This is a genomic window from Aeribacillus sp. FSL K6-3256 (genome assembly GCF_037965805.1).
Lineage (GTDB): Bacteria > Bacillota > Bacilli > Bacillales > Aeribacillaceae > Aeribacillus > Aeribacillus composti.
Window position 1 is genome coordinate 678,357 of record NZ_CP150188.1, and the last position, 57,671, is coordinate 736,027.

General features: G+C 39.4%; 47 protein-coding genes and 2 pseudogenes (2 of these 49 cut by a window edge). 39 read left to right on the forward strand and 10 right to left on the reverse strand.

Features of this window, described 5'->3' with window-relative positions; translation table 11 throughout:
• The 3 genes in view from NSQ84_RS03275 to NSQ84_RS03285 are tightly spaced (at most 17 nt apart) and all read right to left on the reverse strand, a layout consistent with a single transcriptional unit that may run on beyond the window.
• Positions 1-1,040: the 5' portion of an acetyl-CoA C-acetyltransferase gene (locus NSQ84_RS03275; protein ID WP_066246782.1), read on the reverse strand. The gene continues 142 nt to the left of window position 1, outside the view; only the first 1,040 of its 1,182 coding nucleotides appear in the window; its start codon is at positions 1,038-1,040; its stop codon lies beyond the left edge, outside the window.
• Positions 1,041-1,694, reverse strand: coding sequence for a CoA transferase subunit B (locus tag NSQ84_RS03280; RefSeq protein WP_063389241.1), 654 nt, complete (start codon positions 1,692-1,694; stop codon positions 1,041-1,043). It abuts the gene before it with no gap.
• 17 nt (positions 1,695-1,711) lie between these two features.
• A complete protein-coding gene (locus NSQ84_RS03285; RefSeq protein ID WP_063389240.1) occupies positions 1,712-2,413 on the reverse strand; it encodes a CoA transferase subunit A in 702 nt (233 codons plus the stop codon).
• Between the two features lie 110 nt (positions 2,414-2,523).
• Here NSQ84_RS03285 and NSQ84_RS03290 point away from each other — a divergent pair, with 110 nt between their 5' ends.
• The 11 genes from NSQ84_RS03290 (at position 2,524) to NSQ84_RS03340 (ending at position 17,866) form a co-directional block, all read left to right on the forward strand.
• The gene (locus NSQ84_RS03290) at positions 2,524-3,405 is read left to right on the forward strand and encodes a LysR family transcriptional regulator (RefSeq protein WP_063389239.1); all 882 of its coding nucleotides are present in this window, start codon (positions 2,524-2,526) and stop codon (positions 3,403-3,405) included.
• 552 nt (positions 3,406-3,957) lie between these two features.
• Positions 3,958-6,105, forward strand: coding sequence for a hydantoinase/oxoprolinase family protein (locus NSQ84_RS03295; protein ID WP_063389238.1), 2,148 nt, complete (start codon positions 3,958-3,960; stop codon positions 6,103-6,105).
• Between the two features lie 22 nt (positions 6,106-6,127).
• Positions 6,128-8,407 carry a hydantoinase B/oxoprolinase family protein gene (locus NSQ84_RS03300; RefSeq protein ID WP_066246781.1) on the forward strand — a complete coding sequence of 760 codons (2,280 nt, stop codon included), beginning with the start codon at positions 6,128-6,130 and terminating at the stop codon, positions 8,405-8,407.
• A gap of 4 nt (positions 8,408-8,411) precedes the next feature.
• Positions 8,412-8,912: an acetone carboxylase subunit gamma gene (locus tag NSQ84_RS03305; RefSeq protein ID WP_063389236.1), complete on the forward strand. Its 501-nt coding sequence runs from the start codon at positions 8,412-8,414 to the stop codon at positions 8,910-8,912.
• 518 nt (positions 8,913-9,430) lie between these two features.
• A complete protein-coding gene (locus tag NSQ84_RS03310; RefSeq protein ID WP_066246779.1) occupies positions 9,431-11,419 on the forward strand; it encodes a sigma-54-dependent Fis family transcriptional regulator in 1,989 nt (662 codons plus the stop codon).
• Between the two features lie 228 nt (positions 11,420-11,647).
• The gene (locus NSQ84_RS03315) at positions 11,648-12,076 is read left to right on the forward strand and encodes a DUF2935 domain-containing protein (protein ID WP_063389235.1); all 429 of its coding nucleotides are present in this window, start codon (positions 11,648-11,650) and stop codon (positions 12,074-12,076) included.
• Between the two features lie 459 nt (positions 12,077-12,535).
• Positions 12,536-13,636: a sensor histidine kinase gene (locus NSQ84_RS03320; RefSeq protein WP_339212211.1), complete on the forward strand. Its 1,101-nt coding sequence runs from the start codon at positions 12,536-12,538 to the stop codon at positions 13,634-13,636.
• Positions 13,636-14,271: a response regulator transcription factor gene (locus NSQ84_RS03325; protein WP_339212212.1), complete on the forward strand. Its 636-nt coding sequence runs from the start codon at positions 13,636-13,638 to the stop codon at positions 14,269-14,271. The genes NSQ84_RS03320 and NSQ84_RS03325 overlap by 1 nt, the downstream gene beginning before the upstream one ends.
• Before the next feature lie 271 nt (positions 14,272-14,542).
• Positions 14,543-15,475 (forward strand): ABC transporter ATP-binding protein, encoded by a 933-nt coding sequence (locus NSQ84_RS03330; protein WP_063389232.1) that lies wholly within the window; start codon positions 14,543-14,545, stop codon positions 15,473-15,475.
• 13 nt (positions 15,476-15,488) lie between these two features.
• Entirely contained in the window at positions 15,489-16,754 is a 1,266-nt protein-coding gene (locus NSQ84_RS03335) for an ABC transporter permease (protein WP_063389231.1), read from the forward strand.
• Positions 16,751-17,866, forward strand: a complete 1,116-nt coding sequence (locus NSQ84_RS03340) for an ABC transporter permease (RefSeq protein ID WP_066246774.1) — start codon at positions 16,751-16,753, stop codon at positions 17,864-17,866. Before NSQ84_RS03335 ends, NSQ84_RS03340 begins: the two co-directional genes overlap by 4 nt.
• 40 nt (positions 17,867-17,906) lie before the next feature.
• Here NSQ84_RS03340 and NSQ84_RS03345 read toward each other — a convergent pair whose 3' ends face one another.
• Positions 17,907-19,604 carry an ABC transporter ATP-binding protein gene (locus tag NSQ84_RS03345; RefSeq protein WP_066246993.1) on the reverse strand — a complete coding sequence of 566 codons (1,698 nt, stop codon included), beginning with the start codon at positions 19,602-19,604 and terminating at the stop codon, positions 17,907-17,909.
• A gap of 534 nt (positions 19,605-20,138) precedes the next feature.
• Between NSQ84_RS03345 and rraA the strand changes: the two genes are divergently transcribed.
• From rraA to NSQ84_RS03360, 3 genes and pseudogenes are all read left to right on the forward strand, one after another.
• Positions 20,139-20,627 (forward strand): ribonuclease E activity regulator RraA, encoded by a 489-nt coding sequence (gene rraA / locus NSQ84_RS03350; protein ID WP_339212213.1) that lies wholly within the window; start codon positions 20,139-20,141, stop codon positions 20,625-20,627.
• A 946-nt stretch (positions 20,628-21,573) separates the two neighbouring features.
• Positions 21,574-22,794 (forward strand): annotated as a pseudogene (locus NSQ84_RS03355) (transposase).
• Between the two features lie 76 nt (positions 22,795-22,870).
• Positions 22,871-24,475: an MFS transporter gene (locus NSQ84_RS03360; RefSeq protein WP_066248868.1), complete on the forward strand. Its 1,605-nt coding sequence runs from the start codon at positions 22,871-22,873 to the stop codon at positions 24,473-24,475.
• Between the two features lie 183 nt (positions 24,476-24,658).
• Here NSQ84_RS03360 and NSQ84_RS03365 read toward each other — a convergent pair.
• Both NSQ84_RS03365 and NSQ84_RS03370 read right to left on the reverse strand, forming a co-directional pair.
• Positions 24,659-25,537: pseudogene (locus NSQ84_RS03365) on the reverse strand (IS982 family transposase).
• 128 nt (positions 25,538-25,665) lie between these two features.
• On the reverse strand, positions 25,666-26,124 hold the full coding sequence (locus NSQ84_RS03370; protein WP_130158378.1) for a ferritin-like domain-containing protein: 459 nt from the start codon (positions 26,122-26,124) through the stop codon (positions 25,666-25,668).
• A 334-nt stretch (positions 26,125-26,458) separates the two neighbouring features.
• On the opposite strand from NSQ84_RS03370, the gene NSQ84_RS03375 reads away from it, so the two are divergent.
• The 5 genes from NSQ84_RS03375 to NSQ84_RS03395 all read left to right on the forward strand — a co-directional run bounded on the left by NSQ84_RS03375 (position 26,459) and on the right by NSQ84_RS03395 (position 30,792).
• Positions 26,459-26,998 (forward strand): O-acetyl-ADP-ribose deacetylase, encoded by a 540-nt coding sequence (locus NSQ84_RS03375; RefSeq protein WP_066248832.1) that lies wholly within the window; start codon positions 26,459-26,461, stop codon positions 26,996-26,998.
• Positions 26,999-27,351: 353 nt separating this feature from the next.
• Positions 27,352-28,062, forward strand: coding sequence for an AAA family ATPase (locus NSQ84_RS03380; RefSeq protein WP_063389224.1), 711 nt, complete (start codon positions 27,352-27,354; stop codon positions 28,060-28,062).
• Positions 28,063-28,154: 92 nt separating this feature from the next.
• Complete coding sequence (gene ybaK / locus NSQ84_RS03385) at positions 28,155-28,628, forward strand: Cys-tRNA(Pro) deacylase (RefSeq protein WP_066248834.1); 474 nt, start codon at positions 28,155-28,157, stop codon at positions 28,626-28,628.
• Between the two features lie 148 nt (positions 28,629-28,776).
• Entirely contained in the window at positions 28,777-29,067 is a 291-nt protein-coding gene (locus tag NSQ84_RS03390; RefSeq protein WP_063389222.1) for a hypothetical protein, read from the forward strand.
• Between the two features lie 45 nt (positions 29,068-29,112).
• Positions 29,113-30,792 carry an AarF/ABC1/UbiB kinase family protein gene (locus tag NSQ84_RS03395; RefSeq protein WP_339212214.1) on the forward strand — a complete coding sequence of 560 codons (1,680 nt, stop codon included), beginning with the start codon at positions 29,113-29,115 and terminating at the stop codon, positions 30,790-30,792.
• A 223-nt stretch (positions 30,793-31,015) separates the two neighbouring features.
• Here the strand turns inward: NSQ84_RS03395 and NSQ84_RS03400 are convergent, their stop codons facing one another.
• Positions 31,016-31,822 carry a glycosyltransferase family 8 protein gene (locus NSQ84_RS03400; protein WP_327863538.1) on the reverse strand — a complete coding sequence of 269 codons (807 nt, stop codon included), beginning with the start codon at positions 31,820-31,822 and terminating at the stop codon, positions 31,016-31,018.
• A 201-nt stretch (positions 31,823-32,023) separates the two neighbouring features.
• On the opposite strand from NSQ84_RS03400, the gene NSQ84_RS03405 reads away from it, so the two are divergent.
• From NSQ84_RS03405 to NSQ84_RS03440, 8 genes are all read left to right on the forward strand, one after another.
• Positions 32,024-34,243: a helix-turn-helix domain-containing protein gene (locus tag NSQ84_RS03405; protein ID WP_339212215.1), complete on the forward strand. Its 2,220-nt coding sequence runs from the start codon at positions 32,024-32,026 to the stop codon at positions 34,241-34,243.
• A 142-nt stretch (positions 34,244-34,385) separates the two neighbouring features.
• On the forward strand, positions 34,386-35,240 hold the full coding sequence (locus tag NSQ84_RS03410) for a 3-hydroxyacyl-CoA dehydrogenase family protein (RefSeq protein ID WP_063389218.1): 855 nt from the start codon (positions 34,386-34,388) through the stop codon (positions 35,238-35,240).
• Between the two features lie 22 nt (positions 35,241-35,262).
• Positions 35,263-36,042, forward strand: coding sequence for an enoyl-CoA hydratase-related protein (locus NSQ84_RS03415; protein ID WP_063389217.1), 780 nt, complete (start codon positions 35,263-35,265; stop codon positions 36,040-36,042).
• A 159-nt stretch (positions 36,043-36,201) separates the two neighbouring features.
• A complete protein-coding gene (locus NSQ84_RS03420; RefSeq protein WP_339212216.1) occupies positions 36,202-37,755 on the forward strand; it encodes a class I adenylate-forming enzyme family protein in 1,554 nt (517 codons plus the stop codon).
• 73 nt (positions 37,756-37,828) lie between these two features.
• Positions 37,829-38,011 (forward strand): hypothetical protein, encoded by a 183-nt coding sequence (locus NSQ84_RS03425; protein ID WP_339212217.1) that lies wholly within the window; start codon positions 37,829-37,831, stop codon positions 38,009-38,011.
• 534 nt (positions 38,012-38,545) lie between these two features.
• A complete protein-coding gene (locus NSQ84_RS03430; protein ID WP_339212218.1) occupies positions 38,546-40,291 on the forward strand; it encodes an acyl-CoA dehydrogenase family protein in 1,746 nt (581 codons plus the stop codon).
• A 758-nt stretch (positions 40,292-41,049) separates the two neighbouring features.
• Positions 41,050-42,273: an NAD(P)/FAD-dependent oxidoreductase gene (locus tag NSQ84_RS03435; RefSeq protein ID WP_311066885.1), complete on the forward strand. Its 1,224-nt coding sequence runs from the start codon at positions 41,050-41,052 to the stop codon at positions 42,271-42,273.
• A gap of 33 nt (positions 42,274-42,306) precedes the next feature.
• Positions 42,307-42,879, forward strand: coding sequence for a hypothetical protein (locus tag NSQ84_RS03440; protein ID WP_311066886.1), 573 nt, complete (start codon positions 42,307-42,309; stop codon positions 42,877-42,879).
• 283 nt (positions 42,880-43,162) lie between these two features.
• On the opposite strand, the gene NSQ84_RS03445 is transcribed toward NSQ84_RS03440, so the two are convergent.
• The 3 genes from NSQ84_RS03445 to NSQ84_RS03455 all read right to left on the reverse strand — a co-directional run bounded on the left by NSQ84_RS03445 (position 43,163) and on the right by NSQ84_RS03455 (position 46,135).
• Complete coding sequence (locus NSQ84_RS03445) at positions 43,163-44,431, reverse strand: AMP-binding protein (RefSeq protein ID WP_311066887.1); 1,269 nt, start codon at positions 44,429-44,431, stop codon at positions 43,163-43,165.
• A gap of 118 nt (positions 44,432-44,549) precedes the next feature.
• Entirely contained in the window at positions 44,550-45,320 is a 771-nt protein-coding gene (locus NSQ84_RS03450; RefSeq protein WP_063389210.1) for an IclR family transcriptional regulator, read from the reverse strand.
• Positions 45,321-45,334: 14 nt separating this feature from the next.
• Positions 45,335-46,135 carry an IclR family transcriptional regulator gene (locus NSQ84_RS03455; protein WP_066248859.1) on the reverse strand — a complete coding sequence of 267 codons (801 nt, stop codon included), beginning with the start codon at positions 46,133-46,135 and terminating at the stop codon, positions 45,335-45,337.
• A gap of 138 nt (positions 46,136-46,273) precedes the next feature.
• Here NSQ84_RS03455 and NSQ84_RS03460 point away from each other — a divergent pair, with 138 nt between their 5' ends.
• The 12 genes from NSQ84_RS03460 to cccB all read left to right on the forward strand — a co-directional run.
• Entirely contained in the window at positions 46,274-47,224 is a 951-nt protein-coding gene (locus NSQ84_RS03460) for a fumarylacetoacetate hydrolase family protein (protein ID WP_339212219.1), read from the forward strand.
• Positions 47,221-47,700, forward strand: a complete 480-nt coding sequence (locus tag NSQ84_RS03465; RefSeq protein ID WP_066248864.1) for a DinB family protein — start codon at positions 47,221-47,223, stop codon at positions 47,698-47,700. Before NSQ84_RS03460 ends, NSQ84_RS03465 begins: the two co-directional genes overlap by 4 nt.
• A gap of 24 nt (positions 47,701-47,724) precedes the next feature.
• Positions 47,725-48,837, forward strand: a complete 1,113-nt coding sequence (locus NSQ84_RS03470) for a cupin domain-containing protein (RefSeq protein WP_063389206.1) — start codon at positions 47,725-47,727, stop codon at positions 48,835-48,837.
• A 575-nt stretch (positions 48,838-49,412) separates the two neighbouring features.
• Positions 49,413-49,640, forward strand: coding sequence for a group II intron maturase-specific domain-containing protein (locus tag NSQ84_RS03475; protein WP_327856547.1), 228 nt, complete (start codon positions 49,413-49,415; stop codon positions 49,638-49,640).
• 366 nt (positions 49,641-50,006) lie between these two features.
• Complete coding sequence (gene flaG, locus NSQ84_RS03480; RefSeq protein WP_063389205.1) at positions 50,007-50,351, forward strand: flagellar protein FlaG; 345 nt, start codon at positions 50,007-50,009, stop codon at positions 50,349-50,351.
• Between the two features lie 15 nt (positions 50,352-50,366).
• Positions 50,367-51,845 (forward strand): flagellar hook-associated protein 2, encoded by a 1,479-nt coding sequence (locus tag NSQ84_RS03485; RefSeq protein ID WP_066249845.1) that lies wholly within the window; start codon positions 50,367-50,369, stop codon positions 51,843-51,845.
• A 56-nt stretch (positions 51,846-51,901) separates the two neighbouring features.
• Positions 51,902-52,303 (forward strand): flagellar export chaperone FliS, encoded by a 402-nt coding sequence (gene fliS, locus NSQ84_RS03490; protein ID WP_063389203.1) that lies wholly within the window; start codon positions 51,902-51,904, stop codon positions 52,301-52,303.
• Entirely contained in the window at positions 52,303-52,656 is a 354-nt protein-coding gene (locus tag NSQ84_RS03495) for a hypothetical protein (RefSeq protein WP_066249842.1), read from the forward strand. The genes fliS and NSQ84_RS03495 overlap by 1 nt, the downstream gene beginning before the upstream one ends.
• A 171-nt stretch (positions 52,657-52,827) precedes the next feature.
• Positions 52,828-53,379 (forward strand): ribosome-associated translation inhibitor RaiA, encoded by a 552-nt coding sequence (gene raiA, locus NSQ84_RS03500; protein ID WP_063389201.1) that lies wholly within the window; start codon positions 52,828-52,830, stop codon positions 53,377-53,379.
• Between the two features lie 188 nt (positions 53,380-53,567).
• A complete protein-coding gene (gene secA, locus NSQ84_RS03505) occupies positions 53,568-56,078 on the forward strand; it encodes a preprotein translocase subunit SecA (protein ID WP_063389200.1) in 2,511 nt (836 codons plus the stop codon).
• A 137-nt stretch (positions 56,079-56,215) separates the two neighbouring features.
• Positions 56,216-57,317, forward strand: a protein-coding gene (gene prfB, locus NSQ84_RS03510) for a peptide chain release factor 2 (RefSeq protein WP_130158800.1) whose coding sequence is annotated in 2 segments (ribosomal slippage) — positions 56,216-56,287 and positions 56,289-57,317 — 1,101 coding nt in all. Because the reading frame shifts where the segments join, the coding sequence is not laid out codon by codon here.
• Positions 57,318-57,582: 265 nt separating this feature from the next.
• A protein-coding gene (gene cccB / locus NSQ84_RS03515) for a cytochrome c551 (RefSeq protein WP_063389198.1) crosses the window boundary here: on the forward strand, positions 57,583-57,671 show its start. It continues 244 nt past the right edge of the window; only the first 89 of its 333 coding nucleotides appear in the window; it begins with the start codon at positions 57,583-57,585; the stop codon falls past the right edge of the window.

Genomic DNA, 57,671 nt, shown 5'->3' on the forward strand with positions numbered 1-57,671 from the left:
AGGGCAACAGCACCGCCATTTACATTCACTTTTTCCGGATCGATTCCCGCAATTTTTATACTAGCGAGTGCAACGACTGCGAATGCTTCATTAATTTCGAACAAGTCGATATCATCGACAGATTTCCCCGTCTTTTTCAATAGCTCAAGAATGACAAGGCCCGGTGTTATTGGAAAATTTTCTGCTTCAACCGCAACTTCTGCATGGCCAATGATGGTTGCAAGAACGTTTTTACCTTCTCTTTTTGCCCGTTCATCGCTCATCAGTACAAGCGCTGCAGCTCCATCATTAATTCCAGGTGCGTTGCCGGCTGTAATCGTTCCATCTTTGCCAAATACAGGAGGTAATGTTGCCAGAATCTCTTTCGTTGTGTCTTTTCGCGGTGATTCATCTTTATAAATGACAAGCGGGCTGCCTTTACGCTGTGGAATTTCAACCGCTGCAATCTCTTCTGCCATCTTGCCTTCTTCGATTGCTGCAATTGCTCTTTTATGGCTTCTCACAGCCCAATTGTCCTGTTCTTCACGCGATATTTCATACTCTTTCGCAATTTTGTTTCCGTACGTCCCCATATGAACACCAGTAAAACTGCATGACAGGCCATCATGAATCATTAAATCAACCATCTGTGCATTACCCATTCTTAACCCCCATCTTGCGTTCTTCAATGCATATGGAGCGTTTGACATTGACTCCATGCCGCCTGCCAAAATGATTTCTTCGTCGCCTGCCCGAATGATTTGATCAGCCATTGTTACACTGCGAAGACCGGATGCACAAACTTTATTCACTGTTTCTGTTTTAATGCTCCAAGGAATACCTGCTTCACGTGCTGCCTGGCGCGACGGGATCTGTCCCTGTCCAGCCTGAAGAACATTTCCGAAAATGACTTCATTCACATCTTCAGGCTTTACTTCTGCTCGCATTAAAGCCTCTTTCATCGAAATACCGCCAAGCTGTGATGCTGTTAATTGAGCAAGCGATCCGTTAAATTTTCCAATCGGGGTACGCGCTCCTTCTAAAATAACTGTCTTTACCATTTAATTCACCTCCGAAAGTTCAGGAGAAACTGTGAATTTTGCCTCTGTTTTTGCTATCACTTCATCAACTGAAACACCATCCATTGTTTCAATCAGCACCATCCCTTGATCTGTAAAGTCAAACACGGCTAAATCGGTAATCAATCGATGGACGACACCTTTTCCAGTAAGTGGAAGTGTACATTCTTTCTTCACTTTCGATTCCCCGCTCTTGTTCAAATGTTCCATAATGACGATGACGCGTTTCGCACCGTTTACAAGATCCATTGCTCCGCCCATACCTTTGACCATTTTTCCTGGAATCATCCAATTGGCTAAATCGCCGTTCTCTGAAACTTCCATACCTCCTAAAATAGCAAGATCAATATGTCCTCCACGAACCATTGCAAATGATTCGGCACTGTCAAAAAATGAAGCGCCGAGCACTGTAGTAATCGTTTCTTTACCAGCGTTAATCAAATCGGGATCTTCCTCCCCTTCAACCGGATAAGGTCCAATGCCAAGCAGCCCATTTTCTGAATGTAATAAGATGTTGAAATTGGACGGAATCTCATTGGCAATAAGTGTTGGCATTCCGATGCCAAGATTGACAATCATTCCGTTTTCAATTTCCTTTACCGCACGCTTAACAATCTTTAATCGATTGTTAGACATCCTGATCACTCCTTCTTTTATTTAGTAACCACTGTTCTCCGCTCAATGCGTTTTTCATAATTCGTTCCTACCAGTAAGCGTTGAACATAAATACATGGTGTGTGAATTTCGTCCGGATCAAGTTCACCAGGTTCAACAATTTGTTCCACTTCCGCTATGGTGATTTTACCTGCCATTGCGGCAAGCGGATTAAAATTTCGCGCTGTTTTCCGATACACAAGATTCCCATAAGTATCAGCCTTCCACGCTTTTACAAAAGCAAAATCTGCAACGATGGCTTCCTCTAGCAAATATGTTTTTCCGTTGAACTCTCTTTCTTCTTTTCCTTTTGCGATCGGCGTTCCGACACCTGTTGCGGTATAAAAAGCCGGAATTCCTGCTCCACCTGCTCTCATTCGTTCTGCAAGAGTACCTTGTGGTATAAGTTCTACTTCTAAATCGCCGCTTAAAAATTGCTGTTCAAAAATTTTATTTTCCCCGACGTAGGAAGCGACCATTTTTTTTATTTGTTTATTTTTGAGTAGAAGACCAAGTCCCCAATCATCGACACCACAATTGTTGCTGTAAATAGTCAAATTCTTTGTCCCCTTGTCACGTAAAGCTTGAATAGTCTTTTCTGGAATTCCGCACAACCCAAATCCGCCTACAACAATGGATGCACCGTCTTGAATGTCTGAAACCGCTTCCGAAAATGAATTCATGATTTTGTTCATGAACATCTCCTCCTTTCTTTGTCTTATGTAAGAGTTTACATTCCCATTATCTATAAGTAAAATAGATAAAAAGAATACAATTTATTCCAATAGTGAATAAATAAGGGGGGAGTATGGTGGAATTTCGTGATATTCAATCTTTCATTGATGTTGCCAATCATAACAGCTTTACAAAGGCTGCTGAATATTCCTACTTATCACAGCCTTCATTGAGCAAAGCCGTTAAAAAGCTTGAAGCTGAGCTGCATGTTGAACTGATCGAAAGGTCAACTCGTCATCTCCGTTTGACAGATGCAGGTCAAATTGTATATCAGCAAGGAAAAAAATTGATTGAAACGTTGGAAGAAATGAAAATGTTATTAGATGAACTTTCTAATCTTGCGACTGGAGAGATTAAGATGGGGGTTCCGCCGCTCATTGGAACTTTGTTTTTTCCTTCTATTGCTAGAATGTTTCATCAAAACTATCCGAATGTGAAACTTGAACTTATAGAGCTTGGGGCAAAGGTCATCGAACAATTAGTGGAAGAAGGAGAGATTGACATTGGCATAGTTGTACTGCCTGTAGACGAATCCGTTTTTCATATTCATCCGTTTATTACAGAAGAATTTGTCTTGTTTATTCATCGTGACCACCCAATTGCACAAAAACAAACAGTTTCAGTACATGAATTAAAAGATGAACCGTTTATATTGTTTTCGAAAAACTTCAAACTCCACGATTACATCATCAACACATGTAAAAATGCAGGCTTTACTCCAATTGTTTCATATGAAAGCTCGCAATGGGATTTAATTCTTGAGCTTGTTTCATCAAAACTAGGTATTACTTTAATGCCGAAAATGATTTTTCATAAACAGAACAGCCCCAACATCACGATTGTTCCGCTTAAAGATCCGCCTCTTCTTTGGAGACTCGGCATCATTACGAGAAAAGGCAGATATCACTCATTTGCTTTAAAAAAATTGCTGGAAATGCTTAAAGAAAATCCATTATGATTTTTCAAACGTATTTATCGTTTCGATAATGGCGACTTTCATCAAAGTATCAACTGTTTCCAACTAAAATTTCAGAACATTCAAACTTGTTTTTTACTTAGAAACAAAATGAAACTGCAGTTATTGTTCATCAAATTTTCCATCATAAAATTAGGACGGTACAATAGTGGCTTTGTCATTCAAGTCGTCTTTGTTGTCCCTTGGAAAATTCCTTGTCGTTATTTTTATGTTTACTAGACTAAAAGATGGTCTATTTTTTTACAAAAAATCTCTTGATCGAGCTTAAGCTGTCTGTCGAATTGTATGGAGCAAGCAACAAAATTCTATGGGCGAATTGCAACAAATTCTTTTTTAGCTGTATTGTTGTACGAAAAAATTGTAGCGAAACAGTGTAGCGATTCGCTACAATTCATCATTCTCTTTCACCATTCTCTAATTTTCGAAAGCCTTTTCTCTTCTCAACTTTTTGATAATTTTTAATATTGGCACGAATGTTGCAAAGTAAAAAGCGAAAACAAAATCAATTTTTGAAAAAAGAAAGGAGAGAAATGGATGGAAGCAGTAACAACTCGCAATGCACAAATACTTGCTATCGATGCAGGGGGAACGATGACAGATACCTTCATTATTGACGACAATGGTGAATTTGTCGTCGGAAAAGCACAATCCACACCTGAAGATGAATCAATTGGTCTTCTCAACTCTGCAAGGGATGCACTAACTTACTGGAACACAACAGTAGAAGAAGAATTTCCTAAATTGCTTGCGGGTGTCTACTCCGGAACAGCGATGCTGAATCGTCTCGTGTCAAGGAAAGGACGCCGCGTCGGTCTGATCGTTAATAAAGGGATGGAGGATTTCCATCGAATGGGCCGGGCGATCCAGGCTTACCTAGGATATTCTTATTCAGACCGTTTACACTTGAATACTCATCGTTACGATCCTCCACTTGTACCGAGAGAATTGACAAGAGGCGTAACAGAAAGAGTCGATTTATTTGGAAACGTTGTCATTCCACTTTATGAACATGAAGTGGAACCAGCAGTATTGGACCTTCTGGAACAGGATGTCGAAGCAATTGTGATCAGTTTGCTTCATTCTTACAAATATCCGCAGCATGAACGAAAAATTAGGGATATTGCAAAGGAAGTCATGAAGAAAGTCGGAAAAGAAGTGCCTGTGTTTGCATCGGTTGATTATTACCCTGTTAGAAAAGAGTCTCACCGCACAAATACAACCATTATTGAAGCATATGCAGCAGACCCGTCTCGGGAGACATTGTCGAAAATTGATAACATGTTAAGAAATCACGGGGCAAAATTTGATCTTCGGGTCATGGCCAGCCACGGTGGAACGATAAGTACGCGTGCAAATGAACTGGCAAGAACGCTCGTTTCAGGTCCGATTGGGGGAGTAGTTGGCGCGAAATATCTTGGTGAACAACTCGGTATTCGCAATATTGCATGCTCGGATATCGGCGGAACAAGTTTTGATATGGCTCTTATTACTCAAGGGGATTTGAGTATTAATACAAGCCCAGATATGGCAAGGCTTGTACTATCATTACCGCTTGTTTCCATGGATACTGTTGGAGCTGGGGCAGGCAGCTTTGTGCGAGTGGATCCGAACTTCAAATCATTAACACTTGGACCGGACAGCGCAGGTTCGAGAGTCGGCGTTTGTTATCCGGAGGGCGGCATAGAAACGGTAACAGTAACCGACTGCCACGTTGTTCTTGGACTAATCAACCCGGATAATTTCCTTGGCGGCGAGGTTAAGCTATATCCGGAAAGAGCTTATGAAGCATTGAAGAAGCAGGTCGCCGATCCGCTCGGATTATCTGTTGAAGACGCAGCATACGGTGTTATCGATCTGCTTGAGTCGCAACTGCGCAATTATCTTGAATCTATGATCCTTGGAAAAGGGTATTCGCCATCTCAATATGTATGCTTCTCTTATGGAGGCGGCGGTCCGCTTCATACTGCCGGCTACACAAAAGGTCTTGGCTTTGAAGATGTTCTAGTACCGGCGTGGGCAGCTGGATTTTCTGCTTTTGGCTGCGGTGCGGCAGACTTTGAATACCGCTATGATAAAACACTTGATATCAATGTAAACAACGGGGATGAAGACAGCAGTAAGCTGAAGGCAGGTAAAGAATTGCAGGATGCTTGGGATGAACTAATCGAAAAAGTGGCAGCTGAATTTGAGAAAAATAACTTTAAACGACAAGATGTGAGTTTCCGTCTTTATTTCCGCATGCAGTACCAAGGTCAGTTAAACGACCTTGAAATTGAATCGCCGATTCAAAAGTTTAAGGATATTAACGACTGGGAAGAGCTTGTCAAAGCATTCGAAGAAACGTATGCGAGAATTTACGCAAAAGCGGCCAAATCGCCTGAACTCGGTTACAGCATCACAGGAGCAATCGTACGCGGTATTGTTGAAGTGGCAAAGCCGAAAATTCCTGAGGAGCCTCTATCTGGAGAAACTCCGCCGTCAGAAGCGTTTCTTGGCCAGCGTGATGTGTATTGGAAGGGCGAGTGGATCAAAGCAAACATTTGGGAAATGGAAAAATTGAAGCCAGGGAACAAAATCGGTGCATTTTCAATTTTAGAATCTCCAGCCACAACGTTTGTGATTCCGCCTGGTTTTGAAACATATCTTGATGAGCATCGCATTTTCCACTTAAAAGAACTTTAAGGAAAAAGGAGGGTATTTTTTCATGACGATTACTGAAAAAACAATACAAAGCCAGAAAAATATTGGTTGGCACGGAAAAACACTCAAGCAAATGCGTAAAGAAATTGATGAAATCAGCCGAGAGACAGGACATTACGCAGGTTTAAAAACATTGCCATTAAAAGAGTCATATCCAATCCGCTATGAAAAGATCTTTTCAAAATTGCGGGGAGGAGTTGTGCATGCAAGGGAAACGGCCAAAAGAGTGGCGGCCTCCCCGATTGTTGAGCAAGAAGGGGAATTATGCTTTACTTTATACACTCCTGAAGGAGATTCGATTGTAACTTCTACTGGAATTATCATTCACGTCGGGACGATGGGCGCAGCGATTAAATACATGATTAAAAACGATTATGAAGAGAATCCGGGAATTGAAGACGGAGATATTTTCTGTAACAATGATTGCCAGATCGGAAATGTGCACCCATGTGACGTTCATACAATTGTTCCAATCTTTTACGAGGGCGAGCTGATAGGCTGGGTTGGCGGAGTTACCCACGTAATTGATGTTGGGGCGACTGCACCAGGAAGTATGACCGTTGGACCAGTTAGCCGTTACGATGACGGTTATCAAGTGGCCTGCCGTAAAATCGGTAAAAACGATACGCTCTTAAAAGATTGGCTTATTGAAAGCCAGCGTTCTGTCCGAACAACAAAGTACTGGCTTCTTGATGAACGGACTCGCGTAGCCGGCTGCCATATGATCAGAGACCTTGTCCTTGATATTGTCAAGGAGGAAGGTGTCGACACTTATAAACAATTTATTCGCGAGGTAATTGAGGATGGACGGCGCGGTTTTGTCAATCAAGTAAAAACGTTGCTGATTCCGGGTAAATACCGCCAAGTTTCATTTGTGGACGTACCGTATAAAAACCTAGATGTTCCTCCTTACGCTCGTGTAAACACGATTATGCATGCCCCAACAGAACTGACTGTTCACAAAGATGGCAAGTTCCAAATCGACTTTGAAGGCGTTAACAGATGGGGATGGCACAGCTACAATGCTACACCTGTTTCGATTACGAGCGGAATATGGGTCATGATGTCGCAAACGCTCATCCCGAACGATCGGGTTAATGATGGCGCTTATTATGCGAGCCAGTTCGACTTGCCTTACGGTTCATGGCTAAATCCGGACGATATTCGGACCGCTCACAGCTATGCATGGCACTTCCTTGTATCTGCATGGAGTCCATTATGGCGTGCACTTAGCCGCAACTACTTTGCACGCGGGTATTTAGAAGAAGTTAACGCCGGAAATGCCAACACTTCTAACTGGCTGCAAGGAGGAGGATATAACCAATTTAACGAAAATCATGCCGTTAACAGCTTCGAATCAGCAGCCGAAGGGGTCGGAGCAAGTGCGGTAAGAGACGGTATTAACCATGCGGCAGCCATCTGGAACCCTGAAGGTGATATGGGAGATATGGAAATTTGGGAGCTCGCAGAACCGCTTCTTTATTTGGGACGAAGCATAAAACCAAATACAGCAGGGTATGGAAAATACCGGGGAGGCAGCGGCTACGAGACTTTGCGGATGGTATATGGTGCAAAAGACTGGACGATGTTCTTTATGGGAAATGGCTATATGTCAAGTGACTGCGGTTTAATGGGAGGCTATCCAGCAGCATCAGGATACCGTTTTGAAGCACATGGAACGAATTTGAAAGAACGGATCGAAAAAAGACTGCCTATTCCTACAGGGGGAGACAGTGATCCGGATAATCCAGAATACGATACTTTAATGGAAGCAAAGGAAATTATCCGTGATAAGCAATCCATTACAACAGAAACAATTTTTGAAAATTACGATCTGTATTTAAATTACCTTCGTGGGGGACCTGGTTTTGGGGATCCGCTTGAGCGCAAGCCGAAAATGATTGAGGATGATTTAAATGAAGGACTGCTGCTGCCGCGTTATGCAGAAAGCGTTTACGGAGCAGTTGTCAGCAAAAATGAAAAAGGCAAGTATATCGTTGATGAAAAAGCGACAGAAAAACGCCGCAAAAAAATGAGAAAAGAGCGTCTAAAGCGCGGGGTTCCTGTAAAAGAATGGATGGAGCAGGAGAGACAAAAAATTCTAAACAAAGAAGCGGCTGTACAGGTTCGTCATATGTATGCCGGCAGCTTTGCCTTAAGTGAAAAATTTGCGAATGAGTTTAAACAGTTCTGGAATCTGCCGACAGAATGGCATTTATCAGAAGATGAGTTAGGTGTACCAACCTTTGGAGCAAAAATAAATCATCAGAAAAAAACGGGGTGAGAACATGGCACAATATGATCGTAAGACGATTGAAGAGCTGATCGACGGAACAATTGATTTTTACAAATTAAAAGAAATGCTTTCAAATTTTAAGGATACTGACCGATTTGATAAATATATCAGCATTTTGCAGGAAAGAGTTCCATGGGATGATCCAATTCTATTGCCGGCTGGACTTCACCTTTATATCGTTTTGAAGCCAGATGGCAAACGAGTCGTAAAGTGTGATTGCGGACATGAATTTTGTGAGGCAAGTGACAACTGGAAACTTCATGCGCTTATATACGTTCGTGATACAGAGGAAAAAATGGTGGAGCTGTATCCGAAGCTGCTTGCTCCAGATCCGGAGTGGCAGGTTATACGTGAATACTATTGCCCAAATTGTGCAAGTCAACTGGAGGTAGAAGCTGTAACACCTTGGTATCCAATCTTAAAAGATTTTGAACCAGATATTGATGCATTTTACAATGAATGGCTGAAGCGTCCGATACCTCAAGTGAAATAAACCATCAACCAGGAGTTCGTTTCTGACTAAAGGCTGACACAATCGAACAGCAAGTGGATAACCGAGTGTTTTCATCACAAAGGTTATCCACTTTTATTTAAAGCAGTTTTAAAAAAACTATAGAAAGTTGACACATTATTTCATTTTTAGAGAGAATACCATAAACAAACAGAATTTTTCACGACAAGCAGTTCAAAACGTATTGCTCAAAATTAATCTGTCGCATGCACACTTGAGCAAATGCGTTAAACATTTGACATCGTTTTGATAAAGCGATGGTGAACGCATGAATTTGATTCAAAAGATTAAAAATGCGAATCTAGACACTTGATATCTTCGAGTAAATACGTTAATAATTGTGGTAACACTTGTCACTTCCTTGCTTATCATCACTGGTGTGTAATTCCTTAAGAACTACGGGGGTGGTAAGTTTTTTGCTTTTAAAGCCCCGAATAAAGTATTTTTATAATCTATTTTCGAAAAATTTTGATAATATGTTCAAGAGGAGGGGGGAGTACATGGGCAATCCATATATATCTATTTTCTCTACGCACAACTTGCCAGATAAAAAAAGAGATTTGGAAACTTTATGGGAAATGTTTGTGGAAAGATCGTGGGAAGATAAAATATCGGGCAAAATACGAAAAAATGTTTTAGATTCTTGGAGCCGCTGTCAGGAAACTGGAGTTGACCCGATGCAATTGCAAACGAAGGCAGCTTTAACAGAATACGAATTAAATCATCTGTTAAAAGGATCTGAGCTATATCAAATTGCGAAACCGATTATTGATAATTTATTTTATAAGTTGAAAGGTACTAGGTATCTTATCACGCTGACAGATGAAAACGGTTGCATAATTTATTTGAAAGGTGAACCGTATGTTTTGCGGGAAGCGGAAAAAATGAATTTCACAGTTGGCATGGACTGGAGCGAAAATGCAGCAGGTACAAATGCGATTGGAACGTGTATCGTCACCCAAAATCCCATTCAAATTTTTTCTGCAGAACACTTTTGTCAAGGATGTCATCCATGGACATGTTCTTCAGCTCCTATCATTCATCCCTTCACAAAAGAGGTCATCGGTGTCATCGATTTTACAGGATTTTGGGAAGATGCTCAGCCTCATACACTTGGTTTAGCTGTATCCACTGCACAAGTGATTGAAAAACAGCTTGCATACGTCTATATGAAAGTGAATAACTATTTAATAGATTATTTTTTTCAATGCGCAAATAAATGGAAAAACGATCATATTCTAGTACTGAACCATGCCTTTTATGTTGTGAAGAGCAGTGAAAAGCTAATGGAATTATTTAACCTGAAACATGCAGGAGATTTGGCGGTAAATCCTGATTTTCATCCTTTAATAAATGAGATGAAAAGGATGTCCAAATTCTCTGCGAAAAACGATATTTCCAGCGATTTGATGGTTCGAGATTTCAAGGTTTTAGCAATCGAGCCGATTCATTTTAAAGGGGAAGTTGCTGGATATATGGTCGTGTTGAAGGATAACAAAAAGGTATTCCGTACCACTGCGCGATACATTCTCAAGGATGAACCATGGAACGATATTATTGGGACATCGGATGCATTGTTAACAGCACTAAACAAATGTTATAAAGCTGCTCCTTCAAATGTTCCGATTCTTCTGTTGGGAGAAAGCGGTACAGGAAAGGAAAAAATTGCAAAATCAATACATCAATCTAGTCAGAGAAGAGACAAACCTTTTTTAGCAATAAACTGTGGCGCAATTCCGAAAGAATTGATTGGAAGTGAACTGTTCGGTTACGAAAGTGGAACTTTTACCGGAGGTTCGAAAGAAGGGAAGAAAGGAAAATTTGAGGAAGCAAACGAAGGAACCTTGTTTTTAGATGAAATCGGCGAGATGCCGCTAGATCTGCAAGTCCATTTGCTTAGGGTGCTGCAAGAAAAGGAGATTATGAGGCTGGGTTCATCTCAAACGATTCCAATCAATGTGAGAATTATTGCTGCAACGAATAAGAACTTATATGCCTTGTGTAAACAAGGGCTTTTTCGCGAAGACTTATTTTTTAGACTTAACGTTGTTACGGTTAATATTCCTCCTCTTCGTGAGCGAAGGGAAGATATTCCTCTGATTGCTGATTATTTCTTAAAAAAATTTGCAAAAAAGTATGCGAGAGAATCCCTTTCCATTGCGCAAGAAACTTTAAATTACTTTTTAGAATATTCGTGGCCCGGCAACATAAGAGAAATGCAAAATGTCATTGAGTATGCCGTCATATTTAGTGATTCTCCTGTTATTAGGATAGAAGACTTACCGGCATACTTTATTGAAAACAGAATGAGCCTCTCCATCAATAACCAGCTTAAAGATTTATCTTTAATAGAAGTCGAAGAGCAAAAAGTGCTTGTCAGGCTTTTAGAGGAAACAGGCTGGAATTTATCAGCTGTCGCCAAAAAAATGAATATTGCCAGGTCCACTCTTTATCGGAAGTTAAAAAAATATCAGCTAAAACAAACATAAGCCGATTTTCTCGCGTAAATCCAATCATATTCACTAAACTCTTCACATGTCATCACATCTCAAATTTTTTAAAACAAAAGAATGCCTAGGCAAGGCGCTTTTTTTTACGGTGTCATAGATAATAGAAGCTAGTGTGTTGAAAATAAAAAGATCCTCAAACAAAGCTATCATACCTTATCCATTCCTTCCATACAATTGAAATGAACGACGATCATGGGAGGATGGATGATGCAATTTTATTACGGTCAGCAAATGCCGCTTCGCATATTGGATGAAGCGGAGTTTTGGAAGCATCAAGAGGAAGAGCATACTGTTGTGATCCGAGAGCTGGTGGCAAATTTAGAGCAAAACTATGTAGATGCTTTGTTAAATTGGGAAGAAGAATTGTCGAAGACGCATCAAAAGGTTGTGCGCTATATTGAGTCTGTCATACGCTCCCCTTACTATATTCCAGCAAAGCTTTATCAACGAGTATTGAATTTGGTGTCATTTTGCTTAAAGCAAAGTCTCGATTTTATTAAATTATGCCGGCAAATTAAAACGGAAAGCGCTGCTGTTCGAAAAAATCCGACCGCCAAAGTTGTTTTGAACCATATTATTCGTGAATCAGAATATTTTGTCGGCATAGCGCAAGTGCTGTTGTATGGCAGCAAGTAAATTTTCAAGGGAATTCCTTTTTTGAAGGAGTTTCCTTTTTGTTTTCCTGGATTTTATTATTATATCTATGATGTGTAATTTCGAGAGTATGAGGATATTTTTACATACTATGGAATACTAGTAAGAAAAAATTTTATTTATAAAAACCGCTGGAATATTGATTTTTATGCGGTTTTTACATTAACTAATTAGATATAGGAATTGTTATTGTTAGTTATAGGATTTAGTTAAAGACATCGGTTAGATTAAACCGGTGTCTTTAATTATAGAGGTTGTTATTTAGAAATGTTGAATTCTAAAATCACAGGGTAATTATTTTGGAGAGAATAAGGGAGGAGTTCAGTATTTTAATTAATTGGTACATGATTTGAGAAATGTCCGACATTTCTTTTGAAAAGCCGTTGACATTCTTTTATAGTTTCAGTAGGTTGATAGTAGATTACAAAGGGTGGGATGTCAGTGAAGGCTTTTTTATTCAGAGTGTTTGTTTTTGCCGTTTTATGGACGTACTTTTTATTTTCAGCTTTTTTGGATCATTCAGCACATCTCACCTTATTGGTATTTTTAAGTGCTTGTACAATTGGCTGCTATTTTTTTCTGCCTGTTGTCAAAAATACTCTTCTGTTGTACATCATCGTGGATCTTTTCATTTTGTCAGCGGGATGGCTTCAGTCTGCTGCAGGCAATCATGCCTCTCTTTTATTAATTTTATATCTTTATGTCGAAGCAATTTTTCAGCTAAAAAAACAGCCCTTTCGTCTGTTTGCCGTCATTCATGTTTCTGTTTCGATCCTGATCGCCTTATTCCTTCCTAATCCTTTTGAATGGCTGACGGTGTTTGCTATATTTACTTTCATTTCTGTTGTTTTAAATGAATATATCTTTGAAAGGAAGGAACAAAGGGAGCTGTATGAACAACTATTAGGAGAATATAGAGGATTAAAGCGTATCAGCTATGAAAACGAGCGGTCGGCCAGATTGGAAGAACGAACGAGAATTGCCCGTGATATTCATGATTCTGTCGGGCATAAATTAACGGCATTGCTGATGCAGCTTGAGATGCTTTCGATCAAAGAGAAAAGGAAGGAATATGAAGAATTAAAATCTTTAGTTCGCGAAAGTTTAGAGGAAACGAGACATGCAGTTAGGGCGCTAAAAATGGATGAAAGTGAAGGGATTTCGTCAGTGCTTCAGCTCATTCGTAAGCTGGAATCGGAAAGTCATATTATGGTGCATTTTACGACGAAGCAAGGGGTTTTGTCGGCCCGTCTTACTAATCAGCAAAATGTCGTTTTGTACCGAGTCATCCAAGAGGCGCTAACGAATGCGATGCGGCATGCGCAATCAAGGGAAGTGTATATCATATTAGGAAAAAATGCGATCGGTGACTTGGAATTTACGATAAAAAACCGGATATCGGATGCCAAACCGTTTCAAAAAGGCTTCGGTTTAACGAATATGAAAGAGCGTGTGAAAGAAGATGGAGGAAGCTTGAACATATTTCAAACAAATGATGAGTTTGTTGTTCATGGGACTTTGCCAATAAAGGAGTATGAATGATGACCATCCGTATTTTACTTGTTGAAGATCAAGCCATTGTCCGCCAGGGCTTGAAAATGATGATCGAACAGGACGAGCAATTAAAAGTAGTCGCGGAAGCTGATCATGGGTTAAAAGCAATCGAAATAATGGAAAAGACAATTGTAGACCTGATTTTAATGGATATTCGCATGCCAGTTATGAACGGAGTAGAAGCGACTAAAAAAATAAAAGAGCGGTGGCCTGATGCGAAAATTCTTATTTTAACAACGTTTAATGATGAGGAATATGCCGTACAGACGTTGAAGGATGGGGCAAGCGGTTTTTTGCTGAAGACATCTGAACCGGCAAAGCTGATTGATGCGATACATAGCTGCATGAAAGGCGGAATGTCCATTCATGAAGATGTAGCGACAAAAATGGTACCGAAGCTGCTGGAAAAGCCAAAAAAAGAGATGGTGAACGTGCCTTTAACACCGCGTGAGCTGGCGATTGTGAAGCTTGTCGGCGAAGGAAAAACGAACAAAGAAATTGCGTCTGACCTTCATTTGTCCGTCGGAACTGTCAAAAACCATATGACGCAAATTTTAAATAAAATTGGGCTGCGGGATAGAACACAGCTCGCTATTTATGCCATTAAACATGATATTTGCTAGCTGTTTGATTAGGATCGGCTATTTAGGCCGGTCTTTTTTGTATTGAAATAATGCCGTGAAATTTTAAAGCTCTATGTTAATGAAGCGTTCATAATTGAAAAATGTTTGCTTCGACTCGGAATGTTTGCTGATTTTCAGCGCTATTCCTAGAGACTTTGTAAATGTATGACCTAAGTCATAGTTTTTCAGTGAAAAGAGTGACTGCAGATAGTATGTGAGAAAGTGCGGACGCTGTAATATACAAATAGAACGTTGAGAGGGAGGATAAAAAATGCTGGAAGCTGTTGAAATAACGAAAAGGTTTAAACAAACGCATGCTGTAAACGGTGTGAATTTATTTTTGGAAAGAGGGGAAATCATCGGGCTTTTGGGGCCAAACGGCGCCGGCAAATCGACCACCATTTCAATTATTTCTACTCTGATTCCGCCGACAAGCGGTGATGTTCGTTTGAATAACGAAAGTGTCATCAAAAGGCCGGAAAAGCTCAGAAAAATTTTAGGGGTTGTACCGCAAGAAATTGCATTATATCCCGATTTATCAGCGCGGGAAAATTTGCTGTTTTTCGGCAAAATTTATCGGCTGTCAGGTTCGCAATTAAAACAGAAGGTAGAGGAAGTTTTGGAAATGATCGGTTTAACGGATCGCCAGCATGATCTTGTCAAAAATTTTTCAGGCGGAATGAAGAGAAGATTGAACATCGGGGCTGCCTTGTTGCACGAACCTGAATTGATTATTATGGATGAACCGACAGTCGGCATTGATCCGCAATCAAGAAATTATATTTTGGAAACGGTCAAAAGGTTAAATAAAGAGAAAAAAATGACCGTATTGTACACGAGCCATTATATGGAGGAAGTCGAATTTTTATGCAATCGCATTTACATTATGGATAAAGGGAATATTTTGGCGGCCGGTACTAAAGAGGAGATAAAAAATATTTTATCGGCAGAAAACACAATCCAAATTACTGTCGAGCGCGTGAACGATTCATTTATTCAAGCGCTGCGTGATCATCCGGTTGTCAATCGCGTGACTGTGCAAGATCGGGTAATTACCGTATTAACGCCAAAGGAAGCGAATGCTTTTTCCATATTGTTCAAAATTGCTGAGGAAACAAACACAATGTTGACATCTATCGAGATTAAAACACCTACTTTGGAAGATGTGTTTCTTCATTTAACTGGAAGAGCATTACGAAATTAAAAGGGTGATGACCATGATTGGACAATTTATTAAGAAACAATTTTTAATAATGATCCGCAATAAGCAGGAATTGCTTCTTCTATTAGTAATGCCGTTCACTCTTATATCTATTTTAGGTTTTGCGCTCACAAGTGTAATGGACAGCAAAAAAATGGATATTCAAGCGAAAGTAGCGATTGTCGAACATGGCAATGAACAAAAGGACTTCGAAAAATTCGCCAACGACGTAAAAAACGTGCAAATGCCGGATGAGGAAAAGGAATTTCTATTAAAACAAGTGGAAAAAATGATGCCTATTTCCATTTTAAAACAAGAAATTTTAGGCTCAAAAGAGCTAGAACCGTATATACAAATGGCAGAGTTTCAGCCTTCTGAATTGGAGGAAATTCGTGAAAATGACAAATATACAGTCATTGTTGAAGTGCCGGAGCATTTTTCATACACGTTGTTAAACCATTTAATATTTGGTGAGAAAACGAAGCCGAAGCTTAGTATATATGTCAACGAAGGCAAAGAAATTACAGCCCAATTTGTTCAAGAACTCATCACTGAATTTCAAGAGCAATATTCTTTGATTTCTAAACTGGATCAGGCTGGCTTAAACGAATCACTTGAACTGCCTGTCGTAAAAGTAAAGGGAGAAATGGAAACCGTGACAAAACGGGAGCCTATTAATTCTTTTACTTATTATACAGTCGGCATAAGCGTTATGTTTGTGTTGTATCTGGCCTCGTATATTTCGTCTCATGCTTTGCAAGAAAAACAGTCGAACGCATTCCATCGTTTGTTGCTTGCCAATGTACCGAAAAATTTATACATGGCTGCTATTTTCATAACTTCCTTGATCATTGCCTTTTTTCAGCTCTCCTTGTTATATGCTTTAGCAGCCGTTTTTTACAGTGTCAAGTGGCCGGATCTCGTCTCGTTTATCATTGTTACGCTTGCTCTTTGTGTGGCAGTCGGAGGAATAGGAACCTTTTTAACATCATTGAGCTATCGAATAAATTCAGATAATGTTTCCATTTTCTTCTCAAGCGGAGTCGTTTCTATTTTGGCTTTTCTTGGTGGCAGCTATTTCCCGGTTTCGCAAATGTCGGAATTTATGCACAAATTGGGGGATATGACGCCAAATGGAGCCGGCATGACAGCTTATTTAAAAATTTTGCAAGGCTATGATCTGTCGCAATTTATTTGGCCTGTCATATACTTATGTCTTTTCGGTTTTGTTATGTTCGTATTGAGCTTGCTAGTTTTCCCAAAAAGGGGTGAAATGGCGTGATCGGAGTTTTGACAGCAAAGCTGCGTCTTTTTATCCGGAAGCCTTGGCTATTTTTAATGGTGTCGATCCTTTCTGTCGTTTTTGCTATGCTCATCAGTTCCGTAAACAAACAGACTATAGTTGTTCCAGTATACAGCGCACTGCCTGAAAGTGAAGTGAAGGAAATCATTCGCTCTCTTGAGCAGTATAATCTATTTTCGTTTAAAAGGATGAAAAAAGAGGAAGTTGAAAAGCTGGTTGGCGAAGGTAAGGCGGAAGCAGGTGTGGAGCTTAAAAAGGACGATTTCCGCATAATCGTTGCTTCCAATACCCCCAATAGCTATTTGGTTCAGCAAACGGTTCAAAAAGTTTACGCAAAAGCATTACAATCCAAGTCGATCATCGATCAGGTGAAGGAAAAACAAGGAGAATCAAGCGCAAAGCAAGTGGCAAAATCGCTTACGGAAGCGAAAAACGATCCGGTGTTTACCGTAGAGACAAAACATTTCCGTGCGGATGAAACTGTTATCATCAACAGCAAAATGCAATCGATTTTCGGCAGTGTCTTATTTTTTGTCATTTATACGATTGCGTACAACGTTTTCAATATATTAATGGAAAAGCGAAACGGCATTTGGGATCGAATGATTTTGTCGCCGGTCAAAAAATGGGAGATGTATACCGGAAATTTAATTTACAGTTTTGCAACCGGCTATATTCAGGTGGCGCTCATTTTTGCAGTCTTTCACTTTGTGTTTGATGTAGATTTCAGCGATAAATTTTGGTTTGTGCTCGTATTGCTCATCCCTTATGTACTGGCAATTGTCGCAATATCAATTTTTATAGTAGGAATTGTCAATAATGAGCAGCAGTTTCATGCGGTGCTTCCGCTTGTTTCTGTCAGCATGGCGATGCTCGGAGGAGCTTATTGGCCGCTGGAAATTGTTTCTTCGGATGCACTTCTCTTGCTTTCAAAATTTGTCCCCGTTACGTATGGAATGGACCTGTTAAAAGGGGCGGTAGTTTACGGCTACTCATTCAGCGATTTGCTCTATCCGATGAGCATCCTATTCTTGATGGCTGTTGTGTTCATGGGGTTAGGGATCAACATTATGGAGCGGAAACGGGCTTAAGCGGTCAGCTTCCATTTGTAAATTATATGCGGCTCCCGCCTTAATCGTTGGCGGGAGCAAAATTTTGCATTTGTCGGCTGACAAGCTTTTGATACAACGGATGGGACTGCAATAGCTCATTATGTGTTCCCTGACCGGTAATTTTACCATTTTCGAGGACGATGATTAAATCTGCATTAATAATAGTTGAAAGTCGATGGGCGATGACAAATGTTGTACGATTTTTCATAAGATGAAGGAGAGCGTTTTGCACTTTTTGTTCGGAGTTGCTGTCTAAATTGGATGTAGCTTCATCCAGCAGAAGAATTTTTGGATTTCTCAACAGTGCCCTCGCGATGGCAATGCGCTGACGCTGCCCACCGGATAGTTTGATCCCTCTTTCGCCGACTTCCGTTTCATAGCCGTCTTGCATTTGTTCGATGAATTCATCTACATTGGCCAATTGCGCTGCTTTTCTCACTTCTTCTTCGCTGACTGTACGATTTAGCCCGTAGCAAATATTTTCACGAATCGTGCCAGACATAATCGGGCTTTCTTGAGAAACGTAACCGATCTGTTGGCGCCACTCAAAAAGCGGAAATTCGCGAATGTCGGTATTCCCTAATTTTATTGCCCCGTTTGTTGGCTGATAGAACCGTTCAATAAGGGAAAAAATAGTTGTTTTACCAGCACCGCTTGGTCCGACGATCGCGACGGTTTGGCCGGGCTTCACTTCAAAATGAACGTTTTGCAAAATCGTTTTTCCTTTTTCATAAGCAAACGAGATGTCTTGAAACACGATTGGTTTATGAACATCAATTCTTGTATTTCCATTACTATGTTCTGTTTCTGTATTCAAAAGCTGCTGAATTCGTTCTGTCGCACCCATTGCCTTTTGGAAAGCTGTAAAGAATCCTGCCATTTGACTAAAAGGTACAATAATTTGCACCATATATATTATGATGGCAACAAGCGAACCTGCGGATAATTCCCCTGCGGCAACACGAATTCCTCCATAGCCGATAATGACGACTAACACCGCCATAATAATCGTTGCCATTAAAGGTGCAATAATCGCTTGGATTTTTGCTTCCTTCAAGCCGAATCGGAACAACTGCTGAATTTTTTGATTTCCGTTTTGTTTTTCGACAGGTTCGGCAATGTTTGATTTTACCAACCGGATATCGCTCAGCACGCGGCCTAGATTGCCGCTGAAAGTGGCCATTTCGTCTTGGGTTTGCATGGAAATTTTATAGATTTTCTGTCCAAGTGGAAGAACCAATACGATAGCAAGCGGTACAAAAATAAACAGAATGAGCGTCATTTTCCAATCAATGATAATTAAAATAGCGACAGCCCCTAAGACCGTAACAATTCCTGAAACGAAATTAGCTAAATGCTCGGTCACGAGCGACTTTACTGTATAAGTGTCCTGTGTTATGCGGCTCATCAATTCTCCAGATTCATGGCGGTCAAAATAAGGTATCGGCAAATACAGCACATGGTTCCAAAGCTTTGAACGGATTTTTGCCACAATATATTCGCCAATATAAGACATAAGATAATAGGAGAAGCCTGATGTGGCTGACTGAAGAATAAAAACTGCAATCAATAAAAAGATTAAATGAGTTTCAATACTTGAAGTTGAAAAACGATCAATCAAATCCCGTGTAAAGATCGGAACGACTAATCCTGTAGCTGCTTCCAAAAGACTTAATGCGATTGCCGCAACAAAAATCCAGAAAGGAGGGTTAGCCATTTTTATCAACTTTTTAAAATTTTGCCATGAAGTTTGATTTTTTTCAAAATTCTCCACAACGAATCTCTCCTTTACGTTTGGGCCATTTTGAATCAGGATTGCTGGATAGCTTCTCTCCTTCTTAGTTTTATCTTAAAACCTGACGTAACGTTAGAATCAATATATTTTTTGAAAAAATTGAAGTAAATTTTGAAATTGTATGGAAAGGAAGAATTGCGGCTGTCTAAGTGGAACAGATTTGACGGCTCAGTCCTTTTCATATCGTTAGAACGGTTACATGAAGCCCGCCTCTAAGCAAGTGGGAGGGGGTAGTTCATCGAAATATTTTAAAGAAAGAATTAATGAATCACTAAGTGCAAGAGAGAAGAGTTTGGCTTTGTGTTGCGCCGGCTAGTATCCAGCAAGCCCGGCCAAACAACGAAAAGCGAGCGCGAATCTTGACCTTTAATTATTTTTTCAATTTGAAAGGGATTTACTTCTTGGTTGTCAAAATATATTTTTGTATCAATCATAGATGGGGAAGGAGAATTCATCATGAAAACTGCTGATTTATGCGATCAATATTTAGAAAAGCTTCAAGTTTGTAAATTGCCGCTTATCAGTTATGGGGGAAAAAAGGAATTTTCAGGTCCAATTGCAACGGTTGAAGTGTTTGAAGATAATGTGCTAGTTCGTCAGGCTCTAGAAACGATCCCAAAAGGTTCAGTTCTTGTTGTGGATGGAAAAGGTTCACGAAACTGCGCGCTTTTAGGAGATCGTTTAGCTCAGATTGCATGTGAACGTGAATTATCTGGCGTGATTATAAATGGATGTATACGCGACTCCGCTGAAATTGCGACGATGCCGATTGGGGTAAAGGCACTCGGCACCTGTCCGGTTAAAAGTAAAAAAGAAGGGAAAGGAAGCCGTGATGTCGCACTTGAATTTGGTGAAGTGCGCTGGACCCCAAATGCGTATGTGTATGCTGACAATGATGGCATTGTTGTTTCGGAGGAGTCCCTAAATATCGATTCATTTGATTGATTCGCATACCGTCATTATGTAGGAATCATAGTAAAGGTACGCATAAGTGATAAGCAGTCAAATGATACAGAATACAAATTGAAAAAAATGTTTTTTTCTAAATACATGCGTGTACAGCAGCATACATAATAACAACAGTTCAGCAATGTAAGATTTATGGATATAAGTCAGATTTTTGAACACAAATTTTTTCATGAAGTTCCTGTCCGTATAAGTGTGGTAAGGCAGTGACACTCGACAATGAGCCTCTGCGGGCGTGATTCTTCTGTCAAGAAGGAGATGTGTAAAACATCGGCAGGCAATCATGTCCGTTGCTCCAGTAAAGTTGCTGTAATCTCCATTCTATTTAATGTATATTAAATGTACGTTTTTTATTGGTATTGACGATTTAAAAAAGAAATAAAAGATTTTCGGGTCGTTTTTACTGTAGAAGCGGAAAAACAAATTGACAAAAAATTCAATGTAACTAAGACATTTTCCATAAAAAGGGGTGTGATATACAAAATTACTCCTCAGAGCTGAAGGATTTCTACTTCACTTGATATGACGGGTACTAGCCCGTTCGCAACTTTATTATAGAGAGTAAAGGCATATATCCTTATTTGGTAAGCCCAAAATGCTTCAAATAGTCGAGAAGAGAATACTGGTGAGATGGCACATACATTCTAAAAAGAACATTGTAATTACTGTTTGAGGAAAGAATATACAAACTAGGGGGAAACAGAAGAAATTGAAACCATTTATGTACTTTTCGTAGTAGATTAATAGGGTAACTTGACAAGCTCTTTTATCGATTGTTACAGTTTATTCATAAAATATCAAAGCAGTGTGCTAGTAATTTTACTTTTTACTGTAGATGGGCAAATGAACTACATAATCTGTAGGTGAGCAAATTATCTAACAAATATTTACATCCAAATAAGAAAATAGGCATGCCCCCGCCTCCTTGGTTAAAATAGATGTGCCAACAAACCATTTATACAAGAAGGTTCATGTCTTATGAATAGATTAGCACATTGGCACTTTATTTATTAAAAACCTATCATGAAGCATTCCGTTCATCTTGAAGATGCGATGATTATGAAAGGCTTTCTAAAACATTTACTGATCACTACCTGGGAACTTTCACCGAATCATCGCTCGACACTTAGCCATTTTTCTCAAAAAAACCTGGAATGAAGAGACATTACTTCGCAAACTCAGTATCAGTAGGGGATGCTTCATCGCATTGAACGCATTGCTAAACATGAAAATCAATCCATTTTTGTTTCGCTCGACGATACAATTTGGCAAAAAAAAACAAATCCTTCGTCACGGACAAAGCATATCATTCAAGGATGTTGATTGGAATGATTCTCACGCCGATAAATAGTTAATCTGGGTACATTCTCTCGCTTGGCTCACGGTTCATGTGATGACTCAAGACTTTCTCTTTCGTGTTTCGCCCCTACGACAATACGGCTGGGGAAAAAAGTGGAAACTTGCGGTTGAAATGCCTTCTTCTTTGGATGTGAACCGTCCCGTTTATGTGCTAATGGACTCTTGGTATCAATCTCAAACGCTCATGGAAGCTTGCTTGAAAAAAAGATTCCACGTGATTGCAACGCTCAAGACCAATCGTTTTTTATCCAAAAGACATGGCGGTTCAGGCAAAGGAGTTTGACCACTCTCTTTGAAAGACACTCATCTCGTCCATGGTGGGAGAAGAACGTTATCGCGTTGACCGCTACGAAGGGGCGCACAAAAGTATCAGATATGCCGTGGTGCTACTCTGCTTAAAAAGACGATCAACCATGACGCTTGACAATCTTCATTGCGTTTTGAGTACCGATCGAAAGCTATGTAACAAAGACATCTTTGCGCTACTATGTCGACGTTGGTCGATCGATTCTTTTTCCATCAAGCGAAAGACCACTAAGCCCGATGGGTACCGTATTAGCAGGCGTTGGGCGGTGAAACGGTATTGGATTCTAGTTTTATTAGTTTATGTGTACAGTATGACGAGAAATCCAACAGCGACTTTAACTAGAAGGGACGCATCTTTGTCGAGTTTATTTATCAGAAAACAAAGCAAGATACTCCCAAAAAAACAGTTTCATATAGCAAAAGGGATACTTGTTTGTTGTTTTTTTTAGATGACAATTGTTGTGTAATTTACATGGCGTAACTATAGTTATTTATTGTATTTTTAAAGTAAGGGAGTGACTTATTTGAAAGAAAAAGCATCTAGCCAAACATGGGCAATGATATTATTTACAATTGGCGTGTTTATGGCTGCTTTAGATAATGGAATCATTAGTGCTGCACTGACAACGATTAACAATTCGTTCGAAGTTTCTGCTAATTGGGGGGCATGGGGAGTTACCCTTTATACATTAGGATTAGCTATCAGTGTCCCGATCATCGGAAAAATATCGGATCGATATGGACGAAAAAAATTATTTATTGTTGAAATTGCTTTGTTTGGTTTGGGATCTTTACTTGTTGCTTTAAGCCCAAATTTTATTTTTTATTTAAGTGCTCGATTCTTACAGGCTCTTGGTGGAGGGGGAATCTTCATTATCGGTAGTTCACATGTACTAAGTACGATGCCGGTTGAAAAACAAGGAAAAGCCCTTGGAATGTTGGGTGGAATGAATGGGATTGCCGCCGTTTTGGGACCGAATATTGGCAGCATGTTATTAGATTTAACAGGTAAATGGCATGTATTATTTTTTATCAATGTCCCGATAGCGATATTTTTAATTATCTTTGGATGGGTAAAATTAGAAGAAACGAAAGACCCGGAAACTGGGCGTCTCGATTTGTTCGGAACGGTTTTACTATCTCTTTCCGTTTTAGGAATCATGTATGGATTGACGAATATCGAAGGTGTCGAATTTGTAGACAGCTTGTTGAGCCCAAATGTGTATGGTTTTATTTTATCGGGGATTGTTCTTTTCATTGCTTTGATTTTTCATGAAAGCAAACTCGAAAGAAATGGCGGCGACCCTGTTCTTCCTTATCGTTTGTTAAAACAACCTACGTACCTTTTAACTTTATTAATAGGGACTTTCTCTGGGGCGTTGCTGGCAGCCATGATTTTTATCCCGGCATTTACAGAACAAGTGCTCGGGATTGCGTCAGAAAATTCCGGGTATTGGTTAACACCCCTTGCAATAATGGCGGGAATCGGTGCATCTATGGGTGGAGCATTCGTTGATAAAAGAGGACCAATTTCAGCGGTGATATTATCGGGAATCATAACTTCCATCGGTTTTCTCTTGTTCCCGACATGGATTGATTCAAAATGGCAGTTCATTATTTCTTCGTCGGTTGCAGGTTTGGGAATGGGAATACTTCTCGGTGCCCCGTTAAATATTTTAGCGACAGAAACGCTGAAGTCGGATAAAGGTTCCGCACTTTCTACCTTATCGTTAAGCCGACAAATCGGTATGACCCTCGCTCCAACGATCTACGCAGGTTTCATCGCTAGGGGATTCAATCACATTCCCGAGTTATTTAAATCCCATTTTCCTATTATACTAAAGGAAAAGATAGGAGGGACGAGTTTAAGTTCGGAAGCCATGAAGGAGTTTTACCAACTATCTCAACAATTTGGTACGTCATCTGGGGAATTTTCCGAAAATCAGATGCTGGGAATCATCAATCAAGTCAAAGATCCAGGGTTAAAAGAAGTGATCCAATCGAGTGTCGATCAAATCACCTTAATGGCAGCACAAGATGGTTACAATGGACTCTTTTATTCTGCCGTAACCTTAGCGATCATGACAATTTTCGTTACTTTGATCCTAATTCCCATTCGCAAAAGAAAACTTGGGGAGACAAAGCAAGTTCATTCTTCATAAGCAGTTGATCATGTTTAAAGATGTTCACTTTTCATAAAGAATGAAGATCACCGGGAGGAGAAATGAAATTCGGTTAGTTAAGATGGTTTACATTTATCCGTTGGCTTTTACCTCCTAAATTCTTGCAAAAGAGAAATAACCTACAAAAATGTATATGACATTACCCATGGTGCTAGTTGAGCGTCAACGCTCAACTAGCCCAAGAACAACGAGCGAATAGGCCAATAAAATGGCATCAAGCGCCGTTTCAAATCCAGAGATCGAATTGGCGCGAATTTTCGTGATCCGAAATGAATCCACTAAAACCGAGAACGCGGTTTCGACGATTTTGCGTTTTCACTTCATCCATTGTTTCCATTCTTTTGATTGCACCACACGTTGATTTTTTCGGGCAGGCGTCCAAAAAGCGATCTTGTATTCATCGTACAGCTTCTTTTGCAGGGCTTGGCTCACATATCCTTTGTCGCCAAGTGTATACGGATGAGGAAGTTGAGTCATCACTGTTTCCGCAGCTGTCCGATCGTGGCAGGATGCCTCGGTCAGGACATATCCCATCGGAAGCGCTTGGTCGGTAATCTGAAGATGAAGCTTAAACCCATAGTAAACCATCTTTTTGGATGCACAATACCCAATATCTGCGATTCCTTGAAATCGTTTGACGCGATACATTCGTGCGTGGTGGCAGAGTTCAATGGGTAAGCTGTCCACTACCGCATAAGCGTGATGTTGTCCACGTTTGGCGAGTTGGTGACGAATCCATTTGATCGCCCAACGCAAAGAACGGCATCGACGGTTGTATCGAGAGCGCTCTAGGAACTTTTCCTTGGTGAACAGGTTTCCAATGACAAATCGATGCCAAGCCCGTTCCGAAGTAAAACCCAGCAATTTTCCAAGAACGTGAATGGCGATGATAACCTCATCCTCTTGCTTCAACAAATGACGATTTCGACGTTGCAAATACATCTGAATACAAGACAGTTGTGCTGATACAACGAATAAGATCGCGGTATATTGCTTTTGAATTTTTGCTTGGTTTATTGTAAAATGAAAGTGCTCTTGCATGGAACTTCTCCTTTTGAATGTTTGTTCGCACTTTCATTTTAAAGGAGATCCTCATGCAAGGGCTGTTTTTATGTCTCGAGATTTTATCTAGCACCACGGGTATATGACATTATCATTGTACACACATTTTAGCCGATTGTATCAATCGGCTTTTTTTTTTGTATGTCATGTAAAGCCTGATTCAAAAGGTCAAGATGTTTTATGTTTTTATCTAAAATTTGTTGAACAAGTCTGTAGCTTTGGTCATCTAAAGTTCCATTTACAATGTTCTGTGATATTTCAATACCACGTTTTTCACCAGCTAGTGCATCTTTTACTATATGGTCCGGTTCATTGTTGTGGTCTGTTAACATTTTAAATATCTCCATACTTTTCCCTTTGATTCCAGGATGATCAACTGGTTTTCCGCCAAGATCTTGTATTCTTTTCGTTATCTCCATCGCATGTTGCTGATGATTTTGCTGTAACTGTTGTAACAGTAATTTAAGTTCCGGTTGCTTAGCACGATTTATATATTCATTATAAGCGTGAATTGCCATATAATTTCCTTTTAAAAATTCATTTAAACTGTTTATAGCACGTCTCACTTCATGTCCTCCGCAATTTATTTTTAAAAGTATTTATAGTTTGATTTGTGTGGTAAAAAAATATGCAAGCTTTATTGTAACAGTTGGTCTTATATGTATTTTCCGATTTATATTTGTTATGATAAGACAAAGAAGAAATGGTTGTATGATGTCAATATGAAAACTCCTAAAGGTCGCACAATTGAGACATCATTGAATTGTTCAAATTCGTTCAAAAAACGATCGTGGATATAACACAATAAGGTTTAAAGTATCGTCTAATAGGGTTTCCGTAACTAGGAGCTGACTGTCAGTATACAAATTCATATTTGTATAAAAACGGAGGTTGATATTAATGAAAATCGTTATTAACGATACTGAATTGGAGGTAATAAAAGGCGATATTACAAAGTGTACTGTTGACGCGATTGTTAATGCGGCTAACAACGGACTTTTGGGAGGCGGGGGTGTCGACGGCGCGATCCATAGAGCAGGCGGGCCGGAGATTATGGAGGAATGCAAAAAGATCAGGGAAAGAACAGGAGGATGTCCGACCGGGGAAGCAGTTATTACTACTGCAGGAAATTTGCCCGCCAAATACGTTATTCATACTGTCGGACCAATATGGAAGGGAGGAGCCTATCAAGAAAGGGAGCTGCTAAGAAATTGCTACATAAACTCCTTAAAGCTTGCGGAAGAGCATTTCGTGAAAACGATCGCATTTCCAAATATCAGTACTGGTGTTTATCGTTTTCCAAAGCATGAAGCGGCCCAAATTGCTTTAGAGACCGTTAAGGAGTGTATTCAAAATCAATTCATCCGAAGCATTCAATCAATATTGTTCGTTTGTTTTGATGACGAAAATTATCATATTTACAAGACGATGATCAGATAGGAAAAAACTCTTTTTCGAATCAATGGCCACCATACAAAAATCATTTATTCGTTGGCGAGCTTTAATTGTAAACAATAAGTTTTTGCGACATATTTATCAAAAACTAAGAAAATATGCAGCGTTGAGACGAAAATATCCATCGCCCGTTTCGTTTATAATGAAACTTTTTCAATGAATGCAGAAATTTCGAAGTCGGAATACAACATTTGATGATTTTCAAAGCGATCAATTTCAAAGGTCGCAATATTCCAAAAAATTTTTTCCATAAAACATCAAGCAATCGGCAGTTGTTTATTTTATGTGAAACGTGCACAGTGAATATGAAAATACGAACGACTTTGGAGATGAATTCAATGTATTTGAAAAGCCTCGAAATTTTAAGAAATAAAGATATTGATTTAAATAGCTACCCGTTTTCGATTCCTGCAATAAAAAATTTAAAATCCATTTCGTTTCGTTCCAACATTACTTTTTTTGTCGGGGAAAACGGTTCCGGAAAATCAACGCTCCTTGAGGCAATAGCTTATCAGTGTGGCTTTAATACAGCCGGAGGAGGCAAAAACAATAATTTTCATGTAGATGCCTCCGATGCGGCCCTTGGGGAATACATACGGCTGTCATGGATGCCAAAAGTGACGAACGGGTTTTTTTTGCGAGCTGAGACCTTTTATCATTTTGCGTCGTATCTCGATACAATTCCTGAAAGTCTCCCTTATTATGGAGGCCGTTCTCTTCACAAACAGTCGCACGGGGAAGCTTTTCTCTCACTTTTAACAAATCGTTTTGGAAAAAAAGCGATCTATCTGTTGGATGAGCCTGAAGCAGCACTTTCACCTGCTAGACAGCTGACTTTATTAAGAATCATAAAAGATTTGGAAAACGATGCGCAGTTTATTATTTCTACTCATTCTCCCATTTTACTCGGCTATCCAAATGCCCAAATCTTAAATTTTGATGAACATCCGCTAAAGGAAGTAAAATATGAAGAAACTATGCATTATATTATTACTAGGCGGTTTCTCGAAAATAGAAAAAAGGTGTTAAGTGAACTGTTTAATGATTGAGACACAACAGCCTGTGTTGGAGATGCCGTCCATTTATATTTTTCATCACATCACTCACCCTGAAATATTCTGCTTTTGGAGAGGTATAAACAATGAACACAAAAACAAACGCAATGCGAATTCTTGATAAAGAAAAAATACAATACAACGTGATTACTTACGATGTCCAAAAGGGGAAGGTTGATGGGATTTCTGTTGCACAAATGATTGGCAGAAGCCCTGAATCAGTATATAAAACATTAGTTGCTAAGAGCAGCGCCGGCAACATTTATGTATTTGTCATCCCTGTTGAGGCAGAATTAGATTTAAAAAAAGCTGCGAAAATAACAGGAGAGAAAAAAATCGAAATGCTGCCAGTAAAAGATTTACAAAAATGGACAGGCTATATCCGCGGAGGCTGTTCGCCGATCGGCATGAAGAAACATTACCCGACGATTATCGATTCAACTGCATTGGAACACGAGCATATTATTGTCAGCGGGGGCAAAATCGGCGTGCAAATGGAGCTCAGCGTCAAAGATTTGCAGCAAGTAACAGAAGCGAAGCTGGAAGATGTGACGAAATAACAAAAATAGCCGAATTTTATAAGATGTGGTTGTTGTTTTACACTTCGAAAAGAAAGTGAAGGAATTTTACTGAATAAAATAGAAGATTAAGGTGATAACAAGGATAAAGCCTCGTGTTGAAATTCGAAAGAAATGGAGGGCAAGCATAATGGATTTATTCAAAAAGGGATTGGCGTTCGGACTTGGTTTAGCTGTAGCAAGCAAAGAACAAGTGAAAAAATTTGTAGATGAACTCGTGAAAAAAGGCGAGATATCGATTGAAGAATCAAAAGAAGTTTTTAACCAGCTAATCAAGCGCGGTGAAGAAGAAAAAACTGAACTGCAGCGTCTTGTTCGAGAGCAAGTGGCTCAGGTGATCAACAAACTAGATATAGCAACGAAAGAGGATATCCGAGAACTGGAAGAAAAGATTCGCAAATTGGAAAAGGAAGATGAGTAAAAGAGGACCTGTTAAAAGGTCCTTTGTTGTTGAGGAGGCGGTAAAGTGGTCGGAAAAAGGATGCGGCATATTGGCCGTTATCGGGATATCGCATCTGCTTTAATTCGCAATGGATTTGGATTCGTCGTAGAGGAAATGGGTATTTCGCAATTTCTTTCTTTGCCGCAAAAAGCTTTTTTTGGCAGAAAAACTGAGCATCATTCCAAAACGATAGGTGAACGGGTAAGGCATGTATTGGAAGAATTAGGCCCGACATTTATAAAATTAGGTCAAATTGCGAGTACCCGTCCTGATTTGCTGCCGGAGGAGATTATTAGTGAATTGGAAAAATTGCAGGATCGAGTTCCGCCTTTTTCTTTTGATGAGGTGCGTGAGATTGTTCAATCAGAATTGGGCGGTGAAATAGAAAAAATTTTTCGGCACTTTGATCATGCTCCGTTAGCTGCTGCTTCAATAGGACAAGTTCATCAAGCCGTTTTGCATTCGGGTGAAAAAGTGGCTATAAAAATTCAACGCCCTCATATTTCGAATGTGATTGAAACGGACTTAGAAATTCTTCAAGATTTAGCGGTATTAGCGGAGCATAGGCTAAAATGGGCTGCAAAGTATCAGGTCAGGGACATGATTGAAGAGTTTTCAAAGGCTCTTCGTGCTGAGCTCGATTATACCATTGAAGCCCGAAATGCAGACAAATTTTCTAAACAGAGTGCAAATGAACAAGCTGTCTACATTCCGAAAGTGTTTTGGGAGTACTCGACGAAAAGAGTATTAACAATGGAATATGTAGAAGGAATTAAACTAAATGAGATTGAAAAACTAAAAACAAATGGATACCATTTGGATCATATTACAGAAATTTTATCAAAAGAAATTTTCCGGCAAATATTTATAGATGGTTTTTTTCATGCCGATCCCCATCCTGGAAATGTCATCATTAAGCAGGGCGGAATCATTGCCTTCATTGATTTCGGAATGACCGGCCGGCTTACATCTGACATGAAGCATCATTTCTCATCATTAGTGATTTCTTTAATGAGGCAGAGTACGGATGGCGTCATGAAAGCCATTTTGCGCATGGGCATCGTTCCTGAAGATATCGATTTAAAGCAATTGAGAGCGGACATCGAAGATTTACGGGAAAAGTATTACGGTGTTCCGTTACACCAAGTCAGCATCGGTGAAGCTGTGAACGACCTTTTTCGAGCAGCTTTCAAACATTCCATCAAAATCCCTTCTGATTTAACACTACTAGGAAAAACGCTTTTGACGGTTGAAGGCGTGGTCGAAAAATTGAATCCTGATTTTAGAATTATCGATGTTGCTGAGCCTTTTGGTCGCCGGCTGGCAAAGGAGCGCTTGCATCCGAAGTATATCGCTGAAAATGCATGGAAACACGTAACAGATTATACAGAACTGCTAATGGATTTTCCAGCTTATGTAGCAGAGATCGCTTCTTTAATGAAGCGGGGCAGACTCCGCCATGAGATCACGATTCCGGAATTAGATCTTTTTCTGAAAAAACTTGACCGCATCAGCAATCGGTTATCGTTCAGCATCGTGCTATTGGCATTCAGTATTATTATGGTAGGGATTATTATTGGTTCTTCAATGGGAAGGCAATCAACACTGCTTTGGAAAATTCCAGCGATTGAAATCGGTTTTGGCGTAGCAACGCTCATGTTTTTGTGGCTGTTATTTTCCATTTTTAAGTCAGGACGGTTTTAGTCAAAAAGAGCCGTCCAGAAAGTCAAATCCCCATTGAAAACAAAAAATCATTAACGTCGATATATCAACGTTTTGTAAAACATTAATTCATATCTCCAAAAGAATTTCAAAAAGTACTTGACTAAATGTAAGAAAGGGGTGTCAATAAGCCGAAAAAACGACTTATTAGACAAGCCCCTTTTATTAACGCGGAGATGTGATGATAAATGTTTTTTGCCGCTCTTTATAGTATTTCGTACTTTTTATAAAAAGCTCCCAGCTCTCCTTTATAGTTTTTTTGCCAAGGCTTGTCTTTCCCGCAATAATGGATAAAAACAGTATTCTCTTTTATCCACTCCATCCCATGCTTTGCATTTGGAAGCAATTTAATAATTTCATAATATCTTGCATCATAATTGTATCGATAACAATCAACAGGTTTAATTTTATCCCAGTATAAAGCATTGAGCACATCTTGATCAGGAAGGACAAGCTTTAAACGGTTTTCATTAATAAATGCATAGATATCTTCCAATTTCACTTCTTTCCGAATCCGTTCCAAATTCATAAGCAAAACGCCCGTATTAAAATATCCTTTCGCATTCGGGGTTTTAAGCCTTAATTTATTAAAAAGGTTGGCAACTTTTGTAGAATGTGTATGTTCAGAAGCAATAAACAAGCAATTTTCAAAATCACTATAGTAAAAATCTTTGATGGGATTGATTACAACGATGTCGGGATCAAGGTACAGAATTCGGTCCAAATCGTCGGGCAAAAATTGATGGGAAGCTAATCGATAATACATTTCTGATGTATAATGGCGAAAAACGGGTGCATCTTCAAAGAGCTTAGGGTCTACGTATATTGGATATAAACTTTGGTTATGACGTTTTACAAATTGACCCAATTCGTGTAAATCTTGATCGGAAATATTTGAATACATGATATATATCGAAAATTTTTCTTCAATATTATTTTGGAATAATGAATTTAACATAACTTTCAGCGGGGGAATATAATTTGAATTCAGTGTGACAAGAATATTGATCATTTGTACCATCCTCGCAAAAGATCGTAGCAAAATTTTTAAAAGCGTGGATAAAGCCACAGCTATTTAACAAATTACCATCAACGTTTTCATTTTTCAAATAAAATTTGTACGCAGCATTTGTTTTTGTTTAAATTGAATTATAGCATGTTTTTCATTTTTCGAAATATTGACACAAGCTTCTTCAAAAAGGAGGAGTCCTCTTTGACAGAATCAAAACGGGAAAAATTAATGAGAAAGATTGAAAATCATTTGCGAAAAACGGCTAGACATCTAGTGAAAATTGATACGGAGGAAGAGGCATTGCAATTTTTGGCTGATTCCTTCCGCTCCCAGTTTTCATGTGATTTTGTCGGCATCATTTTACAAGAGGGAGAGGAGCTGAGTTTGAAAGTTTGGAGCGGAGATTTGCAGCAAATAACGGAATCCTTTCCGCTGCAGGTTCAAAACTGTTCGCCGAATCTCCTTCACCAAAGCTTAACATATGATAAAGCAGAACAAGCAGGCGACTGTCAGTTTACCAATTTAATGAAAAAAGAAAAAGTAAAAACGTGGTTTACAGTTCCTCTCAAAGACGATATGAGCAGCTTGGGCTTTTGCATTATTGCCTATCTTGACTACGTACCTCTGTTGGATATGAAGGCCCATTTTGACGAATTCGGCAAAGATGTAGCTGTTGCGATTGCAATGGCGAAACAAAAAGAAGCACAAATTAAAAAAATCGAAGGGATCGAGTGGATCAGCAAAAATTTGTCACTTGATGTGCCGCTTGAAAAAAATATTGAAACACTTGTGGAACGCGCCGGAAAAGGAACTAATGCAAGGATGGCTTGTATTTATTTATATAACGAAAAAGAAAACCATTTTATTTTTCAGCCTCCATCCTATGGTCCATTTGAAAAACCGGAACGGATTAATATTGAAACAAATTATGTTTTAAAAGAATACTTTCCGTTTTTGGATACTCCAGGCGGGTCTGAACTGACCGTTCCATTAATATTTGATTTGAAAACAATCGGTGTGCTTCATGTAGAAGGGAAACAAAAGGGAGTTTTTAATGAAGATGATTTGGAGATATTAAAGCTGCTTTCCAATCATATTGCCGCTATTTTGGAAAATGCCCGTTTATATAAAAACGAAAAGGAGCATAAAGAACGTCTTTACTTTCTGCTTGATTATCAGCACGCTCTTGTGAAAGAAACAGTAGAGCATGACAATTTTGACGGTATTACTTCTGCTTTAAGAAGTCTTTTTTCCAAATCCGTCCTTTTGTTCGACCGTTTTATGAGGCCAATTTCTTGTTCCTTCCATCATTATGATTTATCAAATAAAGATGTAGAAAGGCTGATGAGCAGCGGAAATAAAGAGAGATTGATAGAAAACGGAAGGAAAATCCACATCCAATTGGATGACGGGGAAGAGCTTCATTTCCGGCTGTGGAAGGTGAACGGCGGAGGAAATTTGCTTGGGTTTTTGGCTGTTGAAATTGGCGAAAATGACATGGATGAATTTGACCAGCTGACAATTGATTTGGCAAGAAATATTTGTTCGATCCAATTTATCAAGCAGAAGCTTGTTTTGGATACAAAAGAGCAGGTAAAGGATAGTTTTGTCAGCAAATTGCTTGTGGAACGTATAGAGGATCAAGAGCGGATTTTACAATATGCGAATTTATTCCAATGGAACTTATTTCATCAGCACCGATTAGCGGTGTTGTCGATTTTATTAGATGAGAAGGAAACGGAAAACAGTAATTTGCTTGTTCAACAATCTAAAAAAACATTGATTTGGGACCAGTTGAAAACACAAATTTCCCGTTTCAGCAAAGAAATTATCATGGCGACAAACGATGGAAACTATATATTGATTGTTCCGGTAAAAGAAGAAGGCAAGCATCCAAAAAACTATTGGAAAGTATTTTATAGAAATATAAAAAATTGGGTTCGAGAAGGCAATATTGAATGCCAAGTATTCATGGGAATCGGCGGTAAAACTGAAAATTTAAATGATTATTATATTAGCTATCAGCAGGCTATCCAAGCTTTGAATGTCGTGTTTCACAGGTTTCGCCAAAAAGGGTTTGCTTTGTTTGAGGAATTGGGCGCTTACACTATTTTACATCATTTAGATAATAAAGCAGCGGTGGAATTTTTCATCAAAAGGCATCTTGAACCGTTATTGAATTATTCGGAAGGGAAAAGTATGGATTTATTCCATACGCTGCGAGTGTTCCTTTATAACAACGGAAATATTAAAAATTCGGCAGAAGAGCTGTTTATTCATCGAAGCTCCCTCCTTTATCGTCTTGAAAAGATTGAATCGCTGCTGGAAATTGATTTAAATGATGCTGATCATCGATTCAATGTGATGATGGCTTATAAGCTTTATGACCTGTATTATTCAAAAACAACTGAAAGAATATAAAAACGCCACAGCGTTTTTTCCACAAAATTGTTGATAGAAGAGAAGCTTTTTCCGTATTTTGTAGGTGTTTATTTCATTTTATATTTTCTATAATAATTTACAGAATATTAATAAAGTTATGTTTTTAAAAGGAGTTGTGACTATGACGATATCTAAAGTCGGGGTAGTTGGAGCAGGCTCGATGGGAAGCGGCATCGCCAATTTGGCCGCCATTTCAGGATTTCAAGTTATCTTGCATGATGTCGAACAAAAATTTCTTGATAACGGCTTATCAAGAATAAATAAATTTATGGAAAAAAGTGTTGCAAAAGGAAAAATGACCGAAGAGCAAAAAAAGGAAGTTTTGGAACGAATTCAAGTTACGACAAATTTGGAGGATTTTAAACAGGCTGATATTGTGATTGAAGCTGTTATAGAAGATTTGGAAGTGAAAAAAAGCGTTTTCGCGAAATTGGATCAAATTACATCTGACCATGTGATTTTGGCAACAAATACTTCTTCCATGTCCATAACAGAGATTGCGTCTGCAACGAACAGGCCGGAACGCGTCGCAGGAATGCATTTCTTCAATCCTGCGCAGATCATGAAATTAGTGGAAGTTGTTCGAGGATATAAAACAAGCGATGAAACAGTAGTAGAACTGAAGGAATTTGCGAAAAAGCTGAATAAAGAGCCGGTGGAAGTGAAAAAAGACACTCCAGGATTTATTGTCAACCGTATTATGATTCCGCAATTTATTGAAGCGATTAAGCTGCTCGAAGAAGGGGTAGCTACAGCGGAAGATATTGATAAAGCGGTTACGCTCGGGCTGAACTATCCTATGGGGCCGTTCACACTTCAAGATTTTGCCGGTGTTGATATCGGCTACTACGTAATGGAATATATGAAAAATGAGTTTAATGATAACCGCTTCGCACCTCCAATGCTTCTAAAGCAATTAGTAAGAGCAGGAAGACTTGGAAGGAAAACAGGAGCCGGTTTTTACGACTATGACTAATCATGAGAATGGGGGACTGAAGATGAGCTTGGAATTTTTAACATGCGATATTGAACAGCATGTAGCAGTTGTCACCATCAACCGCCCGCCTGTCAACCCGCTGAATTCAAAAGTATTTAAAGAGCTTGTAACCATTTTTAACGAACTGGAAGAAAACAGCCAAGTAAGAGTCATTATTTTAACAGGCAGCGGTGAAAAAGCATTTGTTGCCGGAGCAGATATTAACGAAATGGCTGATCTCGATCTTGTTGGCATGATGAATATGAACCGTGTGTCAAGGGAAGCTTTTTCAAAAATTGAAAACGCATCCAAACCTGTCATTGCTGCCATTAACGGTCTTGCTTTAGGCGGAGGCTTAGAGCTTGCATTGGCTTGTGACCTGCGGATTTGCTCGGAAAAAGCTAAATTTGCTTTCCCTGAAGTCGGTCTTGGCATTATTCCTGGCGGCGGAGGCACCCAGCGTCTGCAAAAAATTGTCGGTCAAGGCATTGCTAAAGAATTACTTTATTTTGGCGACATGTTTGATGCTAACAGAGCGTTGGAGCTTCATATAGTGAACAAAGTTGTACCTGGCGAAGAACTGCTGGCAACTGCCAAACAATGGGCAGAAAAGCTAGCCCAAAAACCGCCTGTAGCTCTTCGTATGCTGAAAATAGCTGTCAATGCTGGCAGCAATGCTGATCTGGAAACAGGATTGACCCTTGAAGCATCTAGTTTTGCCAATGCCTTTTCAACTGAAGATCGAAAAGAAGGATTGAAAGCGTTTGTAGAAAAGCGCAAGCCGGTTTACGTTGGAAAATAATAAAAGCGATACAACCGACTTCATGTAGAAAAGGTTATTTTATATAGAAAAAGTCATCGAACAAATCATGTATTTCACGAAGTGTCCGATATGAAATGACTCAGGATGCTTCGTGTCTTACATGTTTTGAATATTTGCGTAAGAGGAGATGGCGAAGCAATGAACAATTATTTGTTTTCGGTGTACGAGTTGGTAGAACATACGGTGAAAGCCTATAAAGATAAAGAAGTGCTCTATGACCTGAAAAACAGATTGACCTATGGCGAATTTTTTCAAGAAGCTAATCGGCTGGCTGCGGGTTTGAAAAAGCTGGGGATCAACAAGGGAGATCGAGTCGCTGTTTGCTTGCCAAACTGGAACGAAACAGCCGTTATTTTTGTAGCAGCGGCCAAAATAGGTGCAATTCTAGTTCCGTTTAATCCGAAGTATAAGCATCACGAAGTGGAATACATTCTCAAAAATTCGGAGCCAAAAGTGTTGTTTGTAACGGAACAGTTTGATGAAAACATTGGATTTAAGCAAGCGTTCCAAGTTGTAGAAACTTTGATTTCTGTTCGTTTTGAACATCCTGATCTATTATCCTATCAAGAAGTAGCGTCTTCCGCGTCAGAAGATGCTCCAGCTGAAAAGCTTGATGTCAACAACGATTTGTTTTGTTTATTGTATACATCAGGAACGACAGGCATTCCGAAAGGTGTAATGATCAGCCATCGCGCCATTGTTCAATCAGCTAATATTATAGCTAAAACGATTAGATGTACTGAAAAAGATGTGTTTATCGTTCCTGCTCCTTTATTCCATATTTTTGGAATGGCCGTCAATTTGTTTTGTGCGATCTCTTGCGGCGCAAGAATCATTTTGCAAGAGAAATATCATCCGAAGGAAACATTAAAATTAATTGAACAGGAAAAAGTGACGATCAAACAAGGAGTTCCCGCCATGTTTATAAAAGAATTAGAACAAGAAGATTTTGAAGATTATGACCTTTCTTCATTGCGAGCGGGTATTGTCGGGGCATCACCTATTCCACCAAACAAAGTGAAAGAAATTCGGGAGCGGATGGGAATAAACTTGTGCCAATCATACGGAATTACCGAAACAGGATCTGTTACTGCGACTGACTATGATGAACAGGATGAACGAGTGATATTGGAAACTGTAGGAAAACCGATCGAAGGTGTAAAGCTGAAAATTGTAGACGAAAATCGGCAGGAGCTCCCTCCAGGCGAAGTTGGTGAAATTGCCATCCACAGCTTTGGCACCATGAAAGGGTATTACAAAATGAAGGAACAAACAGAGCAGGTTTTGGATAAAGAAGGATGGTTTTATACGGGAGATCTCGGAGTGTTGGATGAAAAAGGAAACCTTCGTTTCGTCGGGCGAAAAAAAGAAATGATCATTCGTGGAGGCTTCAACATTTATCCGCAGGAAGTCGAGGCAGTTTTAACTAAACACCCTCAAGTTGTCGAAGCTGCTGTCATAGGCTTGCCTGATGAAGTAATGGGCGAATCAGTTTGTGCTGTTATAAAGCTGAAAAAAGGCGCAGCTTGCACAGAGGAAGAATTAAAAGAGTTTGTTAAAGCGCAAATGGCATCATACAAAGTTCCAAACAAAATTATTTTCACAGAAGATTTTCCTGTCACAGCGAGCGGTAAAATTCAAAAGGTAAGACTGAAAGACCAAGTGATGGAAAAATTTAATATCAATGCATAAATGGTTCGTTGAAAAGAAGAGTTTAAGAAGAACAGCTTATCGGCTGAAACATTGAAACTCCGGCGATTATGATTTGGAAAATATCGGGATATCTTATGAAGCTGAGCATCCATTCCATATAATGTTTCCTGTTGGTTTCTTTACACTGCCGGCCGGCATTGTTTATTTAACTCGTCGTAACGGACAGTTTTGCTATGGTACTGAAGTCATTCATGCGTTTGATGTCCATGCTGCTATTTGGAAGCTGGCTTATTGACTGAATAATTGAGTTACAATTTCTAAAAATTCCGATAAAATAATAATATCTCAAATCTATTATTTTTACTTCTAATCTTTTAAAATTTGAAAACGATTGCAAAAAATGTTCATAAGCGTTTGATGATTGTGCATGCTCATTTGATTTCATTTGCGAGATCCGGATTTTCTTAATCTTTTGGCGGCTCCCTGCTTCTATTCTTGTCTTTTTTCGATATTGCAGCTGCAATTACTTACCTTCCATATAATTTGTCGTCTCATGATGAGCTTTTCAGCCGTTATTTCGGCTGGCTCCGCCTCTTTTTTTGAACGAAAAGGAAAAGTGATGTATGATTTGGAATTTCCCGCTATTCTTTCGTGCCTTTAGCTTTTGTTCTTTCCATTATGTATGTGATGCCATTATGTTTTGCGTTTCCATTCAGCAAGCTTATACAGATGCCGGTGGTTATGGGGACTGTTTTCAGCTTATTGGAGCAAATGCACTTTTCTTGATTTTGCTCTAATAACAGGTGAAGCAACTTTGGGAGAAAAATGAATGGTTAAAAAACAGAGGTGTTATAAAATGGAACAATTTTCAAGCAACCCTTTTTTGAAAAAAGTGATTTCTTTAGATGATATATTTACACCGGAGAATTTTACTGAAGAACATCGCATGATAGCTAGCACTGCATCAGCCTATGTAGAACAAGAAGTTTTGCCTGTTTTGCCGGAAATAGAAAAACAACAATTTGATCAATCGATTGAGCTCTTGAGAAAAGCAGGAGAATTAGGTCTATTAGGATCAGATGTGCCTGAAGAATACGGAGGGCTTGATTTAGATAAAATCAGTTCGGTTATCATCATGGAGGAAATTGGAAAGACGAGATCTTTTTCAACAACATTTGGAGGGCAAATTGGAATTGGCTCCCTTCCGATTGTGTATTATGGAACAGACGAACAAAAGGAAAAATATTTGCCTTACGTAGTTAGCGGCGAAAAAATTGGTGCGTATGCATTGACAGAACCGTCGGCAGGAACGGATGCCTTAAGTATCAAAACGACAGCACGATTGTCTGATGACGGCAAATACTATTTAATTAATGGCGAAAAACAATTTATTACTAATGCATCTTTTGCAGATTTCTTTATTTTGTACGCGAAAGTGGACGGTGAGAAGTTCACCGCCTTTATTGTCGATAAAAACAGTGAAGGGATTACAATAGGGCCGGAAGAAAAGAAAATGGGTTTAAAAGGCTCTTCAACAACACCGGTCATTTTGGAGGATGTAAAAGTTCCGGTTGAAAATGTATTAGGGGAAATTGGCAGGGGACATTTGATTGCGTTTAACATTTTGAATAACGGCCGCCATAAAATATCAGCGGCAAGCCTCGGCATGGCAAAAAGAGCATTGGAGCTCGCCGTTCAGCATGTAACAGAGCGGAAACAATTTAATCGGCCGCTGTCGCAATTTCCGTTAATTCAAGAAAAAATAGCCGACATAGCTGCAAAAATATTTACGATTGAAAGCATGGTATATCGTTCTGCCGGCGAGTTGGATCGGGGATATCAGTACTGTAAAGAAAATAATATACCGTATAGAGATATTTTAAAACAATTTGCAGTGGAAGCTTCGATCAACAAGGTGTTTGCCTCCGAAGCGCTGGATATCATTGTGGATGAAGTGCTGCAAATGCATGGCGGATACGGTTATATTTCCGAATATGAAGTGGAGCACCTTTACCGCGATTCAAGGATTAACAGAATATTTGAAGGAACAAACGAGATTAACCGGATGATTATTGCCCAAACACTGCTGCAATCAAAAGCGGAATGGCCGGATTTCAGAAAGCTGGATGAAGGTCCATCTGAAGAAATGGCGCAGGAGTGGGAGCTGCTGTCCAACTTGAGAAGGCTCGCGGGACAAGCGATGGAAATGATTTTACAGTCATTTGAAAATTATAAGGAAGAACAAGAAATTTTAGCATGGTTGGCAAATTTGGCCATTTCGATTTATGCAATTGAAAGCAATTTATTTCGAGTGGAAAAATTACTTGCAAATAAAGCTCAGAAAAAAATAAAAGAAAAGAAACTATTGGCAAAAATTTTCGCATATGAGGCATCTAGTAAAATCGTGTCAGAAATGTTCAAGTTCAGTGTGTTACACGATGAACAAATAAAGCAGCAAAAAGAAAAATTATTTAAAACGATTCAATCAAGCAACAATGATTTTGTTCATGATAAACGATTGATAGCATCTGCCGTTATAACTGCCGGAAATTATTCAGGCATTCACAAGCTATAATCGATTGTTTCTTACGTGGATGTCCGATAAGTTCCAAAAATAATTCAAGTAGGGCTGTTCAGGAAGTCAATTCTCCATTGAAAACAAAAAATCATAAGCATCATATATAACGTTTCTAAAACATTTAAGGGGGCGTCATAAGCCGAAAAAACGACTTATTTGACAGCCCCCTTAATATATTTCGATTTTTGTTTGAAGGGGCTGTCCAAAAAGTCAGGGTTAACTGACTTTTTGGAGCCCCTTCATTTTAGGGACTTATCGGACAGACCATTTTTTCTATCTTGTTTATATCCTTCAGAAGTCTTATGAAGGATTTTTCTTATGCTCTCTTTCTTAATTACGTTCTCCAAACGTTTTATGACGAACATTCAGCACATACAATTGCTTCTTGTTGAACTTCATTACCTCTAGAAGGACATTTACAAATTTTATTCGATTATTTTGTCCTTCACAGTAGTATTTCTCCCAAATCCTTCATTTTAGGAACTCATCGGACAGCCCTTTTCAGCATGTATGAGCTGATGCCGCAATCCCAAACTCAACATATACCTTATCGAGCTCCCGCAAAGAAAATCTGGCACCTTGCAGATGCGAGGGGCATTCAATTTAAAAAAATAACAAAGGTATTTTATTTGTCCCGCATAGAGGAACAAATGAGTGACGAATAAAGAAAAAATGCCATTATAATAGAATCATAGTAAGCGTTTCCATCAATCAATCAATCCATCCATTTCATTTATGTAAAGGAGAGATATGTCATGAGCAACAAGCGTACAGTTGTCGTTGTAGGCGCCGGTCCAGTTGGCCTTGTAGCAGGATTGGCACTTAAAAAAAGAGGAATTTCTTCTGTCGTGATTGAAGCAGAGCCGAAAGGGCGGCCAAGACCTGGAAGCCGAGCAATTTATATTCATAACGCAACGTTGAAGCTGCTTGAAAGCATTGATGAAGGACTTGGTTTTGAAATTGCGAGAAATGGTGTTGTCTGGCCGATAAAACGCACGATTTATAAAGGGAAAGAAGTGTACGTAAGAAATTACGGTGTGACGGATACTAGTGATCCGACAAAGCTTCCGCCATTTACGTCGTTACATCAAAATCATATTGAATCGATTATATATGATTATTGTGAAAAAGCCGGCGTTGAATTTGTATGGGATGCCCCTGTGAAAGAAGTGATTTCAGAAGAAGACGGCATTAAAGTGGTGACAGAAAAAGGGGATGTTTGGGAAGCGGAATATGTGATTGGTTGTGACGGCGCTCGTTCTGTCGTCCGTGAAACAGCAGGATTAAAATTTGAAGGGCCAAGAACAAAAGATACATTTCTTGTCGTTGATGTTGAAGAAGATGAAAACGATCCGCTGCCGCTTGAAAGGGTTTTCCACTATCAGCATCCGGCAATGGGCGGGCGGAATGTAATGTTTGTACCGTTCAAAGGCGGGTGGAGAATCGACCTTCAACTGCTGGAAGACGATAATCCAGATGAATATTCGGAAGTGGAAGGAGTAAAAAAATGGCTTCCGAAAGTTATGGATCCTAAATATGCAGAACGGATTACGTGGGTATCATCATACAGATTTCATCAAGTTGTCGCCAATTCATATACAGACGAAAAACGAAGAGTTCTGTTGGCAGGAGAAGCTGCCCACTTATTTGCACCATTTGGTGCTAGAGGGCTGAATTCGGGGGTTCCTGATGCTTTAATTGCTGTTAAAGGAATTGAAAAGGCTCTTGATGCTTCAAGCGAAGAGAAAAGACGCGAAGCGATTGAAAAAGCGGCAAATGAACGGAGAATTGCAGGCTTGTGGAATCGCAACAGCTCTTCGACTGCATTGCATCACCTGCAAGGAAATTCTCCAGAAATGAATTTAAAAAGGGAAATTGCAGCATCTTTAACAGCCATTGTGCCGAAATTAGGAAGATGGCTTGATGAAGGCCCTTATGGCCCGAAATTTGGTCCGCCTGAATTAACAACAAAATATTAATCGCTTTTGATTTTAGATAAAGGGGTGGAAAACATGTCAATTACGCTCATTGAGAACCAGTCTTCATATGATTTCAAGCATGAACGAGTCAATCAAATGGCGGATCGTCTGCTAAACATTAACTGGTACCAGCATGTCGGAACAATTCATGATGACGTCCAGAATAAAGCAGAAAAATTTTTGCAATCACTGAATATAGCAAATTACGAAATTAAGTGGATTTCAAAAGATGAAATTGGAAATATATACGATACCATACGGTTAACTAACAGCTCTTTATGGGAAGCATTGAAGGTGCTGCCTGACAGGCTGAAAGAGAAAATTGATCAATCCGGACAAGAGGAAATTTTGAACGAAATCGTCTATCACTTGCCGGAAGCTGTATTTCATGAAGTCTATAAAGGTGCCTTCAAAACATTTTCAGATGAATCATTCATTCGATTTTTAGTTGGCCATGCCATGTACATCAGCGTGTTGGCATGCGCATGGGAATTGGCTGCAAATATAAACGGATGGGGAGAAAATCCATTTGCCTATTTAGTTGATATTTTAGAAATGGGACATATTCCATTAGGTTCAAACAACCAAACATTTTATATCATGTAGGGGTTCCATATGTGTGCGGCAGCCATATTTTCGTGCGAAAAGCATGTAAAGGAATCGCTGAAGCTGTTAGATGCACCGCATGTCATTATATTAAGTCATTACACGAAAAAGAAATGCAAGTTTTGTCAGAAAAAAGCCGTTTTTAAGTTTGAAGAATAAAATTATGCAAAATAGCAGCCTTGTCTTCTTACAGATGAAGCAAGGCTGCTTTATTTTTTGGAGATAAGAAAATCTTCATCCTTTTCTAGTTATGCGGAAAACGTTTTCAAAAATATATATGTGTTTATCTTTTTTTTCGATTGTCCACAACCCTTCTCGCTTTCATTGTAAAGCGAGGCAGCTCGTTGTCTGGAACTTTTTCAACTTGAATTCTTAAACCGACTCGTTCTCTTAATTTTGTTGCGAGGATAGGGACGATTTGTTCAGAATCGGATTCAATTTCCACTTTGATTTGATCCATCTCATTTTCTGTGTAGTACACGATGCGAAATTCTTTCACTTCTTTGAATTCTCGAATAATGGATTCGATGGAAGACGGGTAAATGTTAATGCCCCGTATTATGACCATATCGTCTGCGCGGCCGAGAATTCCTCCAGGGAAAAATTGATAGGAATTGCCGCATTCACATTGCTGATCAGACCGGATCACGATATCGCCTGTCCGATAGCGAATAACCGGATAGCTTTCTCTTCCTAAATTGGTTAATACTAATTCTCCTTTTTCACCAACTTCCACCGGCTCCAACGTGTTAGGATTGATCACTTCTACGATAAACTCCGATTCATTGACATGAATCCCTTTTTGTTCTGAACAAGAATAACCGTATGCTCCCATCTCTGTCATGCCTACTTGGTCATATAAAACGGCTCCCCACAAACTTTCAATTTGCTTTCGTGTAGAAGGGACAGAGGCTCCAGGTTCACCAGCCGTAATGATTTTTTGGACAGGGCCATTTTTTATATCAATGTCGTTTTCTTCCGCTACTTCCGCCAGATGTAAAGCGTAGCTTGGAGTACAGACTAGTACTGTTGCTCTGTTTTCTATCATGCTTCTCAATCGCTCAATCGAAGTTTGGCTGCCGGATGAAATCGAAAGGGCACCTAATCGTTTTGCTCCTTCAAATGCAGCCCAAAATCCAATAAAAGGACCGAACGAAAAGGCGAAAAATACTCTGTCTTTTTTCGTAACTCCGCTGGAGCGATAAACTTCCAGCCAGCATGTTTCCCACCATTCAAAGCTTTTTTTTGTATCTAAAATTTTCAGCGGTTTCCCTGAAGTGCCGGAAGTTTGATGGTATCTTACATATTCCTCTAAAGGGTATGAATGGTTTTTGCCGTATGGAGGATGATTGTTTTGATCGTCGACCAATTCCTTTTTCATTGTGAAAGGAAGCTTTTTCATTTCTTCCAAAGATTGCAGCGGAAGCTTTAAACCGGCAAGTTTTTCTTTATAAAATTCATTATGATTCAAAACAAAATGTAACAATCGATTCAGTTTTTGCAATTGCAGCGACCTAAGTTCATTTTCTTGTGTTTGTACTGTATGAACCATGAATATTCCTCCCTTTTAGACTTGTAGCTAGTTTCTTATCATAGTCAGAAAAGAAAGAAAAAGGAATATTCTAGTTCTTTTATACAAAACAAAAAATTCAAAATTTTAAAAAATGTACTCATTTTCCGTCGATATACCCTAAATGCTCTGATATGCTTTTAGCTGCTTGCGTAATATGTTCAATAAAGACTGGAAACCGATCATCTGTCATTCTGGCAGTTGAGCCAATCATGGACAGTGAAGACACCACTTTGCCGGAATAATCGCGAATTGGTGCTGCGATCCCGACATACCCGACATAAAATTGGTCTTTTGATATGGCAAATCCTTGTTTTTTAATTTTTTTTAACTCATTTTTTAAAATGTCTGGATCGGTGATCGTATAGGGAGTGTATGCATATAATTTTTTCGACAAAACTTTTTCAATTGTTCGTTTGTTTTGATAAGCCAGAATGCATAACCCTTCACTTGTGCAATGAATCGGATTTTTCCGCCCTATATATGTTAACAGCCGATCGGGCTGGCTGCTTTCAATTCGGAACAAATACACTACTTGATCCTCTTCCAAAAGACAAATATGGGCGGATTCATTTAATGTGTGAACAAGCTTTTTTACAATAGGCAGCGCTTCTTTGTATAACTCATGATTGCTGAAAATCACGCCTCCTAATGTTAGAATCGAAAGGCCTAATCGATACTTGTTTGTCCGGGGATTTTTTGATAAAAATCCTTCCTTTACAAGCAATGAAACAAGGCGATGGGCGCTGCTTTTGGAAATATTTAATTTTTTTGATATTTCGGTAATCCCTAGCTCTTTTTGTTTATGTGTAAAAAGACGCAGAATTTTCATTGCGTTCTTCACAGATGACAGCAAATATTTTTCGCTCATGTTAGTCCTCCAGTCTAGTCGTCATTTCCGAACAATTGCTTCGTTTTTCTCTGTTTTATTAATTCAGAAATTCTTTCTCCCGCATTCACCACTTTTTTTATAAGCTGCTTGATGTTAATGGAATTGATTCGCTTCGTAGAGCCGGTAATGTTCACTGCTGCAACCACTTTGTTATGTTCATTAAAAATGGGCGCACCGATTCCGATGATCCCTTTTTGGAACTCTTGATTGCAAACGGCGTAGCCTTCTTTTTTTATTTTCAAAAGTTTTTCTTTTAATTGCTCGGGTGAAGTGATCGTGTTCGGACCGTATTTTTTGAAGGGCTGCGAGCAAATTTTCTCGATTACTTCTTCGTCTTCAAAGGCTAAAATGGCTTGACCGGGACTTGTGCAGTAGACAGGATTCCTTCTGCCGATATGGGTATATTCTTTTTTTGAAGGATACGTGCATTCAATTTTTTGCAAATAAATAATTTCGGTGCCTTCTAATATGGAAATGTGCGAATTTTCGCCTGTCTCCTCTGTTAAAACATTTAGAACCGGCGTCGCCTCATTTAAAATTTTCAATTGGGAGCTAACGATGCTTGTTAATGTCAAGATCGAAGCACCTAAACTGTAATGATTTGTGTTTATATCTTTGTATACAAATCCTTCGCTGGCTAAGCTTGTTAAAAGTCTGTGGGCAGTGCTTTTTCCGATATTTAGCTTTTCGGCTATTTCTGACACACCCAGTTCCGGTTCGTCCATTGAAAAGCTTTTTAAAATTTTTAAAGCGTTTTCAACAGAAGAAATTCTTTTTTTATTTTGAGAAGTCATCCATATCACCTGTAAAAAATTTTTTGATTGATGAGGAAATCCATTTTTGTTCTGTATATAAGAAAAATAATGTATTTTTAGATTTTTTTCAATATTAAGATGGTAACAAGACCATAATCAATGAAAGGGGTTTCAATAGTGAAACTGATCACGTTTACAGAACAAGGCGTCACACGCATCGGTGCAATTGAGGATGGAAAAGTGATTGATCTGCATGCCGCATTTGAAAAAAAGCTGGAATCGGAAGGGAAATTGCGCTTCAAACAAATTGCTGAGGCGTATGTGCCGGCAGATATGAACGGATTTTTACAAGGCGGAAAGGAAAGCTTGGACTATGCAAAAGAAGCAGTTGCATTTGCTTTAAAACATGAAAAATATAAAGGAAAGCAGCTTGTGTTTTCCAAAGAAGATGTAAAAGTGGAAGCACCAGTGCCATCGCCGGGGAAAATGATTTGCGTAGGCCATAACTACAGGGAGCATATTTTGGAAATGGGAAGAGAGATTCCTCCATATCCTGTAGTTTTTGCGAAATTCGCGAATACTGTCATCGGACCGGAGGATGACATTCCTCATTATCCAATTTCCGATCAGCTGGATTATGAAGCTGAGTTTGCTTTTGTGATTGGAAAACGGGCGCGCAATGTTTCCCAAGAAGAAGCATTGGATTATGTTGCAGGCTATACAATTGTGAATGATGTGACTTACCGGGATCTTCAACGCCGTACACTGCAATGGCTTCAAGGCAAGACAGTGGATGGAAGCGCTCCGATGGGACCGTGGTTAGTAACAACCGATGAGCTGTCAGATCCTTCTGGGCTGGAAGTAGTCTTAACGGTTAACGGTGAAGAACGTCAGCGTTCTAACACGAAAAATCTTGTCTTTTCCGTACAGTACTTGGTTGAATTTCTATCTGGACTTATGACCCTTGAGCCGGGAGATGTCATTTTGACAGGAACTCCAGGAGGTGTTGGTGTAGCAAGAGACCCTCAAGTATTTTTAAAAGATGGAGATGTTGTCCGCATCGAGATAGACGGCATCGGTGCATTAGAAAATAAAGTGAAAAAAGTGACGGGGGAGATCAGCGAATGACTAATATGAACGAAGCGATTGAAAGCATAAAACAATCCATTGACCAAATGATTGAAACTACAAAAAGTCTTTCAGAAGAGACCATTCGTTGGAATCCATCAGAAGAAGAATGGTCCATCATGCAAATTCTTTGCCATGTTGAAGAAGCGATTCCATACTGGTTAAACGAAATTGAGCGGCTGCTTGAGTCGCCGGGTGCAGAATGGGGAAGAGGACTTACGGATGAAAACAGGCTTGCTGCTGTTGCTAATACAGAAAAACGTGAAGTTTCAGACGTGCTAAACAAGCTTGAAAACGTAAAAGATCAAGTGGAAAAAGTGTTGAGCAAGCTGTCAGAAGAAGATTTAAAATCAGAGGCTCCGAGCCGCAATCCTCGTTTCGGAACAAAACCGATGTCTTTTATTGTCGACCACCTGCTTGTCGAACATGCAAGCAAGCATTATAGCCAAATTCAACGTAATTTATCAAAGCTTTAAAAGAATAGAGGAGGTTAGTTCATCATGGCGGAAAAAAATGAGTTTTTTAAAAGTAAAATTGTCCGAGATTTCACAAAAGATATTGAGCAATACCATCTAGGACCGCTTTGGGATGCTATTCCAGATTTAATGCATCGCCAGCCAACTCCGCAAGCTGAAGCGTATCTTTGGAAATGGAAAACCCTTTATAAAAAATTGATGGAAGCAACTGAAATTTTTACTCCTGAGCGCGGCGGAGAAAGACGGGCGATTTATTTTCAAAATCCTGGATTGACTTATCGAAAGCCTTGGGGATGGGCATCAACAACACAAACGCTTTATGCTGCCGTACAATTAATTCTTCCCGGTGAAGTAGCGCCTTCGCATCGCCATTCGCAAAGTGCGCTGCGCTTTATCAGTCAAGGAAAAGGCGCTTATACAATTGTGCAAGGCGAGCGGATTTTTATGGAGGAAGGCGATTATCTCATTACTCCGAAAGGGCTTTGGCATGGTCATGGACATCCGGGTGATGAGCCGATGATTTGGATGGACTGTCTTGATATTCCAACTATCTATTCGATTGGCGGCACGTTCTTTGATCCTTATCCAGACGGAATTGAACAACCGAAAGTTCCTGATAATTACTCATCGCAAAGATATGAAGGTGGCATGGTTCGTCCAATTTCTGACCGTGAACCAAAAATCGCTCCGTTAGGGTCTTATAAATGGAAGCAGACTGAAGCAGCTATTCAAGGTTTAAAACGCTTTGATCCAGATCCGTACGATGGATATGCGGTTGAATATATCAATCCTTCAACAGGCAAACAAGCCAATCCGACGATTTCCGCTTGGATGCAATTGCTTCCAAAAGGGTTTCATTCAAAAGCTCACCGTCATACGCACTCAACTATTTACCATGTCTATAAGGGATCTGGGTACAGTATTATCAACGGTGTGCGCTTTGATTGGGAAAGCGGCGATTTCTTCGTTGTTCCGAATTGGGCGTGGCATGAGCATGTTGCCGAAAAAGATTCTTACCTGTTCTCTGCGAATGATTTGCCGATTATGGAAAGATTTGATGTGGAACGTGAAGAAGCTTATGAAGAAAATAATGGATTCCAACAAGTGACCGATGAATTTCAACCTGTATTCGTTTAAACTTAGCAAGCATAATGGAGCAGTTGACGGTCCAAATTAAAACTGAACCTTTTGACGAGGTTTTCAAAACCCCTTTTTCACAAAGCTATTGTTGAAAAAGGGGTTTTTGTTTTTTAGCGCGCCCAGCTAAGGTGTAATGGAAGATGGACAGTTTCATAACACCGAAAAGGGTAACCCCGCAGGGCGGAGTCATTTCGTCTCTTTTAGCGAACAGCTACCTGCATTATATGGACACGATATGAAAGAAGAAGTTCCTACACTTAGGAGAACTGTGCGATACGCAGATGATTTCGTGATCATGTGTCGCACGAAAAACGAGGCGCTGGAGAACATTCAAGTACTAAAAGCCATCATGAAGAAACTCGACCTTGGAATCAACACAGAGATCCAAACTGGTCAGCCTATGGGACGACACAAACGGATTTGACTTTCTAGATCTACACCATCGGAAATTTCCTGTGATGAACAAGGGTGGCTCAAAAGTTTATGTCATGTCTCACATTTCCAAGTAAGAAAGCCATGAAGAAAATGAAAATGAATTTAAGGAATATACGAGTCCAAGGAACAAGCGATTTATGGACATCAAAGAACTGGTGAAAGGGCTCAATCGAATTTTACAAGGATTTAAGAATTACTACAGTATTTCGTCCATCGCCAAGAAGTGGATAAATAAAGTGGACTGGTATGTATTAGAAAGACTTACTCTGTACTGGAATAAGAAGAAGAACCAAAGGAAGAAACATGCGAGAATGAAAGAAGTTATAAAATTAACACAAGGCTTATTAGTGAAATTAGCAAGTTAGACAAGAACGAAAGCCAAAGGAAGAAGAACGTCGAAAAGCCGTATGAGGGAAAACCTCACGTACGGTTTGATGAGGGGAAGCTGAGAGCAAAAGAGACAGCATAGGCTGTCCCTTTGAAAACAGTTTTCTACTCTACTAGTAAATTGGAAGCCTTCCCCATCTTGAACGACTTAAGCTTTTAGAAGAATAAAAAATGGTTGTGTGGATTTTAAGCAACCCTTCAGCTTACCGATTTCATAAACTCAATATTTTAAAAATTAAGAAATCATTTCAATAAAGTTATGAATGTTTTGTCAAAAGATGCTAAAACAAGGCAATTTTTTACCGATAAATAAAATAGCAAGAATTCCTCGGAGGAGAAGGAATATGGGAATACAAAAGATAACCGGTGTTAATAATAATGCTTTTTTGCAGGATATGCAAGGAAAAGAGGAAAAATTGTCAATGCCTGAAAACCAGCAGCCTGTCCAAGAAGAAGAAAAAAAAGCTAAAGTTACGCTGGAGGAAGCAATTGAGGATTTGAACAATTTTTTGAAGCCGATTAAAACATCGATTCAATTTGTACTTCATGAAGAACTGAAAGAATATTTTGTACAAGTTGTCAATGTAGAGACGAACGAAGTCATCAGGGAAATTCCTCCGAAAAAAATGCTTGATATATATGCGGCAATGGCAGAGCTGATGGGATTAATCGTGGATCGGAAAATTTAACTAGGGGTGGAAACAATGCGAATTGTCGGTTTGGCAAGCGGAATGGACATTGACGCTCTCGTAAAAGATTTAATGAAGGCGGAAAGAATTCCGCTCGATAAAATGGTCCAACAAAAGCAAATTTTTGAATGGCAGCGCGACAGCTACAGGGAAATCAACAAGCTGTTGGACGAATTGGACAGATTGATTTTTGACGGCGTATACAGACTGTCGAATTTCCGGCAAAAAAAAGTGACGAGCTCTGATGAGTCAGCTGTTGTGGCAAAGGCAATCAACGCTTCAGCCAATACGTCGACAGCGATTGAAGTCCAACAATTGGCTAAGGCTGCCACATATAGTGCAGCAACGTTAAATAATTTTACATCTGGTGCAAGAACACTAAAATTTGAAGTGACCGATCCAGGTTCAACAGAAACGAGAGAAGTGACGATTAATATTGGTGAAAATGATACGCTTGATGATGTTATCTACAAAATCAACAGCTCAAATCTAGGCGTTACGGGGATGAAATTAAAGGATTCATCTGGTGTGGAAAGGCTCGTTTTAACGAATAATAAAACAGGTGAAGGCGGAACGATTAAAGCTGCCGATAGTGAAACATTTGATTTTTTGCAAAGCCTAGGTTTTTCACTTGATGATACAACGTTTAACCTAATCCCCGAAACTGCGGGTCAAAATGCAAAAGTTAAAATCAACGGCTACGAAACTGTCCAAACATCTAATACATTTACGATTGCGGGGATTGAATATACAATTAAAAATGTAACGACAAGTCCTGTTACGATTTCTACATCAACAGATGTTGATGCAATTCTCGATACTATTGTAAAATTTGTTAATAAATATAATGAAGTGATTGAAAAGATTAATGGCAAATTAACAGAAGAGCGCTTCCGGAATTTTCCTCCCCTAACGGATGAACAAAAAGAGGAAATGACGGAAAAGCAAATCGAGCTGTGGGAAGAAAAAGCGAAAAGCGGCCTTCTTCGCGGCGATGCGATTTTAACAAGCGGTCTTAATCAAATGCGGTTGGATTTATATTCTCCTGTCGCCGGAGATACTTTGAAAGGGTTTAAGCAGCTTACGGATATTGGGATTTCAACAACAGCCAATTATTTGGACCGAGGCAAACTTACAATTGATGAAAATAAACTCCGGGAAAAAATTCAGGAAAATCCAGAAGCGATCTATAAACTATTTATGTCTGACGGCGAATCTTACAATGATAAAGGGATTGCCCGCCGTCTCCGCGATTCTTTGAAAGGTATGATGACAAAAATCAAAGACAAAGCGGGAACGTCTTTGTCTACAAATGACCAGTTTACGATTGGAAAAAACTTAAAAGATTTGGATAATCGAATCAATGCCTTTCAAGATCGGCTTATACAAATCGAATCAAGATATTATCGGCAATTTACGGCAATGGAACAGGCGATTCAGCGGGCGAACCAACAGTCAGCATATTTGATGCAATTATTTGGAGGCGGCGCTTAATCGTCTGCCTTTACTATTTACTTTTTAATGGATATGATATCTGAGGAGTGTCTTAAATGGCAATGAACAATCCTTATCAATCTTATTTGGAAAACAGCGTACAAACTGCATCACCGGGTGAACTCACGTTAATGCTTTATAACGGGTGTTTAAAATTTTTAAAGCTTGCGAAAAAAGCAATAGAAGAAAAATCTATCCAACAAAAAAACGAAAATTTGCAAAAAGCACAAAGAATCATTTGTGAACTAATGGCCACGCTAAATATGGATATTGAGATTTCTAAAAATATGTACGCACTGTATGAGTACATGAATCGACGGCTTGTTGAGGCCAATTTTAAAAACGATGTCACCATTATTGAAGAAGTGGAAGGATATGTGACAGAGTTCAGAGATACGTGGAAAGAAGTAATCCAAATCAACCGGAAACAGCGGCATAGTGAAGGCGGACAGGCGTAATGGACGAAGTGGAAAAATTGTTGGAAATAACGGAAGAGTTAGTGGAATTGACAAAACGGTCTAAAGATCAACATCGCGACCGTGATCAAGTGATACAAAAAATAGAAGACTTGCTAGCAAAACGGGAGGAGTTAACAAAAAGCATGAATCCTCCCTTCACGCCCAAGGAGAAAGAAGCAGGAAGAAAAATTATCCAATTGAATCAAATTCTTGTTGAGCAGCTTAAACTAATAAAACAAGAGATACAACATGATATCGTCAAGATGAAAGCCCAGAAAGAGATGACAAAAAAATATATGAACTCTTATGCGAATGCCACTATTGATGGCATTTTTTATGATAAGAAAAAATAGCAATATATGTACAAAAAGACACGATCATGTAGCGATGGATGAAAGTGTGAAAATCGTTTTCCCCGCTCATCAGCATTCATAAAATGTTCACGATTTTTTTATTTTGTGAAAGGAAAAACGAACGAAATATCGAACTATATATATATCCCTTAATAAAAGGAGGAGCTCAATATGAAATACAACATTAGAGGGGAAAACATTGAAGTAACTCCAGCATTAAGAGAATATGTACAAAAAAAATTATCTAAACTTGAACGTTATTTTGATAATGGAGTACAAGCCGATGCAAATGTGAATTTAAAATATTATAATGACAAAGAATCTAAAATTGAAGTAACGATTCCAATGACGCATTTAGTGATGCGTGCTGAGGAATATCATGAAGATATGTATGCTGCGATTGATCTTGTCGTTGATAAGCTTGAACGTCAGATCCGCAAGCATAAAACAAGAGTAAACCGGAAGCTTCGTGAACAACAAGTTGATGCTAAATATTTCATCAATGCGGAAACGAATGATGACACTGATGTGAATGAAGAGGATATCGAACTTGTAAGAACAAAACGGTTCAATTTAAAGCCGATGGATACTGAGGAAGCTATTTTGCAAATGAACATGCTCGGCCATAACTTCTTTGTTTTTACGAACTCTGATACAAATAGAACAAATGTTGTCTACCGCAGAAAAGACGGCCGCTATGGATTAATTGAACCGAATGAGTAAAATTTATTATATATAAAAAAGTGCAGCCTACCTTGGCTGTACTTTTTTTACCTTCAAGCAAATAAAATGTAGACAAATGGGACGGGTTTATGGAAAGACTTTCACACAGCAAAAGTTGTACGCTTGGAAAAGCAGTGATAAAATTTAAAAGAAACTAAAATAATAAAATAAATTAAGGAGCGTTAAAGATGCTTGGACTTTTAAATAAAGTGTTTGATCCGAATAAACGCACTTTAGCTCGTTATGAAAAAATAGCTGAAAAAATAAATGCTCTCGGTCCAGATATGAGAAAGCTTTCTGATTTGGAATTGAGGTCAAAAACAGCTGAGTTTGCGGAACGGCTTGAAAAGGGAGAAACACTCGATGATCTGCTTGTGGAAGCCTACGCAGTTGTAAGAGAAGCCGCTCACAGAGTGCTCGGCCTGTATCCATATAAAGTACAGCTTATGGGAGCTATTGCCCTTCACGAAGGCAATATTGCGGAAATGAAGACAGGTGAAGGGAAAACATTAACCTCAACGATGCCTGTTTACTTAAATGCGTTGACGCGGAAAGGCGTTCACGTCGTTACCGTCAATGAATATTTGGCAAGCCGGGACGCAAAAGAAATGGGCAAAATTTTTGAATTTCTCGGCATGACTGTTGGTTTAAATTTAAACGGTATGTCAAAAGAGGAGAAAAAGGCTGCTTACGAAGCTGATATCACCTATTCAACAAATAACGAACTTGGGTTTGATTATTTGCGCGACAATATGGTTTTATACAAGGAACAAAAAGTGCAGCGCCCTCTGCATTTTGCGGTAATCGATGAGGTAGACTCCATTTTAATTGATGAAGCAAGAACTCCGCTTATTATTTCTGGACAAGCACAAAAATCCACCAAACTGTATATTCAGGCAAATGCTTTTGTCAGAACGCTTCAAAAGGATAAAGATTATACTTATGATGAAAAAACGAAATCCGTTCAACTTACGGAAGAAGGGATTGAAAAAGCGGAGCGTGCTTTCCATATTGATAATTTGTTCGATTTAAAAAACGTCACACTAAACCATCATATCAGCAATGCGCTGAAAGCCCACGTCGTCATGCATAAAGACGTTGATTATGTTGTTGAAGACGGACAAGTGATCATTGTAGACCAATTTACCGGACGGTTAATGAAAGGCCGCCGTTACAGCGACGGTTTGCATCAGGCAATCGAAGCGAAAGAAGGCCTTGAAATTCAAAATGAAAGCATGACGTTGGCAACGATCACGTTCCAAAACTATTTCCGAATGTATGAAAAGCTGGCGGGAATGACAGGGACTGCGAAAACAGAAGAAGAAGAATTTCGCAACATTTATAACATGCAGGTTATTACCATCCCGACAAACAAGCCGGTTATCCGCGAAGATCGTCCGGACCTCGTTTACCGTACAATGGAGGGGAAATTTAAAGCGGTTGTAGAAGACATCGTTCAGCGGCACATGATTGGTCAGCCTGTTCTAGTAGGTACAGTCGCGGTTGAAACATCTGAATTGCTTTCTAATATGCTTAAGAAGCGGGGAATTCCGCACAATGTGTTGAATGCAAAAAACCATGCAAAGGAAGCAGAAATTATTGAACAAGCCGGACAAAAGAATGCTGTGACGATCGCGACAAATATGGCCGGACGGGGAACGGATATAAAGCTCGGCGAAGGCGTAAAAGAGTTGGGTGGATTAGCTGTCATCGGCACAGAACGCCATGAATCCCGAAGAATTGACAATCAGCTGAGAGGACGTTCTGGACGTCAAGGAGACCCGGGTGTTACGCAGTTTTATTTGTCAATGGAAGATGAACTGATGCGCCGATTCGGTTCAGAAAGTATGATGAGCATGATGGATCGGCTTGGAATGGACGATTCCCAGCCGATTCAAAGCAAAATGATTACCCGTGCTGTGGAATCGGCGCAAAAACGGGTGGAAGGAAACAACTTTGATGCGCGGAAGCAGCTTCTTCAATATGATGATGTGCTCCGTCAGCAGCGTGAAATTATTTATAAACAAAGAGATGAAGTGCTTGAATCTGAAAATCTGCGAGAAAATGTTGAAGACATGATTCAACAAACGATTACCCGTGTTGTACAGTCATTTACGCCTGAAGAAGAGCTTCCAGAAGACTGGAACCTTGAAGGATTAGTCGACTGGGTAAAAGCCAATATTTTGGATGAAGCAGATGACTTTAATGTAAATGACCTTCGCGGAAAAGAATCGGATGAAATCATTGATATCATTTGGGAAAAAGCGAAGAAGCGTTATGATGAGAAAGAAGCTGCTTTTGGCGAGGAAAACATGCGTGAATTTGAACGAGTCATTGTACTCCGCGCCGTTGATACAAAATGGATGGATCACATCGATGCAATGGATCATCTTCGCCAAGGTATTCATTTACGTGCATACGGACAAACCGATCCGCTTCGTGAATATCAATTGGAAGGCTACACAATGTTTGAAAATATGATTGCGTCCATCCAAGAAGAGGTTACAAAATATATAATGAAAGCTGAAATTCAAAACAATTTGGAACGTCAGGAAGTGGCGGTCGGCGAAGCCGTGCAGCCGAAAGAAGGAGACGCCCAGACGAAAAAGAAACCTGTCAGAAAAGCAAAAGAGGTTGGCCGCAACGAGCCATGTCCGTGCGGAAGCGGCAAAAAATACAAACATTGTTGCGGAAGATAACGATTTTAAATAGAATGGGTGTGGCGAGATGTCAGTCTCGCCTGTCCCATAAATTTTTTAATTAATGTATAAGTGGACAAAGCGAATCTGCAAAAATATAGTATACTGTGCAAAAAATTTTTAGAGGTGATGGACTAATGGATTTAGTAGAAATTCGGAATGAACTGGAGAAAATGGCTAAACGATTAGCGGATTTTAGGGGGTCTCTTTGACTTAGAAGAGAAGGAAGCACGCATAAAAAAATTAGAGGAGCAAATGGCTGCGCCAAATTTTTGGGATGACCAGCAAGCAGCTCAGAAGGTAATTAATGAAGCAAACGCCTTAAAAGATCTTGTCGGAGAATTTAACCATTTAAATGAATCATATGAAAATCTTCAAGTAACTTACGAGCTTATTAAAGAAGAGCCGGATGATGATTTGCAAAGAGAGCTTGAATCCGAATTGAAAAAATTAACGAAGGAATTGAATAATTTTGAATTACAGCTTCTTTTAAATGAGCCTTACGATAAAAACAACGCGATTTTAGAGCTTCATCCGGGAGCAGGTGGGACGGAATCTCAGGACTGGGCATCTATGCTCCTGCGAATGTATACGAGATGGGCGGAAAAGAAAGGATTTAAAGTTGAAACGATCGATTATCTTCCGGGTGATGAAGCAGGAATAAAAAGTGTAACGCTGTTAATTAAAGGACACAATGCATATGGCTATTTAAAAGCGGAAAAAGGAGTCCATCGGTTAGTGCGCATTTCTCCTTTTGATGCATCAGGCCGCCGCCATACTTCCTTTGTTTCCTGCGAAGTGATGCCAGAATTTAATGATGAAATCGATATTGAAATTAGAAGCGAGGATTTGAAAATTGACACGTACCGTTCAAGCGGTGCGGGAGGGCAGCACGTAAATACGACCGACTCGGCGGTACGGATTACACACTTGCCAACTGGAATTGTCGTGACATGTCAAACGGAGCGCTCTCAAATTAAAAACAGAGAACGAGCAATGAAAATGTTAAAATCTAAGCTATACCAATTAAAAATTGAAGAGCAGGAAAAAGAATTAGCGGAAATTCGAGGAGAGCAAAAGGAAATTGGCTGGGGTAGCCAAATCCGTTCTTATGTCTTCCATCCATATTCATTGGTGAAAGATCACCGGACAAATGTCGAAATCGGCAACGTTCAAGCTGTAATGGATGGGGAAATTGATGCATTTATTGATGCATATTTAAGAGCAAAATTGTCTTAAGGCTGTTATGAAAAGGATGATGACTCGTTTACAAAAGATGAGCGAATAGAAATGTGATGCGGAAAAATTACGAAGAAAAACTGCCCTAAATTCCATTTGATTAGAGAACTTGTCGAAACCGGGACATCCCGGTTTCTTTTCTTTTTTATCAATATTCAAGTTATTTTCACAGGATTGTCAAATGTTGGTCAATTTGTTTCAGATTGAAACCTCAATAATTAGGTTATAATATCTTCGAGACTAATTGGCGAAGGGGGATTTCGCAGTGAAAAAGTTCTTGATCTTAGTATTTGGTCTTTCACTCGTATTAGCTGCATGCGGGGGCGGCGGGAATGACCAAGAAAGTGGAACAAA

What these genes read in the sequence shown, in the direction of transcription:
- NSQ84_RS03325 (WP_339212212.1), top strand. Translation starts at nt 13,636, where the DNA reads ATGACCATCCGTATTTTACTTGTTGAAGATCAAGCCATTGTCCGCCAG.
- NSQ84_RS03445 (WP_311066887.1), bottom strand. Translation starts at nt 44,431, where the DNA reads ATGGTTCATACAGTACAAACACAAGAAAATGAACTTAGGTCGCTGCAA.
- NSQ84_RS03345 (WP_066246993.1), bottom strand. Translation starts at nt 19,604, where the DNA reads ATGGCTAACCCTCCTTTCTGGATTTTTGTTGCGGCAATCGCATTAAGT.
- NSQ84_RS03485 (WP_066249845.1), top strand. Translation starts at nt 50,367, where the DNA reads ATGCGAATTGTCGGTTTGGCAAGCGGAATGGACATTGACGCTCTCGTA.
- NSQ84_RS03315 (WP_063389235.1), top strand. Translation starts at nt 11,648, where the DNA reads ATGCAATTTTATTACGGTCAGCAAATGCCGCTTCGCATATTGGATGAA.
- NSQ84_RS03475 (WP_327856547.1), top strand. Translation starts at nt 49,413, where the DNA reads ATGGACATCAAAGAACTGGTGAAAGGGCTCAATCGAATTTTACAAGGA.
- fliS (WP_063389203.1), top strand. Translation starts at nt 51,902, where the DNA reads ATGGCAATGAACAATCCTTATCAATCTTATTTGGAAAACAGCGTACAA.
- raiA (WP_063389201.1), top strand. Translation starts at nt 52,828, where the DNA reads ATGAAATACAACATTAGAGGGGAAAACATTGAAGTAACTCCAGCATTA.
- NSQ84_RS03360 (WP_066248868.1), top strand. Translation starts at nt 22,871, where the DNA reads ATGATATTATTTACAATTGGCGTGTTTATGGCTGCTTTAGATAATGGA.
- NSQ84_RS03440 (WP_311066886.1), top strand. Translation starts at nt 42,307, where the DNA reads ATGTCAATTACGCTCATTGAGAACCAGTCTTCATATGATTTCAAGCAT.
- NSQ84_RS03470 (WP_063389206.1), top strand. Translation starts at nt 47,725, where the DNA reads ATGGCGGAAAAAAATGAGTTTTTTAAAAGTAAAATTGTCCGAGATTTC.
- NSQ84_RS03455 (WP_066248859.1), bottom strand. Translation starts at nt 46,135, where the DNA reads ATGACTTCTCAAAATAAAAAAAGAATTTCTTCTGTTGAAAACGCTTTA.
- NSQ84_RS03495 (WP_066249842.1), top strand. Translation starts at nt 52,303, where the DNA reads ATGGACGAAGTGGAAAAATTGTTGGAAATAACGGAAGAGTTAGTGGAA.
- NSQ84_RS03310 (WP_066246779.1), top strand. Translation starts at nt 9,431, where the DNA reads ATGGGCAATCCATATATATCTATTTTCTCTACGCACAACTTGCCAGAT.
- flaG (WP_063389205.1), top strand. Translation starts at nt 50,007, where the DNA reads ATGGGAATACAAAAGATAACCGGTGTTAATAATAATGCTTTTTTGCAG.
- NSQ84_RS03415 (WP_063389217.1), top strand. Translation starts at nt 35,263, where the DNA reads ATGAGCTTGGAATTTTTAACATGCGATATTGAACAGCATGTAGCAGTT.
- NSQ84_RS03335 (WP_063389231.1), top strand. Translation starts at nt 15,489, where the DNA reads ATGATTGGACAATTTATTAAGAAACAATTTTTAATAATGATCCGCAAT.
- secA (WP_063389200.1), top strand. Translation starts at nt 53,568, where the DNA reads ATGCTTGGACTTTTAAATAAAGTGTTTGATCCGAATAAACGCACTTTA.
- ybaK (WP_066248834.1), top strand. Translation starts at nt 28,155, where the DNA reads ATGAACACAAAAACAAACGCAATGCGAATTCTTGATAAAGAAAAAATA.
- NSQ84_RS03420 (WP_339212216.1), top strand. Translation starts at nt 36,202, where the DNA reads ATGAACAATTATTTGTTTTCGGTGTACGAGTTGGTAGAACATACGGTG.
- NSQ84_RS03400 (WP_327863538.1), bottom strand. Translation starts at nt 31,822, where the DNA reads ATGATCAATATTCTTGTCACACTGAATTCAAATTATATTCCCCCGCTG.
- NSQ84_RS03410 (WP_063389218.1), top strand. Translation starts at nt 34,386, where the DNA reads ATGACGATATCTAAAGTCGGGGTAGTTGGAGCAGGCTCGATGGGAAGC.
- NSQ84_RS03300 (WP_066246781.1), top strand. Translation starts at nt 6,128, where the DNA reads ATGACGATTACTGAAAAAACAATACAAAGCCAGAAAAATATTGGTTGG.
- NSQ84_RS03380 (WP_063389224.1), top strand. Translation starts at nt 27,352, where the DNA reads ATGTATTTGAAAAGCCTCGAAATTTTAAGAAATAAAGATATTGATTTA.
- NSQ84_RS03305 (WP_063389236.1), top strand. Translation starts at nt 8,412, where the DNA reads ATGGCACAATATGATCGTAAGACGATTGAAGAGCTGATCGACGGAACA.
- NSQ84_RS03450 (WP_063389210.1), bottom strand. Translation starts at nt 45,320, where the DNA reads ATGAGCGAAAAATATTTGCTGTCATCTGTGAAGAACGCAATGAAAATT.
- NSQ84_RS03435 (WP_311066885.1), top strand. Translation starts at nt 41,050, where the DNA reads ATGAGCAACAAGCGTACAGTTGTCGTTGTAGGCGCCGGTCCAGTTGGC.
- NSQ84_RS03280 (WP_063389241.1), bottom strand. Translation starts at nt 1,694, where the DNA reads ATGTCTAACAATCGATTAAAGATTGTTAAGCGTGCGGTAAAGGAAATT.
- NSQ84_RS03465 (WP_066248864.1), top strand. Translation starts at nt 47,221, where the DNA reads ATGACTAATATGAACGAAGCGATTGAAAGCATAAAACAATCCATTGAC.
- NSQ84_RS03285 (WP_063389240.1), bottom strand. Translation starts at nt 2,413, where the DNA reads ATGTTCATGAACAAAATCATGAATTCATTTTCGGAAGCGGTTTCAGAC.
- NSQ84_RS03430 (WP_339212218.1), top strand. Translation starts at nt 38,546, where the DNA reads ATGGTTAAAAAACAGAGGTGTTATAAAATGGAACAATTTTCAAGCAAC.
- NSQ84_RS03295 (WP_063389238.1), top strand. Translation starts at nt 3,958, where the DNA reads ATGGAAGCAGTAACAACTCGCAATGCACAAATACTTGCTATCGATGCA.
- NSQ84_RS03330 (WP_063389232.1), top strand. Translation starts at nt 14,543, where the DNA reads ATGCTGGAAGCTGTTGAAATAACGAAAAGGTTTAAACAAACGCATGCT.
- NSQ84_RS03390 (WP_063389222.1), top strand. Translation starts at nt 28,777, where the DNA reads ATGGATTTATTCAAAAAGGGATTGGCGTTCGGACTTGGTTTAGCTGTA.
- NSQ84_RS03375 (WP_066248832.1), top strand. Translation starts at nt 26,459, where the DNA reads ATGAAAATCGTTATTAACGATACTGAATTGGAGGTAATAAAAGGCGAT.
- rraA (WP_339212213.1), top strand. Translation starts at nt 20,139, where the DNA reads ATGAAAACTGCTGATTTATGCGATCAATATTTAGAAAAGCTTCAAGTT.